Origin of the sequence: Affinundibacterium fentianense (assembly GCF_018139545.1) — a bacterium.
Taxonomy (GTDB): Bacteria; Pseudomonadota; Gammaproteobacteria; order Burkholderiales; family Burkholderiaceae_D; genus Undibacterium; species Undibacterium fentianense.
This window is the reverse complement of sequence record NZ_JAGSPJ010000007.1, coordinates 230686-281602: the sequence shown is the minus strand read 5'-3', so window position 1 is coordinate 281602 and position 50917 is coordinate 230686. Positions and strand designations below refer to the sequence as shown.

Sequence of the window (50917 nt, the reverse complement as noted above, 5' to 3'; positions counted from 1 at the left end):
GCTTTGACGCTGACGGCCTTGCCAACGGCCGTATCGTCGATCCCGGTGCGCCTGGCTTAATCACACTGAACCAACTTCAGCTCAGTCAAGCTCAACTCGCTCAGGTCAGTCCTAGAAATGCCGATACGCTCAGCTTTAACGTCCGCTTCTCCGACTCCGTCAAGCAAGTCGATGTCAGCGATTTCAAACTCAATTTCACTGGAAATGCACAAGGTCAGATTCAGTTCGTCGAAAAAATCTACGACAACCTGTATCGCGTCCAAGTCAATCAGTTAGGCGGCGATGGCAGTGTTGCGTTGAGCTTAAATCAGGCTGCGAATAATATCGTCAACTTGACCGGAACCAGTATCACGCAAGCGGACATCAGTGCGCCGCACATACTCGAGAGTCACATTGCCAATCGATCCAATAGCGAAAAAATCGCAGCCCTTTATACGCTGATGTATCACCGCGCGCCTGACTACAGCGGCTTGCAATACTGGCTCAGTGAAATGGAACATGGCAAAACCATGACCGATATCGCTCGGGCTTTTGCAGGACATTCTCGTTTCCTCAGTGACTATGCTAGTTTGAGTAATCAACAATTTGTTGAAGTCATGTACAAAGAGGGTTTAGGCAATCAAGGTGACAGCACAGGCGTCGCATATTGGACGGGTAAAATCAATCAAGGCCAATCGCGTCCCGATATGCTTGCCGAGTTTGCCTTAGCAACCATCACCGCCGATTTAGTTTCGGCGAAAAAATCTCAAGCCTTGAGTGATGCAGATTATTGGGCTGCGAGTGTGCGTCAGAATGCATTGCTCAATCGTGTCGATCTAGGTTTAGAGTTCGCGATGAAATTTGGTAGTGCGAGCGATCCTCGTGAGGCTTCCGACCTTGATGTCGCTTACCATGCGGCTAAACTGTTATTGACCAAGGTCGATGCGTCGGATGACAGTTTGGAGGCAGCTTTATTGAGTCTACAGACCGCCAATTCCGTTTCACAAGTTGCAGCACTCATGCACTCCTCACCGCAAGTCGAATTGGTTGGGATGCATCTGGTGACAGACTTACTTTAAGTTTTGTGATTGAGATAAAAAAAACCTGTCGCGAGACAGGTTTTTTTGTTTGTAGATCTTAAACTAAGGGCAAGCTTGGGAGAGAGTTTAGTCCCGCTCAAACAAATTGCCCAAACCACCTAAGACAGATCCCTCTTCACCACCTCGGCTGCCGCCCATTTTGGAAGCGCCAACGATGCGGTTTGCCATTCTCGCTAACGGTAAAGATTGGAGCCAAACACGACCAGGTCCGCGCAAAGTCGTGAAGAAAATACCCTCGCCGCCAAATAGCGCTGTTTTAACACCACCAACAAACTGAATGTCGTAGTCCACATTACTAGTGAAGGCAACCACACAACCTGTGTCGACACGCAGGGTTTCGCCGGGTTGTAGATCTTTGGCGATGAGTGCCCCACCTGCATGAACGAAAGCCAAGCCGTCACCCTCTAGCTTCTGTAGAATGAATCCTTCACCACCAAAGAATCCCGCACCCAAACGTTTCTGAAAAGCGATACCGAGCGAAACACCTTTCGCAGCACAGAGGAACGCGTCCTTCTGACACAACAAAGTACCGCCTAATTGATCAAGATGCATAGGAATAATCCGACCAGGATAAGGTGCACCGAAGGCAACTTTGCGCTTACCAGATCCTTGGTTGGTATAGACCGTGGTAAACAAAGACTCGCCCGTCAACAGCCTTTTTCCGGCACCCATCAAGGAGCCCAAAAGCCCCCCCTGCGACGCTGCACCATCACCAAAAATGGTCTCCATCTGGATCTGATCTTCCATGTAAAACATGGACCCAGCTTCGCCCACGACGGCTTCACGCGGATCTAATTCGATCTCGACAAACTGCATGTCATCGCCAAAAATCTGATAATCAATTACGTCCATTGCCATGTTGATACCCTCTGTATGATTATAGGAATGTTCCATTGACCAGCATCTTACTTGCCACGTCACGGAGACTGAGCAGCATTTTAACCAGATTAATTTTGATGAAGGACAAAATAATCCGGTAAAAATTTTTTAGGAATACCGAACACCAATACACATACCAAAGTCTTGCTGATCGACGAATCTCATGCAATCCTTTTGGCGGCTATCGCGTTACCTGCACGACTAACCGCTTTGCGTCCTAGGTGTTGAGAAATGAATTGGCCCGCATCGACCACTTGATTGAGATCGATACAAGTGTCGACACCGAGTCCTTGCATCATAAACAGCACATCCTCGGTAGCGACATTGCCAGTCGCACCTTTAGCATACGGACAGCCGCCGAGACCGGCAACAGAAGAGTGGAAAATGCTGACGCCAACTTCCATGCTGGCGTAAATATTCGCCAAGGCCTGTCCGTAAGTATCGTGAAAGTGGCCGGAGATTTGCGCGATTGGAAATTCCTGCGCAACGCGTTGCATCACGGCTTGTACATGACGTGGCGTACCGACGCCTATCGTATCGGCAATGTCGATTTCATCGCAGCCAAGATCGCGCATCAACTTCACCACATCAGCGACTTGTTCAGGAGTGACTTCGCCTTGATACGGACAACCAAATGCGCAACTGATACTCCCGCGCAATCGAATCCTATGCTGTTTCGCCGCCGCTGCCACATCGCGGAAACGCTCTATCGATTCCGCAATCGAACAATTGATATTTTTTTGCGCAAAGGCTTCGGAGGCAGAACTAAAGATCACCACTTCGTCCGCACCGGCAGCCAATGCTGCTTCAAAGCCTTTCATATTCGGCGTCAACGCAGAATAAATCACGCCTGCCTTGCGCTGTATTCCCGCCATCACCTCGGTTGAGGTCGCCATTTGCGGCACCCATTTCGGTGAGACAAAAGAAGCTGCTTCGATATTCACGAAACCTGCTTTAGTCAAACGATCAACGAGTTCAATTTTCACTTCTGCGGAGATCGTTTCTTTCTCGTTTTGCAGTCCGTCACGCGGGCCGACTTCGACGATTTTGACTTGCTTAGGTAGACTCGGTTGTTGATTCAATGCGGTATTCAGTTGCGTATTCATTTTCAATATCCTTTACTTTGATCCACCACACCAACCACCGATTCACCACGCTGCAAGGCAGCGATCTTATTCGCAATTTGCTGCGCGCTCTCGTCACGTACGGTTAATGCGGAAATATGCGGCGTGATGTGGATACGTTTTTCACTCCAGAATGGATGTGCTGTTGGCAATGGCTCTTCGCGGAACACATCGAGTGTCGCGCCAGCAATGTGGCCTTGCTGAATCAGTGATAATAAGTCTTCTTCAACAATGTGTGCGCCACGTGCGACGTTCACAATATAAGCGCCCTGCTTCAACTTCGCCATCTTGGTTTTATCCATTAGATTTGCTGTCTCTTTAGTCAGCGGCAAAATCAACACCAAGACTTTGGTTTGACTTAAAAAAGCATCCAAGCCTTCATCGCCATGAAAACACTGCACACCGGCAATCTGTTTTGGGGAGCGACTCCAACCAAGCAAAGGGAAGCCGAAGCTACGTAGACCATCAATGATGCAATTGCCTAAAACGCCAAGACCTAAAATGCCAATACTAAAATCCGCTTTATCATGTTGCGGCAAAGCGCGCCATTGCTTGTCTGCTTGCAAGCTATCGTATTCATCAAAACGACGGAAATGACGCAGCACTGCGTGGCTGACATATTCAGCCATCTGTACACCCATGCCCGCATCATCGACGCGAATCAAAGGCACGCCTTGCGGCAAGGCATCACCTAATTGCAAGATCGCATCAACACCAGCGCCAAGATTGAAGATCGCGTTCAAATCGGCACGTCCACGCAGCATGGCAGCAGGCGGTTTCCAAACTAGCGCATAATCGGCTGGCGCGTTATCGCCCTCTTCCCAAATACGAATATTGGCATCGGGCAGATAGCGGTGAAAAGCGTTTAACCAAACGTCGGGATTCGCACCTGCTGCGTAATAGATTATGTTCATTTTTCTGATCTACCAATTTAAAAAATCATTTGAACGATCAAGTCAAATTGTAGTGGGGGTGCAACCAGCCTCTCTCCCGCTTGCGGAAGATGGGTTCTAAAATTTTCACTACTTGAAATTTAGCAACGGCGCGCCTTCCGTAACCTGATCACCCACCGCGTACAAGACTTCTTCGACCACGCCGTCGTGCGGTGCGGAAATGGTGTGCTCCATCTTCATCGCTTCCATGATCAAGAGCGCATCGCCTTTCTTCACTTCTTGACCGTTCTTCACCACCACTTCGACGATCTTGCCTGGCATCGGTGCGGTTAAACGACCGCCTTCTGCTTCGGCTTCGCCCGCATGTGCCATCACATCGTTGTAATGCAAATCGTAGTGCGTGCCTTGGCTAAATACGTGGAAATGTTCGCCATCGCGTACTACCGTGCCTTTCACGGTTTGCTCTGCGATAGCTAACACGACATCGTCACCACTGCGCGACACTAAGCGCACAGTTTCGCTTTCGCCATTTGCTGCGATGACCCATGCGTCTTGGGTGTAGGTCACTTGCACTGCATGCGTTTGATGTTCTTCAGCGAATTGCAATCCACGTTGCATGTAGCTATTCATGCGCCAGCCTTGACTACTTTGCCATGGATCTGCGCCTGTCGATTTTTCTGACTGCAACAAGGACACCGCAGCCAAAGACAAGATTGCTAAATTGGCCGGAGCTGGCGTAGGAAATAAGGCGGCTTGATTGCGTTCGATCAAGCCCGTATCTAAATCCGCCGTTGAGAAAGCTTGACTGGTAATGAGGCGCGATAAAAATGCGATATTCGAATTCAAGCCAACAATCTGATATTGCGCCAAAGCTTGTGCCATGCGCGCCAAGGCTTCGGTTCTGTCCTTGCCCCACACGATCATCTTCGCAATCATCGGGTCGTAGAAAGGTGAAATCGTGTCGCCTTCGCGTACGCCACTATCAATCCTAAACGCAGCGGGATCTGGTGAACCACCGAGTTCAAAATTCACAGCGCTCGGCGTACGTGCGTGGCGCAAAGTACCGATCGATGGCAAGAAACCTTTTTCTGGATTTTCTGCATACACACGCGCTTCAATTGCGTGGCCATGAATCTGCAATTGCGACTGTTGCAAAGGTAATTCTTCTCCCGCTGCGACACGTAACTGCCACTCTACCAAATCAGTGCCTGTGATCATTTCGGTCACTGGATGTTCCACCTGCAAACGCGTGTTCATTTCCATGAAATAGAAAGAACCATCTTGGTTGGCGATGAATTCGACCGTACCAGCACCAACATAACCCACCGCTTTTGCTGCGGCGACTGCTGCTTCACCCATCGCGGCTCGACGTTCCGCTGTCATGCCTGGCGCTGGGGCTTCTTCCAATACTTTTTGATGACGACGTTGTACTGAACAATCACGCTCAAATAGATAAACACAATTGCCATGCGTATCCGCGAACACTTGGATCTCAATGTGGCGAGGACGTTGCAAATATTTTTCAGCAAGCACTTTATCATCGCCAAAGGAATTGATCGCTTCGCGCTTGCAAGATGCCAAGCCATCTTTAAAGTCCTTGCTGTGCTCAATCACACGCATGCCTTTACCACCGCCACCAGCACTGGCTTTCAACAACACAGGGTAGCCGATGCGATCCGCTTCGTTTTGCAAGAAATCAGGATCTTGGTTGTCGCCGTGATAGCCGGGCACCAAAGGTACGTTGGCCTTTTCCATCAAAGACTTGGCGGCAGACTTACTGCCCATCGCTTCAATCGCTGACGCTGGTGGTCCAATGAAAGCGATACCCGCTTTCGCACAGGCATTCGCGAACTCACTATTCTCAGACAAGAAGCCGTAGCCCGGATGGATCGCTTGCGCACCCGTTGCCAATGCGACTTCGATAATCTTATCGGCACGCAGATAGCTTTCTTTCGCTGGCGCTGGGCCAATCAAGACCGCTTCATCGCACACGGCCACATGTTTAGCATTGGCATCCGCTTCGGAGTACACCGCAACAGTCTTAATGCCCATGCGACGGGCTGTCGCGGCAACACGGCAAGCAATTTCGCCACGATTGGCGATAAGGATTTTGCTAAACATGATTTTTGTCTTTCTATCGTCGTTTTCTTTATTAAGTATTTTCTTGCTGAATTTCACTGAATTTCACTGACTGTCGCAGAGAAATGCGCGCCTGGTTTAACTACAATTTCCTGCTTTTTTCTCCACCACACCACGCGTTTTCAAACCCAATTTTTCCAACAAGACTTTGTCGTCTTCGGCTTCTGGATTATCTGTCGTCAACAATTTATCGCCGTAGAAAATCGAATTCGCGCCAGCCAAGAAACACATCGCTTGTACTGCTTCGCCCATTTGACGACGACCGGCAGATAAACGCACGCGCGCTTTCGGCATGGTGATACGTGCTACGGCGATGGTGCGTACGAATTCCAATGGATCGAGTGGATCAAGACCATGCAAAGGAGTGCCTTCAACTTGCACCAAATGATTCACTGGCACTGACTCCGGGTAAGGATTTAAGTTTGCTAATTGCGCGATCAAACCAGCACGTTGACGACGTGTTTCGCCCATACCGACGATACCGCCACAGCAGACTTTAAGGCCTGCTGTACGCACGTGGCCTAAGGTATCCAAACGATCTTGGTAATCACGCGTCGAAATCACGTTGTTGTAGAACTCAGGTGCGGTGTCGAGATTGTGGTTGTAGTAATCGAGGCCAGCGTCTTTCAAACGCTGCGCTTGCTCTTCTTTGAGCATCCCTAAAGTAGCGCAGGTTTCTAAGCCCATCGCCTTCACTTCACGCACCATGGTTTCGACTTTTTCCATGTCGCGATCTTTAGGTGAACGCCATGCGGCACCCATACAGAAACGGGTCGCGCCGCTTTCACGTGCCGCTTTGGCTGCATTCAAAACTTCGCGCACATCCATCATCTTTTTGGCTTCAACACCCGTGTCGTAACGCGCAGCTTGTGGGCAGTAGCCACAATCTTCTTCGCAGCCACCGGTTTTGATCGACAACAAGGTTGCCAATTCGACGTCGCCATTCGGGAAATTCTCACGATGCAAAACTTGCGCCTTGAAGAGCAAATCATTGAACGGCAGATCGAACAATGCCATGACGTCTTCTACAGGCCAAGTCTCCGCCGTAATCGGCTTGACTGGCGTTTGAAACGTGACTGGCTGCGTATTTTCTACCTTACTTTCATGACCGACTGTTTGATCCATCATTGATTCCATGATCTCTTCCTTACTTCAATAAATTCAAATCTAAATACTGACTCGCTTGCGCAACCTGATCGGCAGCTAAGCGCGGCACTACACCTAAACATGGCGCGCCGAGACGCTGCCGTAATGCTTCTACATTCTCATCAAAAAACCGCATTTCCGTATCAACCGTGTTGGCCACCCATGCCGCCAAACGCAAACCACTCGCGCGAATCGCTTGTGCTGTGAGCATTGCATGGTTAATACAACCCAAACGCATACCGACCACCAAAATCACCGGCAAGCCCAAGCGCCGTGCCAGATCGACGGTACTCGTATCGTCATTGAGCGGCACACAAAATCCACCTACGCCTTCCACCAAAACCACATCCGCGAGGCCTTGCGCTTGTTGATAGCAGTGCTGAATATGCTGCACATCCATCTTCACATTTTCTAACTGCGCCACAATATGCGGTGCCGCTGGTGTACGCATCAAATAAGGCACCACAATTTCCTGTGGCGCTTTCACGCTCGATGCAGCGACCAAACTATCGACATCTTCGTTATGCAAAACACCGTCGATCTCATCCGCACCCGAAGCGATGGGCTTCATCCCTAGCGTCGATTTTCCTTGCTGCGTGAAAGCGCGCAACAAGGCGGACGTCGTAAAAGTCTTACCGATCTCGGTATCAGTGCCTGTGATGAAATAATCGTTTGTTCTGTTTTGCATTTGTATCGTTTTATTCTTCCAAACCATTCACAGCATCAATCAACAAAGCCAAATCTTCCGCGGTATGCGCGGCCGACAAAGTAATGCGCAAACGCGCTGTTCCTACTGGCACGGTTGGAGGTCGTATCGCTGGCACCCAAAATCCTTGTTCGTACAGAGTTGCTGCTGATTTCAAACTTTCCGCGTTATCACCGATCACAATCGGTTGCACCGCTGTATCAGATGGCATTAAAGTCCAGCGTTTAAGTTTCAAATCGCGGCGCAATTGCGTAATCAAAGTTTGCAATTGGGCACGGCGCGCATGTCCTTCTTCGCCTTGGATAATATCTAAACTCGTCAACAAGGCATGCGCCAAAGCCGGCGGTGCAGCCGTCGTATAAATATAAGGACGCGCCTTGTTGACCAACCATTCGATCACATCGGCATGTGCAGCCACGAAAGCGCCGCCGACTCCAGCCGATTTGCCTAAAGTTCCCATGTAGACCAGGTTAGGCGAACGTAAATTGAAGTGCTCTAACACACCACGTCCATTCACACCCAATGTCCCAAAACCGTGAGCATCGTCGATCACTAACCAAGCATTAAATGCTTCGCACAGAGCGAGCAATTCCGGCACAGGAGCCAAGTTGCCATCCATACTAAAGACACTATCGCTGACGACGATTTTCGTCGCCGCTGACGACGCTTGCAGCATGCTACGCAAAGTCGTGACATCACCATGCGGATACACCTGCAACTTTGCGCGCGACAATTTAGCGCCATCGATCAAAGACGCATGGTTGAGCGATTCGGAAAATAATTCTGTCTCTTTACCAGACACCGCAGCCAAGCCGGCCAACACGGCAAGATTCGCCATATAGCCTGTGCAAAAATACAGCGCCTTAGCATCCACCAAATGCGGCGCGACAAATTCAGCTAGACGCTCTTCGAGCACAGCGTGAGCGCGACTATGGCCGCTAATCAAATGCGAAGCACCGCTACCAACACCATATAAGTCCGCACCTTCTTGCAACGCGGCGATAATTTTTGGATGTGCTGCCAGGCCAAGATAATCATTACTACAAAACGCCAGCATATCGCGGCCATCAACTTTGACACGCGGCGCACTCGGGCTCTCGGCATGACGACGACGTCGACGCAAACTCTTGCTGTCTAAGATTGCTAATTGGTTTTGAATTTGATCGAGCAAAATCATGCAGCTTCTCCCATCACGTGATTGAAGACTTTCAGCATGCGCTCACCCACCAAACTCACTTCTTCTGGATTTAAAATATACGGCGGCATCAAATACACGGTGTTACCAATCGGGCGCAACAATAATTCTTCTTGCAAGGCTTGGGTAAAGAAACGGCGAGAGAATGTTTTTGCAGCTGGAGCATTCGCGTCATCAAACACAGCGTCGAAAGCCCACATCATGCCTTGCTGACGAAAATGCTTCACTTGCTGATGTTGTGCGAGTGGCTGTAAAGCCTGAGTAATGCTGGCAGCCTTCACGCGATTTTGCGCCAACACATCATCAGTCTCGAAAATTTCCAAGGTCGCCAGTGCGGCGCGGCAAGCCAAGGGATTGCCAGTATAAGAATGTGAATGCAAGAAGCCACGACGCACATCGCTATCGTAAAAGCCTTGATAGATCGCTTCGCGCGTCATCACCAAAGACAGCGGCAAATAGCCACCACTAATCCCTTTGGATAAGCAGACAAAATCAGGCCAGATTTGCGCATTTTCGCAAGCGAAGAAAGTTCCCGTTCGACCGCAACCGACCGCGATTTCATCCGCAATCAAATGCACTTGGTATTGATCGCACAAGGCGCGCACTAAACGCAAGTATTCAGGATCGTGCATGGCAAAGCCTGTCGCGCATTGCACTAAAGGTTCTAAAATCACCGCCGCAATTTTGCCTGCACGTTCTTGCAAGCAGCGTTCCATATCAGCCGCTGCACGGCGTGCAATATCGATCGCTGTTTCACCTTCTTGCGCCTGACGCGCATCTGGCGAAGCAACCACGTGGGCGTTGCGTATCATGGGGCCATAAGCATCGCGGAATAAAGCCACATCGGTCACCGCCAGCGCGCCTATAGTCTCACCGTGGTAACTACCTTTCAAGCAGATGAATTCTTGTTTCTCGGTTTGACCTTGATTGCGCCAAAAATGGAAACTCATCTTCAAGGCGATTTCGGTCGCCGATGCGCCATCTGATGCATAAAAAGAATGGCCAAGTACGCCGCCAGTTAAAGCCGATAATTTTTCAGATAAGCGAATCACAGGCTCATGCGTGAAACCTGCCAACATCGCATGTTCTAATTGATCAAGTTGATCTTTGAGCGCTGTGTTGATACGTGGATTCGCGTGGCCGAACAAATTCACCCACCATGAACTTATCCCATCAAGGTAACGTTTGCCTTCCATATCGACCAGCCAGGCGCCACGGCCATGACTCACCGGAATCAAAGGCATAGTCTCGTGGTGCTGCATTTGCGTGCACGGATGCCAGACGCTTTGCAGACTACGTTTTACCCAGTCGGATGTGCTAGCTGATGTATTCACTGCGTTCAAATTTGTTCCTGATTTCTTCAAAACCAACTTCTCTCGTTTGCATCAAACTTCTTACTTCTATGTCTTGCTGTCTTACCGGAATGCGCCGGTATTCATGCCCTGCATTTTTTGTAGGGCGGCTGCAACCCGCGCTATTGCTCTACGACTAGGCGGCGCGGGTTGCACCCGCCCTACGAATTTGCTCTTAGTCCCCTCTCCCTCAAGCGGGAGAGGGTTAGGGTGAGGGTGGTTCAGAAATCTGTAATGTTAGTACTACGCTTACTTTGCAGAAACCTGCACTCCCCACATCCCCTACCCTAATTTACAAACCCGCCGCTTGCGGGAGAAGGGAGTAAAAATCCCAAAAATTGCAATCCTACCAAAACCCGCCATTATACGTGATCACACCAACCAGCTCGGCTTGCGCTTCTCAAGGAAAGAACGCACACCTTCACGTCCTTCTTCAGAGGCACGAATCGCCGCAATGCCTTCCACCGTATTCGCAATCAACTCTGATGTAATTTCGCCACCACCAACCTCGCGCACCAAAACTTTAGCTTGTGCAACCGCATTCGGGCTATTCGTCACCAATGCTTTCACGATTTCAGCGACTTTCGACGTCAATGCATCAGCAGCGACCACTTCATGCACGAAGCCAATACGCAAAGCCTGTGCCGCATCAAAACGCTCAGCTGTTAGGAAATAACGACGTGCGGCATTCTCGCCCATGGCTTTAATCACATACGGTGAAATCGTGGCCGGAATCAAGCCCAGCTTGACCTCGCTCAAGCAGAACTGCGCGGTATCGACCGACACAATCACATCACAAGTCGCGACCAAGCCCATGCCACCCGCATAGCAATCGCCCTGCACTTGCGCCACCACGGGTTTAGTACAGGTGTAAATCGCCGCCAACATCGCCGCTAATTGCCCCGCATCGGCCACATTCTCCGCATGCGTATAGTCCGCCATCTTCTTCATCCAATTGAGATCAGCACCCGCACAAAATGCAGGACCATTCGCCGCCAACACGATCGCACGAATACTGGTATCGCCACTCAATTCATTAAACACCTGCGTAATCTCCGCAATCGTCGTTTCGTTAAACGCATTGCGCACGTCAGGGCGGTTAAGAGTGACCGTCGCGACTTTGTTGTCGCGGGTGAGGGTTAGGGTTTGGTACATAAGACTTCCTTGTTACGATTTTCTACAACTTTTCTGGAGGTACGGACACTGCGAAAAATTCAATGATCGGGATGCAGTGCAAGGCGCACACCGGAGCAATATGTCGATATTGCGAGGATTTGCAACGCCGCAATGCGCCCGAACATTGGATTTAGCGTAGTGGACGTCACATTCTGAATATCCCAAACTTCGCATCCGGAATCGGTGCGTTCAACGCAGCACTCAATCCCAATCCCAACACCATACGCGTATCCGCCGGATCAATTACACCGTCATCCCACAAGCGAGCCGATGCATAGTAAGGATGGCCTTGGTGTTCGTATTGATCTTTGATCGGTTGTTTAAACGCGGCTTCTTCTTCGGCGCTCCAGCTACCACCTTTTGCCTCAATGCCATCACGACGCACGGTTGCCAACACGCTCGCGGCTTGCTCGCCACCCATCACGGAAATACGCGCGTTCGGCCACATCCACATGAAGCGCGGTGAATAGGCACGACCACACATACCGTAGTTACCAGCACCAAAACTGCCGCCGATAATCACGGTGAATTTCGGTACATTCGCCGTCGCCACCGCCGTCACCATCTTGGCGCCATTACGCGCAATGCCTTCGTTTTCATATTTACGACCGACCATAAAGCCGGTGATATTTTGCAAGAACACCAGCGGGATCTTACGTTGGCAGCACAGCTCAATGAAATGCGCGCCCTTCAAGGCAGCTTCAGAAAACAAAATACCGTTGTTGGCGACGATACCAACTGGCATGCCGTGAATATGTGCAAAGCCACAGACTAAAGTCGTACCATAACGCGCTTTAAATTCATCGAAATGGCTACCATCAACAATGCGGGCAATCACTTCACGCACGTCGAAAGGTTTGCGTGTATCGACTGGAATCACGCCATACAACTCTTGCGCAGGAAACTTCGGCTCTTCGACAGGTTTCAACACCACCGTCTGTGGCTTGTGACGATTCAAATGTGAAACAATGCCGCGCGCCAAAGACAATGCATGCGTATCGTTTTGCGCCAGATGATCTGCCACACCCGACAAGCGTGTGTGCACATCGCCGCCGCCAAGATCTTCCGCACTCACCACTTCACCGGTCGCGGCTTTCACCAGTGGCGGGCCCGCCAAGAAAATTGTGCCTTGATCTTTGACGATAATCGATTCATCACTCATGGCTGGCACGTAAGCGCCACCCGCTGTACAAGAGCCCATCACGACAGCGATTTGCGGAATGTCTTTGGCAGACATATTGGCTTGGTTGTAAAAAATACGGCCAAAGTGATCGCGATCTGGGAACACTTCATCTTGATTCGGCAAATTCGCACCACCGCTATCAACGAGGTAGATACAAGGCAAATTGTTTTGCTCGGCGATCTCTTGTGCACGCAAATGTTTTTTCACCGTCATTGGGAAATACGTACCGCCTTTTACCGTGGCATCGTTACACACGATCACACATTCTTGACCAGCCACCCGACCGATACCTGTGATCACACCCGCGCTCGGCGCCGCATCGACATCGTTCTTTTCTTTATACATATTGAACGCGGCCAATTGCGAGAATTCGAGGAAGGGCGTACCCGGATCAAGCAACATTTGCACGCGATCACGTGGTAGCAACTTACCGCGCGCCAAATGTTTTTCGCGTGCTGCCTCGCCGCCCCCTAAAGAAATTTGGGCGATTTTTGCCTTGAGATCATCGACGATCAGCTGCATCGCCGCTGCATTGGCTTTGAAATCATCAGAACGAGGGTTCAATTTAGAATCTAATGTTGTCATAATTTTTCCAGATTACTTATTCAGTGTCACTTCAATGAAAGAGAGCTCCCAGCACATTGGTACTAAGAAATTTTAATTGAGTGACTATTCGTAAATTCCATCTACATAAAACCATTTACCATCGTATTTCACGAATCGACTCTTTTCGTGCAAACGATGGGCTTTACCGCCAATTTTGTAGCGCGCCACAAATTCCACCATCGCTTCTTTTTCTTGTGTTGTGTGCTTTTTCACTTCCAATCCTAACCACTTGGTCGCACCGCCATCGACGATGGATTCTTTCGGGCAAGTCCGCTCATCCCAAGTGGCTCGCAAGTACGCTTCGTCGTTGAGCGTGTAGGCGGTGTAACGTGAGCGCATTAATGCTTCTGCAGTTGGCGCGACTTCCGCGCCGCTGACGTAGCGGCCGCAACATGCTGCGAATTCTTTGTTAGTGCCGCAGGGGCAGATTGTTTTACTCACGCTTTACCTATTTTTTCTTTGTAGGGCGGGTGAAACCCGCGCTGCTTTCTTTACATTCGATCGACGCGGACTACCTGCAAACTACTCTTCATTTCAATTTCAGACTGCGCCAAGCTCAACCTTTACAGGTCGGGTGTGGCCCGACAGCCAGTTACCTTTTTTGCTTCGCCAAAAAAGGTAACCCAAAAAAGGCGACCGCACTAAGTCGCCCTTCGGGTTCCCAATGCTGCACAACAAAAAATGGGAAAGTGTTGAAACTCGCCTTCGGCTCAAACAACAACACTTTCTTTTTCCATTTTCTGTTGCGCATCATTGGCGACTTAGAAGCGGATGAAAGTCAAAATCGAAAAATAACAAGCCCTACCTACTCGTAAATTTTCCCCATGTACAAAATTTCCGCAGCACGACGCCAAGGATTATCAGGTTTCTTATAAAACTCTAGCCCATTTTTTGATGCCTCTGCCCACGTTGCTGCAGCTTCTAGATACGAACCTATTGTTCCATTTTCCCAGCCGTTGTGAGTTGGTCCATATAGCGAACTCGGCGCTTCAACTTCTTTTCTTTCTGAATCATGCCAATCCTGAGCAATACATCCCAAGAAGTATATAAACGACTCTTCACTGTCGACCAAATTAACTAATTCAAAAAGATCCTTGGTCATAACTTCTATGCCTTTTTACTTTCTTTCACCGCCGTAGGCGCACCCGCTGCTTTCCAAGCACCAAATCCACCATCAATATGCGCGACATTTTCTAAGCCCATGTCTTGTACCGTCTTGGTCGTCAATGCACTGCGCCAGCCGGCTGCGCAGAATAGGATGAATTCTTTTTGTTCGCCGAATACAGGTTTGAAATAAGGTGAATCGGGGTCAACCCAAAATTCGATCATGCCACGTGGTGCGTGGAAGGCGCCTGGGATGATGCCTTCGCGTTCCAATTCGCGAATGTCGCGCACATCGATGAACTGCACATTCGGATCTGCTAGTTTCGCTTGTGCTTCCGCCACGCTGTAAGTTTTGATCTGCGCGTTAGCTTCTTCCACTAATTGTTTGTAGCCTTTTTTCATGTCTCTTCCAATCTCGCTTTTACCGTGTCTAAATTCTCGTAATGCGAATGCAAGCCGCGCTGCTGTGGTTCTTAAAGTTTTGGTGGCGCGGGTTGGACCCGCCCTACTCAATCAAAATCCACCTGTAGCCAACCATTTTTCTAATTGCGGCAATCTATCATTGCCCCAAAATGGCTCGCCATCCACGATCACCCATGGTGCGCCGAATACGCCTTTACCGACGGCTTCCTCGCAAGCCTCGGCCAGTTGCGCTTTATAGCGTTCGTCCTTGCATGCGGCAGCCGCTGCTGCGCCATCTAGAGCCATTTGATCTACATACTCTGCTAACCACGCAATATCATTCAAACCCGCGGGACCTGAGAAGTAGGCTTTAGTCACGCCACGCGTAAATTCACCGACGCGCTCTGGTGCGACTTCTTTCATCCATAAACAAACGCGTGCGGTGTTTTGCGTGTTAATCGGGAATGGTTTCGGCAAAATAAACGGCAAACCTGCGAAACGAGCTGAGCGCTCCATGTCTTGCTGGTGATAATTTGCCATGATAGGCGGACGCATCGTCAATGGGCTGGAGTTGGTAGTCTTAAACACTACGCCCAACAACATGGGCTTCCAATCAATCGTATAGCCATACTTAGTCGCCAAGTCCTCGATCACTTGTGTGGTCAGGTAAGCATAAGGTGAAACGTAGTCAAACCAGTATTCGATGCGTTTATTCATAAGTAATCCTTTAAACTAAGTTGCACCAACTCAACCAAAACTACAAATTTCGGAGCAGACAATTTGGTACATTTTCAAAAACAGTACCAGCGTCTGCCAACAACAAAATTTTCATTTCATCTCGAACTACTCTACGAACATGTTCGACCGAATCTTTTGGATCAGAATTCGATTGAGCGTCGAATGTAAATGATGATTCGTGCTCCGACCAATATACGCCAGCGGCGGCTCGATATACATACTGATAGGATGGCTTCCCACCAGACTTAAGTTTCAGCAATATCTTACCGTCGGAAAGTCTTTTGACAATTTCAAGTAACTCAATCGTTGGCAAATCTTATCTCCCACCCTGATTCATCTACTAGTGACTCAATCCATCAACCCACGACCAATCAAAATCTTTTGAATATCCGAACTACCCTCATAGATTTGACATACGCGCACATCACGATAAATACGTTCAACTGGAAAGTCGCTCACATAGCCATATCCACCGTGAATTTGGATTGCATCGGAACACACTTTTTCTGCCATTTCTGACGCAAACAACTTCGCCATGGCGGCTTCTTTTAAACATGGTTTACCCGCATCTTTCATGCTCGCTGCATGCCAAATCAATTGGCGTGCGGCTTCGATTTGTGTCGCCATGTCGGCCAAGCGGAATTGCACGGCTTGATGTTCAAAAATTGCCTTGCCAAATGTGCGTCTATCTTTAGCGTAGGCTAAAGCTGCCTCGAACGCCGCACGTGCCATGCCTACTGATTGGGAAGCGATACCGATGCGACCGCCTTCCAAACCGGACAAGGCGATCTTGTAACCCATACCTTCTTCACCAATTAAATTGGCGGCGGGGATGCGGCAGTTTTCGAACAAGATTTGTGCGGTGTCGGACGAGTGCTGGCCCATTTTATGCTCAAGGCTGGCAACGATATAACCTGGCGTTTTGGTATCGACCCAGAATGCGCTAATGCCTTTTTTGCCCGCTGCTTTGTCGGTCACCGCCATCACAATCGCTACGTCAGCGTGCTTGCCGCTGGTGATGAATTGCTTCACGCCGTTCAACACGTATTCGTCGCCTTCGCCGCCTTTTTCTAACCTCGCGGTAGTACGTAAATCAGAAGCGTCACTACCTGCATGCGGTTCGGTCAAACAAAATGCGCCGAGTTTTTCGCCGCTGGCGAGTGGACGTAACCATTGTTCTTTTTGTTCTGCGTTGGCATACATCATGCCGATGCTGCAGACCGGGCAATTATTTACGGATACGACCGTAGAAGTACCGCCATCACCAGCCGCGATTTCTTCCAGCACCAGTGCCAAAGACAAATAATCCATCCCTGCACCACCAAATTCTTCGGGCACAGCGACACCATAGGCGCCCATTGCAGCTAATTCTTTGAGTTCTGCTGCTGGGAAATGATGTTCTTTATCCCAACGCGCGGCATTTGGTGTGATGCGCTCTTGTACAAAACTACGCACGGCGTCGCGGATCATTTCGTGTTCTGATGTTAGTTGCATGTGTTACTCGATTCTAAAATTTTAAAAAACCTACCAAGCCAACGGCGATCCGTCATAATTCAAAAACTGCCCATTCTGCGCACGACTACTATTTGCAATCACCTCGCGCATGCCAGCGACACTGACATCAACGCTAATCTCTGCACCTGCGCCACCCATGTCGGTTTGCACCCAACCTGGATGAAACGCGATGCACGTGGCTTTTTGCGTGCTGAGCGATGCATCTTTCAAGACCGAATTCAAGGCTGCTTTGCTGGCGCGATACAACCATGCCACATTGTTTTCACGCAGAGCGATGGAGCCCATGCGCGAAGACAAGACGGCTAACTTGCCACTCGCGTTTTCGACCATGGGCAATACCAAAGGCAGTATGCGCATTGCGGCTAACACATTGGTGTGCATGACTTGATCAAACTCTTCTTGCTGCGGCGATTGCAAGCCATTGGTTCTGCTGCCGAAGACACCTGCATTCAAAATTGCGAAGTCGATCTTCTCATCGTCTAAGCGCCATGCAAGACCTGCACAGTCGTTCAAATTGTTCACATCGAGCGGCAAGGCCTCACAACCATGCGCGGTCAACTCCGCTAGATCCTCGGACTTGCGCGCAGTAGCGATCACGCGCCAACCTGCGGCTTTGTATTGGCGCGCGAATTCACGACCGATACCGCGTGAGGCTCCGATGATTAATGCTGTTGGCATTGCTTACTCCGTTTTTTCTACCTACTTATTTCAATCTCCCTTCTCCCGCTTGCGGGAGAGGGAACTAAAAACAATTACACCAACTCAATCGCCATCGCGGTCGCTTCACCACCACCGATACACAAAGAAGCCACGCCGCGTTTGCCGCCACGTGCTTTTAATGCACCGATCAGCGTCACGATAATACGTGCACCAGAAGCACCGATTGGATGACCGAGTGCGCAAGCGCCACCGTGCACGTTCATCTTGTCGTGAGGGATACCGAGATCTTGCATCGCTGCCATAGGCACAGCGGCGAAGGCTTCGTTGACTTCAAACAAATCCACATCGGCTGTTGTCCAACCGATTTTTTTGTAGAGCTTTTCAATCGAGCCAACTGGTGCCGTGGTGAACCAACCTGGTTCTTGTGCATGAGTGGCATGACCTAAGATTTTAGCGATTGGTGTTAAGCCCAATTCTTTCGCTTTGGATTCGCGCATCAAGACTAAGGCTGCTGCGCCATCGTTGATGGAAGACGAAGATGCTGCTGTGATGGTGCCGTCTTTTTTGAAGGCTGGCTTCAAGTTTGGAATCTTGTCGAGCTTAGCTTTCAATGGGCCTTCGTCTTTATCGATGACCACATCGCCGCCACGGCCAGAGACTGTCACTGGTGTAATTTCCCAAGCAAAGGCACCGCTAGTTGCTGCAGCTTGTGCGCGTGTGACGGAAGCAATGGCAAACGCATCTTGTGCTTCGCGTGTAAAGCCATATTTGCTGGAGCAATCTTCTGCGAATGTGCCCATGCTGCGGCCTTTGTCATATGCATCTTCCAAGCCATCTAGCATCATGTGATCCATGATCGTGCCGTGACCGATACGATAGCCGCCACGTGCTTTAGGAATGATGTAGGGTGCATTGGTCATCGATTCCATACCGCCGGATACGAGCACCTCGTTACTACCAGCGAGCAGGGCATCGTAAGCCATCATGGTCGCTTTCATCGCTGAGCCACACATCTTAGACAAAGTGACTGCGCCAGTAGAGAATGGCAAACCCGCTGCCAACAAAGCTTGGCGTGCTGGCGCTTGGCCTTGACCTGCCATCAAGCAGTTACCAAACAAGACCTCTTCGATCAATTCTGGTTTAACGCCAGCACGTTCAACTGCCGCCTTAATCGCCACAGCACCGAGTTGGCTCGCTGTCAAAGAAGCGAAATCACTTTGAAACGCGCCCATAGGTGTACGAGCGGCGCCGACGATTACGATAGGATCATTCATGGTTTTCTCCAATTAAAGTTCATTGTTTTTTAGAACCCCTCAACGCCGAGACGCTGTGAGGTTTACATCATTCACATATTCATAAATCTGATTTCTTGTGGGTACGGGAACACATCGTCCACCTTACCCTTCACAATTCGATCTTTACGTTCTTGCCAATACTGTGCTGTCAGCAAGTCCGCATGGTGTTTCATAAAATACTGTTTGACCTTGGCATTGCCGAGCAAGAAAGTACCAAACTGTTCTGGGAACACATCGTTCTTCGCAATCGGATACCAAGGCTCTGCAGACATTTCATCTTCTTCATTGCGTGGCTGTGGAATGTTCCTAAAGTTACAGTCGACGATGGTTTCGATCTCGTCGTAGTCGTAGAACACAACGCGTTTATGTCGGGTCACACCGAAATTCTTGTACAACATATCACCGGGAAAAATATTCGCGCCGACTAATTCTTTGATCGCGTTGCCGTACTCAACAATCGCATGTTCCATCGCTGCGTCATCGCCTTTTTGTTCAGCCTCAGTCAGCCAAATATTGAGAGGTGTCATGCGGCGTTCGATGTACAAATGTTTGATAATCACTTCATCATCGCTCACTTCTAAAATCGAAGGCGCATAGCGACGAATTTCTGCCAATAAGTCTTCGGAAAAACGTGCGCGCGGAAATGCCACATCGGAATACTCTAAAGTATCTGCCAAACGCCCGACGCGATCATGGTTTTTAACCAGTTGATACTTTTCTTTAATCAAGGCTTTAGTCGTTTCTTTCGGCGGTGGGAAGCTATCTTTAATGAGTTTGAAAACGTAGGGAAAAGATGGCAAGGCAAATACCAACATTACCAAGCCGCGAATACCTGGCGCGGCTTCTATCATGTCTGAGGAATACTTGAGGTGATGTAGGAAGTCACGATAGAACAAATTCTTACCATGCTTTTGCAGACCCAACATGGTGTAAATTTCACTGCGTGGTTTACGCGGTAGTATGCTGCGAATGAACTGCACGTAGGCCGAAGGTACATCCATATCGACCATGAAGTAGGCACGTGTGAACGAAAATAGAATCGTGATGTGCATGTTATCGAACAGCACGGTGTCCAAAATCAATTCACGATTTTTGTTGTGAATGATGGGAATCACGAATGGCATTTCTTGGTTGCCGTTGATACTCTTACCGATGATGTAAGCTGCCTTGTTGCGGAAGAATAAACTCGCCAATACTTGAAATTGATGATTCGGTTCGAAACGCATATCACCAAACTGCTCAAGCAAGCGCGCTTCGACTTTCGCCAAATCGGCATCAAGATGCGCGAACGGTGTTTGCAGTTGGAAGTTCGTGACGATACGTTTCAAACTAAAGCTCAATCCATCCGCTGCGGGATAATACACACGATAGGTCGCTGGCGTATCGTCGCGTTCGATGTAATCCGTTGCTGTTGCTGGACGAACAAAAATGAAGTCGTTGTGAAAATAGGTGCGATGTAAGAGTTTGGTACAAACAGTATTGAAGAAAGTCTCAGCTAACTCAGGTCGCAAGTGATCGATCAGCAAGCCCATGTAATGTAGCTTCACTTCGCGCCACACTTCGTCCGTCAAATCATCGCTATCGTATTCGTCTTCCAGAATCTGTACACATTCCTTGGCGCGCTTGTCGTAGTAAGCAATCCGTTCACGCGCATCTTCTTGCGCGGCTTTCCAATCACCACGTTCAAAACGCTGCTTCGCCAATTGCGTCGTCGCGCGGAACAAACGGTAATGCTTGTCAAAACCGTCGAGTATAGTCCTTGCAATGTCGAATGCAATTTGCGAAGACAACAATTTAGGAAAGGCGATTTGTGGCATCAGCGTCAACCGTTTCAAAACCTCTCAACACAAACTCGCAAGAACCCGAGTTCAACGATTTTCAGAATTGCGTACAACTAATTTTCGGCATTTTGATGTCGAGATATTCGATTATCCGGATGCAGTCCTAGGCGCCGCCCGCAGCAATATGTCAATATTGCGAGGATCGGCAACAACGGAATGCACCGGAGAATCGGATATATCGATATCAAATAGTTTCGGCGAACAATTCACGTCCAATTAACATACGACGAATCTCGCTTGTACCCGCACCAATCTCATACAACTTCGCATCACGCCACAAGCGGCCAACTGAGTATTCGTTAATGTAGCCATTACCACCCAAAGTTTGGATCGCTTCGCCTGCCATCCACGTAGCTTTTTCAGCGGAGTACAAGATCGCGCCAGCAGCATCTTTACGCAAAGCGCGTGTGGCTTCTGGCGTCTTAGCGCGCACGCAAGCTTCACCGACTGCGTAAACATAAGCCTTACATGCCATCATGGTGGAATACATATCAGCAATCTTGCCTTGCATCAGTTGAAATTCACCAATCGCTTGACCAAACTGTTTGCGTTCGTGGATATACGGAACAACAACGTCCATACATGCTTGCATAATGCCCAATGGACCGCCAGACAAGACGGCGCGTTCGAAATCTAAACCAGACATTAAGACATTGACGCCTTTGCCAACGCCGCCGAGTACGTTTTCTACTGGCACTTCGCAATCTTGGAATACTAATTCACCAGTATGTGAGCCGCGCATACCGAGCTTGTCGAGTTTTTGTGCGATGCTGAAACCTTTGTAGCCTTTTTCGATGATGAATGCTGTCATGCCACGTGGGCCGGCTTCCAAATCCGTTTTTGCATAGACCACTAAAGTGTCTGCATCTGGACCATTAGTGATCCACATTTTGTTGCCGTTCAAAACATAACGGTCGCCTTTCAAATCAGCACGCAATTTCATGCTAACAACGTCAGAACCTGCGTTAGGCTCTGACATTGCCAAGGCGCCAACGTGTTCGCCAGAGATGAGCTTCGGCAAATATTTTGCTTTTTGTTCTGCATTGCCGTTGCGATTAATTTGATTCACGCAGAGATTGGAATGCGCGCCGTAAGACAAACCGACGGAAGCAGAAGCGCGGGAGATCTCTTCCATGGCGATAATATGCGCGAGGTAACCCATATTCGCGCCACCGTATTCTTCGGAAACCGTCATACCCAGCAAACCCATTTCGCCCATTGCTTTCCACAGGTGCATAGGAAATTGGTCTGTTTTGTCCATTTCGGCTGCGAGCGGTGCAATTTCGGCCGCTGCAAATTGTTGAACTGCTTCGCGCAAAGCGGCGATGTCTTCGCCGTGATCAAACGTTAAACCTGGTAAGTGCAACATAGTGTCCCCAATCTAGGTAGTAATGATATGACTTCAAGCTGCTGCGGCTCGCTCACTCTACTAGCAGTCAGTAGAAGCGAAGCTTGAGATTATATGCCCGCCTGAATGTCGAAAAATTTGGCAAAACAAATTAAAAGTTCATTTTGCGTCAGTCAAAAATGATACTTGCAATTGACGTTAACGTAAACGTCAATTCGAACTATTTGGCCCTTGTTCTTACGGATATTCACGAATATTCAGGAATTAGTTTTTTGCTTTATTAACAATTTCCAATAAACGCTGGCTTTCTTCTTCGTGCGCGGTGATTTCCCCGAGCATCACTTCGATGTCTTCACGTTGTTGCTCCAAAGAAGCACGATGCTTGGCCAAAACCTCTAAGAAACTCTTTAGCTGAACTTCCGTATCTTTGGGCGAGTCATACATCGTCACCAGATGCTTGATTTCCGAAAGGCTTAATCCCAAACGCTTGCCCCGCAAGGTCAATTTGAGATGTGTGCGCTCACGTGCTGAGTACACACGATTGCGTCCGCTGGGGCCTTCGCGGCTAGGACTGATCAAGCCCTGATCTTCGTAAAAACGAATTGCACGAGGTGTAATATCAAACTCTTTTGCTAATTCGGTAATTGTATAAGTTGCCATTGCTAAATATTTTTTGTTAAAACAAACAATAAAGTTATCTTAAAAACACCCAAAAAATCTCGGCGAATGCTCGCAATTAGCGAGATAAGCCCAACATCAATTGTGATTTGAATTTAGAATCTTACCTGAAACGCAGTTAACGTAAACGTCAATTTAACGTATTGGCCTTCAACCCTGCAGCGAACACCTGTTGCGTCACATACACAAAGCTATGAATCTCTTAGAACAAGAATTGCACTACCCCCTCGCTAACCAGATACCCGAAGCGGGACAAGCGATAGAAATTGCCCCGGGAATTTTGTGGATAAGAATGGGATTGCCGTTCGCCCTGAATCACATCAATGTGTGGTTGATTGAAGATGACTATCCAACCGACCAAGGCAAAATTCGTGGTTGGACGATAGTCGATTGCGGTATCAATAGCGACGCGACGCGTGATGCTTGGGAAATTTTGTTCGCGTCCCATCTCAAAGGCTTGCCGGTTGTGCGCGTGATCGCCACCCACTGCCATCCCGATCATGTTGGCAGTGCGGATTGGTTGTGCACTTTATGGAATGCCCCGCTCTATATGAGCACAGGCGAATACGCATTCGCGCGCATGATGTCGGCGGGTCTGCCTGGCGTGGATGGTTCTGCGATGTTTCCACATTTCCGCAAACACGGTTTGGTCACTGCCGAGATGCAGGAAAAAATTCAGGAACGCAAAACCTATTACACGCGCTTAGTGCCGACCGTGCCCACTTCGTATCACCGTCTGCAAGATGGACAAGACTTGATGATAGGCGAACATGCGTGGCGCATCATTACGGGCTTTGGTCATTCACCTGAGCATGTTTCGCTGTATTGCGCAGATTTGAATTGCCTCATTTCTGGCGATATGGTGTTGCCGCGTATTTCTACCAATGTCTCGGTATTTGCAGCAGAACCAGAAGCGAATCCGGTGAAACAATATCTCGACTCTTTAAAAAAATACGCGGATTTGCCGGATGATGTGTTGGTATTGCCTTCGCATGGCAAACCATTTACGGGTATCCATGCACGTATCCAGCAATTACGCGATCATCACGCCGAACGTTTGCAAGAAGTATTAGATGCTTGCGTGACACCTCTATCAGCACACGACATCGTGCCCATCATGTTTAAGCGCGCGCTCGATGCGCATCAATTGACTTTTGCATTGGGCGAAGCTTTGGCGCATTGCCATTTCTTATGGCTGGAAGGCAAATTGGCTCGCCAGTTTGATAGCGATGAGGTGTATCGTTTTGTGACAACAGACAAGTTGGTTGGAGCATGTTAACGATGCAGAAAGTCCCACTATCGGTCTATCTCAAGTTAATTTGCGTTGCTTTGTTTTGGGGCGGCACTTTCATCGCAGGTCGAATCGTGTCACAAGAAATTCCTCACATGATTGCAGCAGCGGGACGCTTCCTCGTCGCTTGTCTATTTTTACTGATCCTCGCGTGGCGCGTTGAAGGTGGTTTGCCGCGACTGACGAATCAACAAAAACTCGCTACCTTGGGTTTAGGTTTCACTGGCATTTTTCTTTACAATATTTGTTTCTTAGCGGCTCTGGAGCGCATGCCTGCGGGCCGAAGCGCGCTCTTTGTTTCACTTAGCCCCATCGTCACCGCCCTCTCCATGGCGATTTTTTTTCGAGAGCGCTTAGGATTGATGAAGTGGCTAGGGATTGCGATTGCGTTTATTGGTGCAACTGTAGTCTTAACTCGTGGCGAGCTAATCCATGCAATGCACGCCATCGCGCAAACGATAGGAAGTGGCGAATTATTTATGCTTGGTGCAGTGTGTGCTTGGACTGCGTACACCATTTTAGGAAAGCAAGCCTTAAAGGGATTAAGTCCCATCGCAGCGACCACTTATGCATCATTGTGGGGCCTGCTCCTACTGACTTTGGGAGCCATTCCGCAATGGCCAGAACTTGAATTGAGACGTCTTAGCTGGCAAGTAATCAGTGCGATCGCTTTTTTGGGCATTTTTGGCACAGTACTGGGCTTTGTTTGGTACTACGAGGGCGTCAAGATTTTAGGTCCGGCACGCACCGCAGTATTCAATAATCTCGTGCCTGTTTTTGGTGTCTTGCTCAGTAGCCTCATTCTGAAGGAAACCATCCTAACTTCCATGCTAATCGGCGGTGCCTTGGTCATTTTGGGTGTGAGTCTAACCAATCGGCAAATCAAAACGGACGCCGGATTAAAGTAGTTTTGCCCGTATCACAAATCAGCATTTCTCTAAATAGCAAGGCACCAAACGATGACACCAATCAAGGCAGTAACGACCATCAATCCAGAAAACAAACCTAATTGATAGACTGAATGCGGTAAAAGTCGGTCATATAGGTAGGGTAAATTTTTTTGTAAGCCTTGTTTCTCAATATCCAAGGCATCAACAGAAATCTTGGCTTGGGTCGAATCCGGTACAACGGGATGAATACGATAATGCGTCATGGTTCAATCGGGATCAAACGGCAGAAGCCGCATTGGAGCACGGGGAAAAGGCTATAGGCTATTGATCTGGACTACTATTTAAAAAGTACGAAAAATTGCTACTCTGCGTATCGATTTTCTGTACTTTTCTTGAAACGACAATCCATCGCCAGTGAATGCGCTCCACGATCCTACTGACTAGGCGATTCTGTTCAACACCGATACATACCAAGATCTCACAATCAGGGCTGCCGCTAAACTGGCTAAAAGATGCTTAATGCTGTGTCCGCTGATCCAAACAAGACTATGGAAAATTTGGGTATCCAAGACCTCAGCAATTTTTGCCAGCACATAAAGAACAATCGCGAACGCATAGGCGCGTCGCCTTTGCATTTGGCAAGAAGTAGGAGAAATCGCCAAAGTTTGCCAACCTGGAATAACAAAAATAGCAACCACTTGCAAACCCAAATAGAGTCTCAGATCACCGGTGTATTTCCACCAAATCACCGACAACAGCGCTAACACACACCCAACACTTAGTTCAACTACCATTCGTGCAGTGGACGGTGGATGGAATTGGTCCAAGCGAACCGCAGCAATCAAACTGGCGCACGCCAATGCGATTGGCAATCGGTCCCAAAACAAACGCCCGTCATTGGGAGCGAGATGGTAGAAGCCTGAGCCGATTGTGGTAACAAGAATGCTAACAGCAAAGAATAAATACGCCGCATCAGCTGGATGCCAGTGGGCGATTAATTGACGCGTGATGGTGCGGTGATTGGCGATCACCACGCCCGCCACCAAAGCAAAACCAAGATTACTCAAGACATCGATTGCATTTGGCAATCCCCACAACACACGGGCATCCGCAAAGGCATGATAGGACTCATGTTGAAAAATCGGACCATGCCACCAAAAGGCAAGGACGATCAAAATCAGGAGGCAGCGTGGAATGTGTTGGGAGTTGAATCGCATGTTGTAATCTAAAGTGAGTTGTCGATTGAATCTTATCGGAGCCACTAGCTCCATGGAGAGCGCAGAGCATGCACGCAAACCTGTTCGGTGAATACCTTTTGCGCCTAGGTAGCAACATTGCGGCAAAGAAGTCGAACACGACAATACTTAAACACTAGCTTGATAAGTAAACCTAATGCTACAGTGCCTGCATTGTTATTTTCTGGACCTGACGTATGACCGAGATAAGCCAACTATTGAGCACAATCAAATACCAACTCAAGCAGCAAGCGAAAACCTATCGCGACGTCGCGGATGCATTGCAATTGTCAGAAGCGAGTATTAAACGCATGTTCAGCGCCAGCAGCGAAGCCCCAATTACTCTCGATAGGATCGTCCAGATCAGTCACTTTCTCGGGTTTAGTTTGGCGGAGTTAACGCAAGAAGCCAGTTTAAGTAACGCAAAATTAAGCACATTAAGCGCTGCGCAAGAAAAAGAATTGGTCTCCAATGACGAACTTTTGTTGGTCGCCGTTTGCGCGGTCAATCATTGGAGCATGGCGGACATTCTGAGCTATTACCAACTCAGTGAAACAGCTTGCTTAACGCATTTGCTTAAATTGGATCATCTGCGATTAATCACACTTCTGCCTGGAAACCGAATTCGGCTGAATATCAGTCGCGATTTCGATTGGTTGCCAAACGGCCCGATTCGCAGCTATTTTCGCAAAGAAGGTATGGAAGATTTTCTCAATGCGCACTTCCATCAGGAATTAGAAAATTTCACATTCACCCATGGCATGTTGACGGAAACGGCGGCCAACAAATTGCAAACCGAATTACGTCTATTAAAGCGGAAATTTGCCGAGCTACACGCTGAAAGTCTCAGTGCGCCTCTACGCAAGCGCTATGGTATTGGTATGCTGATGGCAATGCGTCCTTGGGAGCCAATCAGTTTTTCTAAATGGCGCAAATGAACCAGAAATTCGAATCTGCAAGGACCTACTCAACAGCTGCTTTGGCCAAGGCATCAGAGCCTTGGCTTTATCGATTTTAGTGGTTTTGGTGACTTTAATCAAAACGCTACATCACTGAATTACGATCAATTCAATATCAAAAATCAAGCTTGCTGCCGGAGGGATAGGCCCGCGACCATTCACGCCATACGCCAATTCATGGGGAATAATTAAGGTACGACGTCCACCGACTTTCATCCCAACCACGCCCTGATCCCAACCCTTGATGACTTGCCCATCGCCCAATTGAAAGCTAAAGGGGATGCCGCGTTGAATTGAACTATCAAACTGTTTACCATGTTGATCAGCTGCCGTTGGGTCATACAACCACCCGGTGTAATGCACACTGACGCGATTACCGACGACAGCCGCTGTGCCTTGACCCGGCAAGACGTCCTTGATTTGCAAACCGCTGTTGGTGCTAGCGCTGCCATTGGCTGTCACTGCACTCGGGGTCGACTCACCGCTACAGGCGAACAATCCAGCCGCGCAACAACAAACCAAACAAATCCTGCAAAAGCTAAACGACAGCCTAAATGGTTCTTTCCGGATCTTGTTTAACATAAGGTTTCCTAGATTAAAAACAAATTATTCGATCAGAATGATAGGCGTTGGCCTTATCAACCCTCCATTATAAAGCAGCCGGTCAATGCCACTCGAATCGAATACGTTTGTTTTGATAGGAAAAGGCTAGGTACACCACCCCACTTCAAACTGCGCGCAATGAGATCAACGTATGCCCGTGTATTGTGCAGAACAAATCTTCCAGTCTTGTTTTTCTTTGCAGAGCAGATAACTCGCTCGAATCGAAAACTGCCTACTTTGCTCCCCTACTTGCATTTTGTAACGCAGCTTCGCGATCACCAACTTAGCCTCTGGCAATTCACGAAATACAGGCTCTAAAATTTCGACCGTGGGAATTTGCTTACGATTCTCTGGAGCATAAAAACCTAACATTTTGGCACGCTCGTCGACTTCGCCTGCAGGAGAGACTTCGACATATTGACTATGCGTGACGGCTTCCAAGCTTTTCTGATCAAAATTGGCTTGTGCTTGTACATGTTTCTGAACGAGTCCCAATGCATCGCTGCTACTGAAGTTCGTTGCGGCCGATACGGGGGCCATCAAAAGTGGGAAGCAAATACTAGCCGCTATCCATCGTGTTACGCTCGTTTTCAAATTTATCTTGACCTGTTGATTCAAACGCATTTTTGCCCTTTCCGAGATCTTCGTCTGATCTAATACTTGCTGACAGCTTTATGGGATTTGCCGAACTAACTCAGCGATGCCGAGTTGATCATTTAATCGAAAGAATCCAACAGGTTCCACCAGCTTGCGACGAAATGCAGAAATTCTGGTACGGAATGGGAATTCGACCCCAAACAAGCGACAACAGGCACGGGAAGTGACTAAATTCAAAAGAGATATCTGCGTTTCAATTATCCATTTGCTTGCATTCAGTCTGACAAAACGATAAGCTTCGCGCTCTTTTTTTCTAAGCTCGGCGCTTGCCGAGTTTGTTTGCATGAGCGCCACCGTCTTCATTGTCACCGATATTTTCGGGTTCACACCAGCCATCGCCAGTTTGCAACGTTTTCTCGCGCCAGCAATCGATACAACATCCAAGCCAGTCTGTCAGATTATTACGCCATTTGATGAGACACCAACTTTTCGAAATGAACAGGAGGCCTATCAGTTTTATCTGGCAAGTGGTGGCATTCGCGCCTATGCAGATAAGATTCTCCGATTGTCTATGTGCAGTCCTGCTGTACGCCATGTGATCGCGTTTAGTGCTGGTGCCAGTGCATGGTGGTTAGGCTGTGCTAGTCAGGTCAATCGCCTCCACCCATCGCTGGAATCATCAAGCTTGTTCTATGCATCGAGAGTCCGGGACTATTTGGATCTCGAAAGCAGCTTCCCATGTCATTTTATTTTCGCTGAAACAGAACCCGCCTATCAACCCATCGAGATAGTCGAGGCTCTAAGGGCTAGACAACATCAAGCAGAAATCGCCAGAGGTACACGGCATGGTTTTATGAATCCCTATTCATCGGGATTTTCGCTAAAGCAGCAGAGCCACTACTTTGATGTTCTCTATCAAAAGTTACACCCTAAAAAGGCTTTAGTCGCTGCGTAGCAATGCCTTCGCAATGATTGGATCCCATATCGCATTTGGCTAAATTCAGTTAAATTACTTAGAATCAGGTATCATCGAGCGTCAGAGTTAGTGATCAAGCACTGATCTATCCACACTTCGAAGTATTTAGAGCACTGCGGCTGCCATTGATCCTACAAAATAAATCGCAAGATCGTTCTTTTTCGCCACGCAATCGCGATCTAGTCACATTAATCTCTTTGCTGAGCGCAAACATCTTCCAAGGTTTTCAGGAGGTCCCATGTCGAACCAAACACTTTCCCATTTAGAGTTGCATTATGCACGATCAGATAAACTAATTTTCTTTATCCTCGTCGGTATGCAAATCTTTAGTTTTGCATTATCACCTTGGTATGGCACATGGAAATTAGCATTTCTGATCGGTTTGCCTCTACTGCTCATACCAAGCTATTTGATTCATTTTTTCCCAGGTCAATCTTTGACCCGCCTCATGAATGGCATTGCGTTGATGTCGTATTGCGCGCTGCACATACAACAAGCAATGGGAATGACAGAATTACATTTCGGAATTTTTGCGTTCTTAGCGTTCCTGCTCATTTACGCAGATTGGCGAGTCATCCTCGTCGCTGCAGTCACCGTTGCCATTCATCATGCCAGCTTTGGCTACATGCAAGAGCTGGGTGTCGGGGTGATATGTTTCACAAAACCAAGTTTTACGATTCTATTAGTCCATGCTGCGTACGTGGTTGTCGAAGCAGCGGTACTCTCTTACATCGCCGTTCAAATTCATCGCGATCGCCTTCAAGAAATCGAATTAATGAGCTACACCTCAGAATTAGGCGGTCAAAATGCGGCAATCAATTTACGCGATCATGCAAAAAATCCTGTCAGCGATTCTGGCAAAGCTTTGGTCTATGTCATCGATACCTTGCATGATTCTGTCAGTCAAGTAAAGCATGGCGTCGAAGCAATCATGCTCGCTTCACGTGAAATGGCAGACGGCAACACAGATCTATCACATCGGACGGAGGCACAGGCCAATTCCCTCGACAACACCTCGTCAACGATGGAGAAACTAACGCAAACAGTGCAGCAAAATGCAGCCAACGCAATCGAAGCAAATCGACTGGTCGTCGCTGCCTCTGAGATAGCCCGTAAGGGTGGTAATGTGGTGACGGAGGTTGTGCAAACGATGGGGTCCATCAAAGAAAGCTCGAAGCAAATTGTGGACATCATCGGCGTCATCGACGGTATCGCGTTCCAGACCAATATTTTGGCCTTGAATGCGGCAGTTGAAGCCGCGCGCGCGGGTGAACAAGGCCGGGGTTTTGCAGTCGTAGCGTCAGAAGTGCGTAGTCTCGCACAACGCAGTGCCAGCGCCGCCAAGGAGATTAAAGAATTAATTGGTAATTCATCGCAAAAAGTCGATCAAGGTAGTCAGTTGGTCGACAAAGCTGGGCAAACAATGGAGGAAATCGTAAGTAGCGTTCGTCACGTTGCCGACATTATGGCGGAAATCGCTGCAGCTAGTGAGGCGCAAAACGACGGCATCCAACAAATTAACAGTGCAGTCAGCACTATCGACAGTATGACCCAGCAGAATGCGGCGCTAGTCGAACAGGCAACCGCGGCATCAGAGAGTCTCATCGAGCAGGCGGCGTATCTGCGGAACATCGTTGCACAATTTGTTACACGATGATTGATCGAAATGCACGAGCAATGGCGGGATTGAGGCGGTGAACACTTGCCTAACTCCCGCACCTGCTAACGTTTGTCCACGCTGAATTGAACACTCGCGACATGACCTGCCGCATCGATCACCGTGATGCTATGCTCCCCCGCCGTGTTAAGTACAAAAGTTTCGCGTTTTTTCAATCCTGACGATCGTTGTTGACCATCTAATAGCCAATAATGTTGGCCACTTCCGCCGACCGCATCCAATGTCACAGGAATATCACTGCGTCCGGGTGCGGCGCGCAATCGGCTACCGCTGTTTAAACCCATTAATTTAATACTCCCGACGACATTCAGGCCGGTACAATGCGCTCCCCAATTCACCAATCCCCACTCCAATTTACGTTCAGGCGGCAACCATGCCTCGAGTAAAGACGGCCATCTCGCCACTTCGATTTGCTGCGCGTTCGGATTGCAATCGAGCGTTGTCCGCGTTTTGGTCACGGTATCCAACCATACAGTTTCCACTAGACTACGCGCTCGCAATCGGTCGGGTAAGGTCGGTGGGATAGTATGATTAAGTATCCATGCACTCCGTTTCACATGACAATGTTTCGCAGAGGTTTGTTCAGCGGCAACACCGAGAGGCCAACAAATTTGCGCTGTACTCACTTCGTCTGGCACCTTTTGACTGATTGGTGTGCTGCGCGGCAGAGCGTATGCAATTTGCTGCAATAATGGCGCAGCAACATTCGCGCCAAAAAATCCAGGGTTTGGAGTTCCATCTGGGCGGCCAACCCATACCCCCAAGGTATATCGGCCACTGACACCTACTGCCCAGGCATCACGAAATCCATAACTCGTGCCGGTCTTCCATGCGAGTCGAACACCGCTACCATCATTCTCAACAAATGGTTGATCCGGATGCCCGCCGCCTTCCAAAATACTGCGTATGATAAAGGCGGCACCCGCACTCATCATGCGCGCCTCGTGCATCGGTGCATTCGGTGTGATACGGGGCGTTCCCGCCATTCCTTGCATCGCTAAAGAACGATAAGCGCCGACCAATTCTTCTAGGCTTGTTCCCGCGCCCCCCAATATCACACTCAAATTGGGTGTCGCTTCTTTGGGCAGGCGTAAGCGCAAGCCCGCACTCGATAATCTCGCAGTAAAGCGACTTGACCCAATCCGATCGAGCACGTCCACTGCGGGCACATTCAAAGACCGTTGCAACGCTTCCGAGACACTCACAGGTCCGGAGAAACTTGCTTGAAAGTTGCCTGGATCATAGCCACTGAACGATTGTGGGGTGTCAGCTAACAGACTTTCGGAATGAATCAAACCATCATCCAAAGCCATCGCATACAGAAACGGCTTCAAAGTAGATCCGGGCGAACGGATACCTCGCACCATATCAACGTGACTAAATCGACGTTCATCATGAAAGTCAGCCGAACCCGCATAGCCCAAAATCTCTAAATTTTTGCTATCGATTACCAAGGCTGCCATCGACACAAAGCGTGGCAGCTGGTCAACCTTATCCGCTAACATCCGTTCCAATATTGTTTGTATCTCGCGATCTAAAGTGGATTGCACTATCGTTGCTCGCAAGTCCACCGATCCCCGCGTTTTTTTACGATTGATTTTCGATTGGCGCTGCGCCACTTGACGCAGACGTTCTGCCGCAAGCGGAGCAAGCCATGCTAGGCGGGGTGGGTTTGCCCCCACTTTCTCGATGAGCGCATCCTCGACTTCCGCTTGGGTCCAATGTTTTAGCTGCGCCATTCGGTGTAAAACTTTATCGCGATATTGTTGCGCTTTGAGAGGATGGCGATCGGGTCGCAAACGGGACGGGGCTTGGGGCAGGACAACCAATAGCGCAGCCTCCGCAGCAGACAACTGAATAGCACTCTTGCCGAGATAGCTTCGGCTGGCCATTTCCACGCCTTCAACAATCCCCCCCATCGGGGCGTGATTCAAATAGAGCGTGAGGATTTCATTTTTGGATAAACGGAGTTCCAATTGCAATGCCCTAGCAATTTGTCGCAATTTACCAGATACACTGCGCGGGACAGGCTCGATCGCCCGTGCTACTTGCATACTGAGTGTTGAGCCACCCGATACGATCTCGCCGTTTGTCAGCCACTGCCACGCAGCGCGACTCAAGGCCAAGGGATTCACGCCGGGATGCCAGTAAAACCATCGGTCTTCATAGGTCAATAAGGCATCAATATAATTTTTCGACACTTTGTCTGGGGTCACGGGAAAACGCCAGACACCATCGGCGTCGGGCCAAGCGCGTAAGGGAGTCCCATCGCGTGCCACCACCACCAGACCGGGTTCATCGTCAGGAATCGGCGGTGGAAAAACTTGGTCTAGCAACAAAAGTAGACTGAGTGCAGCGGCGCAAAATGCGCGCCAGCGGTGGGTACTGACCCAATTGCGGCAGTGCTTCAGAATACGCGACGTATGATGGAAAGCGGACATGGCTAGCTTTAACGAAGGACTTCAAGTTAGAGCCTGCATTGTAAAATGAATAAATCATTCTCGTCAGGGCAAAATGTGGTCCGATTCTCCTTTGCTAAGAGGCGTGCTTATCTCGACTCAGGAATAATAAACAGAGCGGGATTTTTTTCTGCCAAATCTCGTAACAGATTCCACACGACTCGAACCCTTTGCAAGCGATACAAATCGGTCGGCGCAACTAAACAGAACGAGCGCTCCGCATAGAAATGATTTTCCAATACGCGCACCAAACGCCCATCGTTTGGAACCGCGTAGGGGGGTGCCAAAATGAGGCCCAAGCCCAATGCTGCTGCCTCGCACTGTGCGGCGAGACTTGTACAGCACATACGTCGATGCGGAGTAAAGCCCAATTCGCCCATATAATTTAAGCCGCTACTGGCCAGTCGATCCTGCACATAATCGACAAAGTCATGCTGCATCAAATCTGCATGTACCTTGATCGGAGGATGCTTGGCAAGGTATGAGGGCGCTCCATAAATGTACATCCGAAAACTCGCCAAACGAGTCACCATATATCGCCCTGTGCTAGGTGGATCTAGCATCACACCAAGGTCCGCTTCACGATTCGCCAAATTCGCAAAGCGCGGCAATAAAAGTAAATCAACACTGAGGTCTGGATGCGCCTGCAACAGCTCAACGAGGGCCGGAGCGACAATGCGCGAACCAAAAATTTCGGGAACACCTAATCGAACAATTCCTCGCACGGATATTTGCGCACCAGTTAATTCATCCTGCGCTGCTGTCACCGCGCTCTCCATTGCTTCGGCATGCGGAAGTAAAGCTAGGCCCATTTCTGTTAGTTGATAGCCTTCACGGCTACGATCAAACAATGTCGCACCGAGTTGCTCTTCAAGGCGATCAATACGACGCGCAACCGTGGTATGTTCGACCGCTAAACGCCGCGAAGTTCCAGATAAGGTGCCCGAACGTGCTAACTCAAGGAAATACCGTAGATCAGTCCATTCTGGCAAAGTATTCATCGTCGTCACTTTTCATTCCTCATATTCTCACTCGTTGATCGGACAACTTTGTTGCACCATACTTATCACGAGGATCGTTCATTCAACAAAGTAAGACTACCTTACCAATATCGCTTGGGCACCTCAGAAAATTGATTGTGCATCAAAGCACATAAGTTTGGCAATTCTCTTGTTTTTGCCATTAAATAGTCTTTCGTTAAGTAAAAAATGCGCCGAATTAGCGCATTGTTCACTTTGTTGCGCACTTACCACGTGCGCGATACATGCTGCATCGCACAATAGTGGCGCATCAATGTCGAGAAAATCGGGTTTTATGCCTACATTTTCATCAAACAGGACTTTTTATTAATTAAATGGCACTACTGTGCATTTTTGCACAGTGGGTTGGCAAAGTCACCTGTTTCTAAGCGCTTTGAATTCGGACAAACTGATTTCCGTGATGATGCATTTGCATACCACCTGAAATAGAAGAAACCGCAAGACCACATCGATAAGCCGCCAGTTGCACTGTATTGCCAGCGTCGGTTTGATCGAGCTACAACAATATCGACCATCCTGGAGACACACATGAACTCATCAAAACAATCTAAAGCGAAACTCGTCTTTCTGACCCGCTCAGCGGCTGCCGTCCTCGCAATCTATGGTAGCAGTGTTAGCTATGCTTTCGCCCAATCAACCGACAACACAGCTAAAGCGAACGATGAGACTTCAGTCGCTAAAGTTGTCGTTAGCGCACGTCGCCGTGAAGAGACACTACAAGACGTGCCTGTTTCGGTCACTGCCTACAGCGCGGATCAAATTTCTAAAGCTGGGGTTGCTGACGTGACTGGTCTTGCACTCACCTTGCCGAACACGACATTAAGCGCCTCTCGCGGAACGAACTCAACATTGACGTCCTTTATGCGTGGCGTTGGTCAACAAGATCCCTTAGCTGGTTTTGAATCCGGTGTTGGTATCTATCTTGACGATATTTATTTGGCGCGCCCACAAGGTGCGGTCGCCGACATCTACGATGTTGAACGCGTCGAAGTCTTACGGGGACCACAAGGGACATTGTATGGTCGCAACACGATAGGCGGCGCGGTTAAGTATGTCACCCGTAAAATGGGTCCTGCAACCGATATGCGTTTGAAGGCATCAGTGGGTAGCTACGGTCAGATGGACGGCGTTTTCACAGCGAGCACGGCACTGTCTGATACGGTGCGGGTTGGCGGTACGCTGGCAAAATTCAAGCGGAATGGTTTTGGGACGAATCTCGCAACCGGTGAAGATAACTACAACAAAGACGTCTCCGCAGCGCGTTTGAGTGCAGAGTTTATGCCGAACAGTGATCTATTCATTCGCATTTCAGCAGATACTTCACAGGATGATTCGAATCCAAAACATGGTCATCGTCTAACTGTTGGTAAAATCAGTAATGCGCCAGTGCTCGATAACGTCTATGACACTCGTGCCAACTTGAATACTGCACTGGGTCACAAACAGCAAGTAACACAAACTGGTGTTTCCGCTTTGGTGGAATACCAAGTGCAGCCAGATTTGATGTTCAAATCTGTCACAGCTTCACGCCATGATACTTCCTACGCACCAATCGATTTCGACTCCTTAAACAAAGTCGACTTTGACGTTCCTGCGCTGTACAAAAACAAACAATTCAGCCAAGAGTTTCAACTGACATACACCGGCAAAGCATTCCAAGGTGTCGCAGGTGTCTACTACATCGATGCGAATGCGTATGACAAATTTGATGTACGATTGCTCGGCACCTCGACATTCACCGAGGGGGATATCGATACCAAGGCTTGGGCTGCATTTGCCGACGCCAGTTTTGATTTGAGTAAAGACCTGAGCTTGTCCATTGGTGGCCGCTACACCGTCGACAAACGTGAAGCGAGTATCTTGCGCCAAATCTATTTAGGCACAGCTGGTTCACCAGGCATGGGTAATCCTGCGGCAGTCTTATTCCGTACCGACACCAATCTCAGCAAAGCCGATCTCAGTCGTGAAGACAAAAAATTCACCCCACGCATCTCGCTCGGTTGGAAAGCCAGTGCAGATCAGAACGTCTATGCATCTTGGACTGAAGGCTTCAAAGGTGGTGGTTTCGATCCGCGCTTGAATTTGGTCGGGACGAAACTCACTGTCGACAAAGCAAAACAAGGCTTCCTACCAGAAAAAATTAGCACATTCGAACTCGGTTTGAAATCTGCATTCGCAAAGAATACGGTGTTCACAAACGTTGCGGTGTTCCATAGCGATTATCAAGATGTTCAAATCCCTGGTTCCGTCGCAATCGATACGAATGGTGACGGCAAAGATGATAGTTTTGCTGGTGTAACGACAAATGCCGGCAAGGCGAAAATTGACGGGATCGAAATTGAAGCGACCGCACGCGTCACCGATGCCTTTAGCTTGTCAGGAATGCTGAGCTATATTGATGCAAAATATACGAAATACGTTGGCGCAGGCAATATCGACGTGGCATCACAACGCGTCTTCCAAAACACACCCAAACAGACAGCAAGTATTCGTGCTAGCTACGATTGGGATATGGCAATGCTAGGGAATGGCGGCAAACTGACTTTGAGCAGCAGCGTCGCTTTCCGCGGCAAAACTTATCAGTTCGAAACACCAACCCCGATCTTGGATCAAGACAGCTACAACTTGTTTGATGCAAGTTTGGTATGGACTCGTACCGATGGCCGCGTGCGTGTGGGCTTACATGGCAAAAACTTGAATGATGCGCGTTACAAAGTTGCAGGTTACTTATTCCCTACTTTGGGTGAAGGTAGTACTACAGCATTCTACGGAAATCCACGAACCTATACGCTGACACTGGACTACCGTTTCTAAGAGTTTCTAAAACAGAGCCGAGACGCATTTCTGGTATGCAAACGCGACCTCGGTTCAACACCATGTTTTAGGAAGTTTGCGGCCAGTCCCAAACTAGACTGGCCGTTTTTTTAAGTACTGTTCATTCCAATCAGACTTAATACATTACGTCATCGTACAATTAAGACCACACTCACACTCAATCAGGGCTTGTTCATCGTGAGCGATTTCAAAGACATTTATTTCACTAGCAAGGACGGCTTGCGACTTTATGCACGCGACTATCCAATGCAACAAGCCAAATCCTCATTGCCAGTGGTTTGCATTCACGGATTAACGCGCAATTCAGCCGATTTTGATGAACTTGCTCCTTGGCTCGCTTCGCTGGGTCGACGCGTGATCGCCGTTGATGTGCGAGGTCGCGGCAAGTCGGAGCATGCTGTCAAGGTGGATCACTACCACCCTTGGGTTTATGCGAACGATATCGTTAGTCTCTGTCAGCATTTACAAATATCCCAAGCAATTTTCATCGGTACCTCGATGGGTGGCTTGATTACCATGACGCTCGCCTTACGCAAGCAAGGTCTGATCGCCGCAGCGATTTTAAATGACGTTGGACCTGTACTATCGGTCAAAGGCCTAAACCGCATTGCCTCTTACGCTGGTGGTGGAAATCGCTTCCAAAACTGGGATGAGGCGCGCACCTATATCAAAGAGATCAACCAATCTGCTTTTCCCAACAACAGCGATGCGGAATGGGATAAATGGGCGCGACGCGCCTTCGCAATGAATCCGCAAGGCCAATTAGAATTGCAGTATGATCCCTTGATTGCAATGCCCTTAAAAACCGGAAAACTTAAGGCCACCTCGTGGCTGATCCGCTGGGCGTTTCGACGCCTGACCAAACGCCGACCATGCCTTCTCGTCCGCGGTGCCATCTCTGATTTATTAGAGCCAACGCAAGCCGAGATGATGCGTCAAATGGCTCCGAATTTAGACTATGTCGAAGTACCCGAAGTCGGTCATGCCCCTATGCTGACCGAACAAGCAGCAAAACAAGCAATACAAACATTTTTAGAGAAACTAGCCTAAAGAAAACTAGTCCAAGCAAACCATATCACGTGCCCCTAGCTGGCACATTAAAATAGAAGGAAAGATATGCATACCCGACTCATTCGCAATACGCATCAAACCAATCTGGCCCGTCGTAAATTAACAAAAATCACCTTTGCTATCGGAGCTTTAGTCAGTCCCATTTTGGTCGCTGGCAATGTGCTAGCGCAAGACATCAAAGTCGCTTTAATTGCGGGAAAAACTGGCGCTCTTGAAGCGTATGCCAAAGAGACTGAAACCGGTTTTATGATGGGCTTAGAATACCTAACCGGCGGCAAAATGGAGTTGAACGGAAAGAAAATCAAAGTCATCGTGAAAGATGACCAAAGCAAGCCAGATATGGGGCGCGCGTTATTAGCTGAAGCCTATGGCGACGATAAAGTCGATATCGCGGTCGGAACTAGTTCATCCGGCTCCGCCCTCGCGATGTTACCAGTGGCAGAGGAATACAAAAAGATTTTGATAGTCGAACCAGCCGTTGCTGATGCGATTACAGGTGAAAAGTGGAATCGTTACATTTTCCGTACCAGCCGCAATTCTATGCAAGATGCATTGGCCGCAGCCAGCACAATTAAGTCGGGCGGGAGTATCGCATTTTTAAGTCAGGACAATGCCTTTGGCCGCGATGCGATCAAAGCAGCTAAAGAAGCCTTGGCCACCGCCGGTTCCAAAGCAAAAGTTATCCACGAAGAATACGCAGCACAAACAACAACTGACTTCACTGCGCCCGCACAACGCATATTCGATGCACTCAAAAACAAGCCAGAGCCACGTCTATTGCAGATCGTGTGGGCGGGTCCTAGTCCGATGAATAAATTAGCCGACTTAAAGCCGGAACGCTTCGGGATTAATCTCGCACCGGGTGGCAATATTTTACCCGTAATGAAATTATGGAAATCCTATGCTGGGACTCAAGGTACGATCTATTACTACTATGATTTTCCAAAGAATAAGATGAATGACTGGCTCGTAGCTGAACATACCAAACGCTTTAAAGCACCGCCTGATTTCTTCACTGCGGGGGGATTCGCAGCTGCCAGCGCGGTCTACACCGCACTGAACAAGGCGCAATCAAACAACACTGAAAAATTGATTGCGGCGATGGAGGGAATGGAGTTTGAGACACCTAAAGGAAAAATGAGCTTCCGTAAAGAGGATCATCAAGCATTGCAGGTGATGTATCACTTCAAGATCAAGAAAGATCAGAAGAACGAATGGGACTTGTTAGAATTGGTCAGAGAAATTCCTGCGAGTGAGATCCCTGTTCCCGTCAAAAACAAACGCTAAAAAAACGCTCAGATTTTCACATGCAACAAACCGAAAACCCTATGGTTGATAGTCACACTATTTCCACTAAGTCAGACGGCAGCTTCGTCCAGCCCGTGCCAGCCACAGCGTCGCTCAGTACGCGCGACTTGTGTATTCGCTTTGGTGGCCACATCGCAGTCAATCAGGTCACGGCGGATTTCTACCCGGGCACATTGACTGTCATCGTTGGTCCCAATGGCGCGGGTAAAACGACTTACTTTAATCTGATCTCTGGCCAGTTAGCGGCGAGTTCGGGAACGGTAAAATTGTTTGGCAAAGATATTACAGCAACGGGCGCGGCACATCGCTGCCGCGTTGGTATTGGCCGTGCATTTCAATTGACCAATTTGTTTCCACATCTTTCGGTTCTCGAGAATGTCCGACTTGCTGTTCAAAGTCGTACCGGCATCGGTTTTAAGCTATTTTCATTGTGGTCAAACCATACCGAGTTAATGCAACAAGCGATGCACTACTTGGAACGCGTTGCACTGGCAGATCGCCAACATGACAGAGTGCTGACGCTGTCGCATGGAGACAAGCGCAAGCTTGAAGTTGCACTGTTACTTGCTTTAGAACCCGAAGTCATGATGTTCGACGAGCCTACGGCTGGCATGAGTGTCGATGAAGTCCCTGTCGTTTTAGACTTGATACATCAGGTCAAAGCAGAAAAAAAGAAAACGATCTTATTAGTCGAGCACAAAATGGATGTCGTGCGTGCGCTAGCCGATCGTATCATCGTTCTTCACAATGGTACGCTCGTTGCTGATGGCGAACCGAGCACTGTCATGGCGTCAGCGATCGTTCAAGAAGCGTATTTGGGTAAAGGAGCGAAGGCATGAGTGGATTAGTGCAAGAAGCACACCCCAGCGCCATTCTCGAATTAGAGAATGTACACACCCATATCGGCGAGTACCACATTTTACAAGGTGTGAATCTCAGCGTTCCGCGTGGAGGGCTAACCGTTTTATTGGGGCGCAATGGTGCTGGCAAAACAACGACATTACGTACCATTATGGGCTTATGGCAAGCAAGTCAAGGAAGTATTCACTTTCACGGGCAAGCAATTCAAAATCGAGCAACCCCGGAGATCGCAAGAAAAGGAATCGCGTACGTTCCTGAAAGCATGGCGATTTTCTCAGACTTGACTGTGAAAGAGAATTTGCATTTGGCAGCGCGTAACGGACCGATGGATCCTGCGCGACTCGAGTGGATTTTTAACTTCTTTCCCGCCTTAAAAAAATTCTGGAACTACCCTGCTGGGAATTTATCTGGCGGCCAAAAACAAATGGTTGCGATCGCCCGCGCTATCATCGAGCCACGCCAATTATTACTGGTCGACGAACCGACCAAGGGTTTAGCCCCTGCCATCATTGAAAGTCTAATTGCAGCCTTTAATGATTTAAAAAAGAACCAAACTAGTATCTTGCTGGTGGAGCAGAATTTTAATTTTGTACGGCATCTCGGCGACACCGTCGCCATCATGGATGATGGCAGAATCGTTCACGCAGGGCGCATGCAAGACTTAGCAGAGAACGAAGAGCTACAACAGAAGTTACTAGGCTTATCGCTTTCCAGTCACCAATGAGGACAAAGAAATCCGTACCGGACTTTGTTAACACTCCAATTTCAGGAACTTCGTATGAGTAATACCGATTTGCCACGACTCCCTCGCGACCTCACGCCCTTGCTACTTGTGCCAGCGCTGACAATCTGCATGCTACCGTTAATTGGCAGCTTCCCAACTTGGCTTACACTCACGGTCGCAGGTTTGGCAATGGGAATGATGATTTTCATTATGGCGAGTGGTTTAACCCTCGTGTTCGGCTTAATGGATGTGCTCAATTTTGGACATGGGGCCTTCGTCGCGGTGGGCGCCTATACCGCAACCATGGTCTTACTGCCACTCAAAGGCTGGCTAGAAATCGATTCCTTAGCGATGAATCTGAGCGTTCTTGGCTTAGCAATGTTGGTAGCGATGCTGATCACAGCGGCACTAGGTTGGGCATTTGAGCGCATCATTATCCGTCCAGTTTATGGTCAACATCTAAAACAGATTCTCATCACCATGGGCGGAATGATTGTTGCCGAACAAATTATTGGTGTTATCTGGGGCGCAGAACAAATTCCCCTCCCTTTACCTGAAAGCTTGCGTGGCGCCATCTTCGTCGGTGATGCGGCATTAGAAAAGTATCGACTGGTTGCTGTGATCGTCGGTCTCTTGGTATTCATCAGTATGTTTCTTATTTTAAATCGCAGCAAACTAGGCTTGCTGATACGCGCAGGGGTAGAAAATGGCGAGATGGTCGAAGCACTCGGCTATCGTATTCGTCGATTATTTGTCGCAGTCTTTGCCGCTGGTTCCGCATTAGCCGGTTTAGGTGGCGTGATGTGGGGCTTGTACAAAGAAACCTTAACGGCTGCGATGGGCGGCGAGATCATGGTTATGATTTTCATCGTTGTGATCATCGGCGGACTGGGTTCCGTCAGTGGTTGCTTTATCGGAGCACTACTCATGGCACTAGTCAGCAATTATGCTGGTTTTCTCGCACCTAAACTGGCATTGGTGTCGAATATCGGATTGATGATGCTCATACTATTGTGGCGTCCCGCAGGGCTCTACTCAGTTGGACGACGTAGCGCCTAATTCTTTTTTATCACCACAACGATTTCTGAAGTATTGAAAGCCATTTATGAATTTTTTGCGCTCGCTCTTATCGGATGATTTTCCACGCAGCCGGATCCTATCGATTATCTTACTGGCTATTTTCTTGGGCTTGCTCAGTGCACCATTTATCACAAGCGGCGCACGTCCACTCAATACCGCGGCAACCATTTGTGTGTACGTCATTTTGGTCGCATCGTATGACCTGCTATTAGGCTATACCGGTATTGTTTCCTTTGCGCATACGATGTTCTTTGGAATCGGTGCGTATGGGGTCGGCCTCGCACTCTCTAGCGAGACACCCAGTTGGAGTGGAATGTTGATAGGACTGTCGCTCGCTGCGGTTCTGACCATCGCCCTTGCCTTGATTATCGGAATGTTTGCCTTGCGTGTACGAGCTATTTTTTATTCAATGATTACGCTCGCGGTCGCATCTTCATTCGCAGTACTCGCCTCGCAGTTATCCGATTTCACCGGCGGCGAGGATGGCAAAACATTTCGAGTTCCTGAAATCTTAACGCCAGGCTTTCAATTGTTTGAGCAAACCTTCTGGGGCAAAACAATAGATGGGAAAATCATCACGTATTACATCGTCTTCTTCGCTTGTTTGCTTCTCTTTTTGTTTTTGCTGCGGGTTGTCAACTCCCCTTTCGGACGCGTACTCCAAGCAATACGAGAAAACGAATTTCGCGCGGAAGCGCTTGGCTATCGTACTGTGTACTATCGAGTCATGGCAAACTGCCTCGCCGCACTAATCGCTGCCGCCGCTGGCGCGCTGATGGCGCTTTGGCTGCGTTACGTTGGTCCTAAGACGATGTTAAGTTTTGAAGTCATGACCGATATTCTATTGATCGTTGTGATCGGAGGAATGGGAACTTTATATGGCGCCGTGGTGGGGGCCGCATTGTTTATCCTCGCACAGAATTATCTCAAGTCATTGATGGCACAAGGATCAGAGGCATTAGTTGATTATCCTGTATTCGCGCAAATTCTGCATCCAGATCGGTGGATGCTGTGGTTGGGCATCTTGTTTGTTCTCTCGGTATACTTTTTTCCCACGGGTATCGTTGGCAAGCTGCGGTCTCTCAAGAAGAACCTTTAATCGCATGCAAGCTTAAGCGATTTGCTGGCAATACGATTGGCATGCACGCGCTAACATGCAAACGACTTCCTCGCGACTTGATGGTTTGGAGAGACAGGCATCAAACCCGATATCGAGATAGGACTGTCGACTAAGGTCGTCATCATTGCCCGAATAGGCAATAATAAAACTGGGCTCTTGTTTTGCTTGCATTTGAAATTGTCGAATTAAGCGCAGGGCTTCAATCCCACCCATGATCGGCATTTCTAAGTCAAGAATAATCACATCAGGCCTCTTGCTCGCCACCCGATCCAAAGCCATGCGCCCATTAATTGCAGAATCCAGTTCGTAATTCGCTTGTTCGATATAATCTGCCATGACCATTTGATTAAAATCATCGTCATCAACCAAAAGAACCCTTGTTATGCCTTGTGTTTCGCTTCGATCTGCGGCAGACGATAAAGCTTGTTCAAGACGTCCAGAATTGCCAACAATTTGATTGGACTTAAGCGGAAGTGATGCATGTTTTAAGCACAAGGTCAGCGTCGTCCCCTCATCATCCGAAGTCTGCATATGCAATTGCCCCCCCTGAACAGTCGCTAGCAAATGGGAAGAGTAGGTGCCTAAGCCCGTCCCTCCAGATTTTCCTGCAGTCGCATACTTCGCAAAAAAATTCTCACGCAAAGCGAGCGGCACTGCACCGGCATTATGAATGCGCAGTTCGATCCATTCTCCCTTGATTAAACGTAATTCCACATCGGAATTCTCAGGTGCTGCCTCGATAGCATTCTTGGTTAGATTCCCTAAGATGGAATAGCACAAGGAGTCATCCGCTTCGACAAAGAAATTCTCACCCTCCGCTTCCACATGCAATTGGATTCCCTTGGACATCGCTTGTGCGCTCAAGCCCAATACGATACTCGACGCCAGACTCAACAAGTCGACCGAACTTGGGCGAAAAACATAACTACCGCTTTCCATCCGAAACAAGTCCAAAGACAGATTTACCATACTTAAAGCACGATTCGATGCACTCTCTATCATGCTAAGGATTTCTTCCTCGTGCGCACTCAAGGTACGCCCTGCCCGCAATAATCCCGGCGCTGCGGAAATACTCACGAGTGGCGTCTTTAGGTCGTGTCGGGCAATTCTTTCTACATCTTCTAAAGTGCGTAAAGCCTGCTGGAGTGCATGATTTTTTTCGTCGAGCTCATGTGTACGTTGTAGCACGCGTTCCTCTAGCAAGCGTTCCGATTCTTGCACTTGCTTCAACATCGTTTCTAATTCAATATTTAGTTGTCGCAACTGGGTGTTTTGCTGGGTCAAAGTCCGTTCATGTTCATAGGCTAGAAACGCGGACTTGACCGTCAAAATAATATCATCGTGATTAAATGGCTTTTCGAGGAAGCGATATAAATTGGCTTGATTGATGGCCTTTTTTACTCCCTCAAAATCACTCTGGCCCGTCAACATAATGGTAATAGTTTGAGGACTCCGTTGATGCAAGCTGATTAACAATTCATCGCCACGCATGCCCGGCATAATGAAGTCAGAGATCACAATGCTCAGTTGTTTTCCTTGCTGCTCCAGATCATCGAGAATTTCTAGAGCCTCTGCGCCTGATTCGGCGATTTCGATTACGTAGCGATTGCCAAATGCATGGCTCAGCAGCGTACGTAAGGCCACCAGAACCGTGGTGTCATCATCCACACACAAAATGATTGGACTCTCGCTCATCGATCCTATCCACTATCAAACTGCCTCAGTCAAATGAGGCGGCAGGTACCCGATTCGAAAACTGTCATAAAAGTATTCCTGAATTCAATCAGCACTGCAAGAAAGATTTGACGTACGGAAACATGGAAGTGATTGCTGGTGGCGAAGAAATCCAACGAATCCATAGAGCTGGAGAGGCGCAGCACTGTGTTTAGCTTGTGCCTAAACACACTCAAATAATCTCGGGGGGTATGACGAAATGCCCACACTCAGATCTGTGAAACCCCTTGCGGTGATACTATGGACACTTGGCCTTTTGCTTTCAAGCTAACATTTTTATCGCAAATATGACCCCAAATTCAGCCTTACTCATCACGATACGCAATACCATCATGATTCGTTTGCACTTAGGCTTGGCCCACATCATCCATTTTTTGCGGTGTCGTCGTCAACAAAGGTCCAAGCTATTCATTTTGATATGTCTAGTCACTAGCTTTGCGTATGGACAAACTTCAGTAGGCAAGACTTCAGACAAAGTTACGCCTGAATCGTACACTGACCATCTCATCCCCAAACAGGCATTTTCTTTTACCCAACGCTATTTCGAGCGCGTCGGCAATGAAGACTCTTTACCGATCAATGTTGTGACGGCTTTAGAGCAAGATACCCGAGGCTTAATTTGGATAGGAACACAAGCGGGGTTGGTGAGCTATGACGGTTATCGTTTTTCGACTTACACCCATTTTGATCACGACAAAAATTCTTTGTCGGGTAACTATGTCAAAAGTTTATGGGCAGCACCCGATCATCGACTATGGGTTGGGACATTGAGTGGCGGAGTCTCGATCTTTAATCCACGTACTGCCAAATTCACGCCGTTGACATACGGGGCGACCGGCAACACAAAATTAGAGATTGGGGCAGTTATTGCAATTCGTGGCGCGCGCGATGGTGGGGTATGGATAGTGGGCACCGATAACGGCTTACATCACCTGAGCCAAGATTCCAAAATCCTTCGCAACTTTCGTCATCAGAATAACGAAGTACATAGTCTACTCGACGACAAAGTCCGCACAATAATGCTGGATCGCAAAGGGAACTTATGGGTGGGCATGGTAAGCGGCTTGCAAAAATTGGCGGCGGGCAGTCAGCAGTTTGAACACATCAGCGGGGACGACAATACATTTATTGATCGCGAAGTACGTAGTCTCTATGAAGCGGATGACGGCAAAATATGGATAGGCTTTGCCAAAGATGGCGCAGCTTGGTTTGATCCTAAAACAGAACAAAGCAAGACAATCAAGCTTGATACCTTAGGTGGCAGCAAGCTTGGAGACAATGTGGTGGACATTATCACGCAAGTGCGTCCAGGCGAGGTATGGCTATCCCGCTATGGCTATGGAATTTACGTCATTCGCACAGAGACTGGCGAGATTCTGCAGAGAATTCGAAATGATCCTGCGATGTCGAGTTCACTTGCGTTTGACCAAGTCGGCTCGATGTTAAAAGATCGATCGGGGATTATTTGGGTTGGCACGTGGGGCGGTGGACTGCAGCGCTATAACAGTCAAGAAGCGGTGCAAATGCTACGCTTTAGTCCAAACCAAGCTAACGGTCTCTCACGTTCCAACGTACGTAGTATTCTCGAAACGCGTGACGGACGCTTGCTATTCGGCACCGATGGAAATGGGATCGATGTATTTGATCGATATTTGGGACTAGTCGACGGCTATCGAAACCGTTCACTAGAACCGGATACCAGCGTTGCACTGGCAGTTTTAGCCTTAGCCGAATCCAACGACCAAACCTTGTGGGCAGGGACTCGACAATCTGGGTTACAGAGCTTGCCTTACAAAAGCAAGCGATGGAGAACATATACGGTCAAAAACGGCCTGCCGAGCAATCAGATCCGCAGCTTGTTTGTCAGTAAGAATCAAGATCTATGGGTCGGCACAACCTTGGGCTTAGCCTTGTGGCAGCCCACCCAACAAAGATTTCAAATATTCAAAGGCGACGACGGAGCGCCGATGAATAGCTATGTCACTTCCTTCGCTGAAGATTCACAAGGTCGATTATGGGTAGGAAGCGAGTCAGGGCTATGGGTTTACGACACCAATACGCAATCGCTACAGCAGATCCAACATCAATTGCAGGATGCCGCAAGCTTAAGTTCGAATGAAGTGAATGGTCTCCTGATTGATAGCAAGGGACAACTTTGGGTCGATACCGCACAAGGTCTCGACCGTCTCTCTAGCTGGGATGGTCAACACGCTCGCTTCGAGCACATCAGTACGAAAATTGGACGTCCCGGCCTCTATTTTGGTGCGAATTTATTAGAAGATCGACTTGGTAGAATATGGACGCAATGGTTCATGTACGATCCAAACCAACATCAATTGACTGAACTGAATCGTTTGTATGGAATCGACCTAGGAACAGCGTGGGTTGCATCCTATTGGCGAACCAGAGATGGTCGCTTTCTTTTTGGTGGAACCAAAGGCGTTGCCGTCATACAGCCAGAACAATTTCAGTCTTGGAATTACCGACCAACGGTATTGGCAACCAGTCTAAAAATTGATGGCCTTGAACAACACGACTTTCACGACGGTAGCAGCATCTCCATGCTTCCTCAACAACGTAATTTTGAAGTCGAATATGTGAGTTTAGATTTCTCTTCACCCGAAAAAAATCGCTATGCGTATCGCCTCCTCGGCTACCAAGATACTTGGATAGAAACGGATGCACAACATAGAACGGCAAGTTACGGCAATCTATGGCCCGGTGAATATCAATTAGAACTGAAAGGCAGTAATCGCAACGGCGATTGGAGTGAAACTGTTTTAACTATTCCTATTCAAGTGATCCCGGCATTTTGGCAGACCAAATGGTTCATCGCGCTCATTTTGATCAGCGTCGGTGCAAGCATCTATAGTGTTTACCGTTGGCGTGTCGCGCGAATAAAAGCTGAGAAGCGCAGTCTACAAAAACTCGTCGACTCCCGCACCTCGGACATTCTGAATCTCGGCGAAATTGGTCAAAGCCTCACTGCCACACTTGACATTGAGCAAGCATTTGAGCGGATTCATAAACAAGTCTTAGCGCGGGTCGATGCGCACGTGTTTGGGATTGGTTTTTTAGATCACCACACGCACATGATCGAGGTCGACTATATGGTGGAAGATGGCTTGCGCCAAGATCAATTCCATTACACCTTAGAAGAGCAAAATCGGCCGGCGGTTTGGTGTGTCACGCATCAACGCGAACTCATTACGAATAACATTCAAGAACTACTCAACTATGTTCCAAACATCGCTCCAGTGCGTTCTGGAAAAGCGACTGAGTCAATTGTTTACCTGCCCTTGTTTGTCGAAAAAGAAGTGGTCGGATGTATGACAGTACAAAGTCCACGAGCGAATGCTTATTCACCCGATCAGCTGGAATTTCTACGCGCAATCGCGAACTATGTGGCGATTGCCATTGCGAATTCGAATTCACACCGACATTTGATCGAGGCGCAAAAACAATTAGCACAGCAAGAAAAAATGGCGTCGCTTGGGCAACTCGTCGCGAATGTCGCACACGAAATCAACACACCGATTGGTGCCATTAAATCGAGTGGTGACAATATTACGAATGCGCTCAATACAGTCCTATCTGATTTATCCGAATTAATGTATCGACTCGACGAGCCAACGCGACAATTATTCTTAGAGTTGATCAAGCAAGCAAAACTCAATAATCATGTACTCAACACGCGTGAGGAGCGCAAGTTGGTGAACGAATGCAGTACCCGCCTCGACGACCTTGAAATCAAAGACAGCCGTCGCAAAGCCAGTGTTTTAGTTCATATTCGTGCACATAATCAAGTTGATCAATATCTGCCGCTGCTAAGACATCCGGAATCAGAACAAATATTCCAAGCTGCACAAGATATAGGCGCGATCATCAATAGTACCCAAAATATCCACGTGGCAGTCGATCGCGTGTCAAAGATTGTCTTCGCATTCAAGTCCTTTTCTCGAATAGGAACAAATCACGAAAAAACGACAGTCGATCTGCGTGAAGGGATGGAAACGGTACTCACTCTGTATCAAAGCAAAATCAACAAAGGCACCGAATTAATCTGTCAATTTGACGACATTCCAGCCTTATCATGCTGGCCAGACGAATTAGTTCAAGTTTGGGTCAACCTCATTCACAATGCACTCCAGGCGATGGACTATGCAGGAACCTTAACGATCAAGATACAAAAAATCCAAAATGAAGCTGTCGTCTCCGTGAGTGATACTGGATCGGGGATCCCTGACAACATCCGCAATAAAATTTTCGACGTTTTCTTCACGACAAAAGCAGTCGGAGAAGGTAGCGGACTTGGTCTCGATATCGTCAAGAAAATCGTTGCGAAACACCATGGCCGAATTCATTTTGAATCCGAGCTCGGAAAAGGTACCACTTTCTTCGTGCACTTACCCTACGAATCAACCCATCACAATGATAACTAGGGATAACTAGGGATAACTAGGGATAACGAAGGATGATTATGGTTGAATAAGGACAGACGACACGAGGCCATGGATGGCAGCTATTACAATTTGAACGTCGACACCAGTTCTGCCAGCTTCACAGCCTGTTCGTTCAAGCTTTCGGTCGCTGCCATCGCTTGCTCAACCAATGCCGCATTTTGTTGTGTCATATCATCGAGTTGATTCACTGCCGAACTCACCTCAGTAATACTACGTCCCTGCGTTTGCGTGCTATGGCTAATCTCTGTCACCACGGTGTTCACTTGCTGCCCAGAATCGACAATCTCATTCATGGTCTGCCCTGCCGATTCGACCAATTGGCTACCCGCGTTCACTTGCTCACCTGAATCAGTAATTAATGCTTTGATTTCTTTTGCCGCCGCCGCACTCCTCTGTGCCAAAGAACGCACTTCCGACGCGACTACCGCAAACCCACGACCTTGTTCGCCAGCCCGCGCGGCTTCGACTGCCGCATTTAAGGCCAAGATATTAGTTTGAAATGCGATGCCATCGATCACGCCAATAATTTCATGAATTTTGGCTGCGCCTTGGTTAATTTCACGCATCGTGGCAATGACTTCTTGCATCAATTGTCCACCATTTTCAGCGATATTGGCTGAACGTCCTGCGAGCTGCCGCGCTTGTTGCGCGTTTTGATCGTTATCTTGTACGGACTCTTTTAATTGCGCCATCGCCGCCGAAGTTTCTTCCAGGCTAGAGGCTGTATGCTCCGTCCGCTCTGATAAATCGCGTGTTCCCGTCGCAATCTCATGACAGGCACTTTGCATATTTTGCGTACTTTGATTGACAGTCAGAAGAATGCTTCGCAAGGCTTCACGCATACGTTCTACCGAACCTAGGACGCTCTCAGGCCGCATTCCGTCATAGTCTTCAAGTGAGGGTCGCAAATCGCCTTCCGCAACCACTTGCAAAC

General features: G+C 48.5%; 43 protein-coding genes (1 of these 43 cut by a window edge). 14 read left to right on the top strand and 29 right to left on the bottom strand.

Translation table 11 applies throughout. The annotated features are described in order from the left end of the window. The coding region (locus KDM90_RS16490; RefSeq protein ID WP_212676726.1) for a DUF4214 domain-containing protein at positions 1 to 1058 on the top strand (1058 nt) is incomplete at its 5' end. An 87-nt stretch (positions 1059 to 1145) separates the two neighbouring features. On the opposite strand, the gene KDM90_RS16485 is transcribed toward KDM90_RS16490, so the two are convergent. From KDM90_RS16485 to KDM90_RS16385, 20 genes are all read right to left on the bottom strand, one after another. After that, positions 1146 to 1937, bottom strand: coding sequence for a TIGR00266 family protein (locus tag KDM90_RS16485; protein ID WP_212676744.1), 792 nt, complete (start codon positions 1935 to 1937; stop codon positions 1146 to 1148). Between the two features lie 182 nt (positions 1938 to 2119). Then, positions 2120 to 3064 carry a hydroxymethylglutaryl-CoA lyase gene (locus tag KDM90_RS16480; RefSeq protein WP_212676725.1) on the bottom strand — a complete coding sequence of 315 codons (945 nt, stop codon included), beginning with the start codon at positions 3062 to 3064 and terminating at the stop codon, positions 2120 to 2122. A 2-nt stretch (positions 3065 to 3066) separates the two neighbouring features. Then, positions 3067 to 3996, bottom strand: coding sequence for a 2-hydroxyacid dehydrogenase (locus KDM90_RS16475; RefSeq protein ID WP_212676724.1), 930 nt, complete (start codon positions 3994 to 3996; stop codon positions 3067 to 3069). Positions 3997 to 4104: 108 nt separating this feature from the next. After that, positions 4105 to 6096, bottom strand: coding sequence for an acetyl/propionyl/methylcrotonyl-CoA carboxylase subunit alpha (locus KDM90_RS16470; RefSeq protein ID WP_212676723.1), 1992 nt, complete (start codon positions 6094 to 6096; stop codon positions 4105 to 4107). 96 nt (positions 6097 to 6192) lie between these two features. Continuing rightward, on the bottom strand, positions 6193 to 7242 hold the full coding sequence (bioB, locus tag KDM90_RS16465) for a biotin synthase BioB (protein ID WP_230409862.1): 1050 nt from the start codon (positions 7240 to 7242) through the stop codon (positions 6193 to 6195). A 19-nt stretch (positions 7243 to 7261) separates the two neighbouring features. Beyond that, positions 7262 to 7948, bottom strand: coding sequence for a dethiobiotin synthase (gene bioD / locus KDM90_RS16460; RefSeq protein WP_212676722.1), 687 nt, complete (start codon positions 7946 to 7948; stop codon positions 7262 to 7264). Positions 7949 to 7958: 10 nt separating this feature from the next. Continuing rightward, on the bottom strand, positions 7959 to 9143 hold the full coding sequence (gene bioF / locus KDM90_RS16455) for an 8-amino-7-oxononanoate synthase (protein ID WP_212676721.1): 1185 nt from the start codon (positions 9141 to 9143) through the stop codon (positions 7959 to 7961). Continuing rightward, positions 9140 to 10495, bottom strand: a complete 1356-nt coding sequence (gene bioA, locus KDM90_RS16450; RefSeq protein ID WP_212676720.1) for an adenosylmethionine--8-amino-7-oxononanoate transaminase — start codon at positions 10493 to 10495, stop codon at positions 9140 to 9142. Before bioA ends, bioF begins: the two co-directional genes overlap by 4 nt. Before the next feature lie 390 nt (positions 10496 to 10885). Beyond that, entirely contained in the window at positions 10886 to 11668 is a 783-nt protein-coding gene (locus tag KDM90_RS16445) for an enoyl-CoA hydratase/isomerase family protein (protein ID WP_212676719.1), read from the bottom strand. Between the two features lie 166 nt (positions 11669 to 11834). After that, positions 11835 to 13457: a carboxyl transferase domain-containing protein gene (locus KDM90_RS16440; RefSeq protein WP_212676718.1), complete on the bottom strand. Its 1623-nt coding sequence runs from the start codon at positions 13455 to 13457 to the stop codon at positions 11835 to 11837. 84 nt (positions 13458 to 13541) lie between these two features. Further along, positions 13542 to 13919, bottom strand: coding sequence for a YchJ family protein (locus KDM90_RS16435; protein ID WP_212676717.1), 378 nt, complete (start codon positions 13917 to 13919; stop codon positions 13542 to 13544). Between the two features lie 364 nt (positions 13920 to 14283). Then, positions 14284 to 14580 (bottom strand): DUF7660 family protein, encoded by a 297-nt coding sequence (locus KDM90_RS16430; RefSeq protein WP_212676716.1) that lies wholly within the window; start codon positions 14578 to 14580, stop codon positions 14284 to 14286. Between the two features lie 5 nt (positions 14581 to 14585). Next, positions 14586 to 14984 (bottom strand): rhodanese-like domain-containing protein, encoded by a 399-nt coding sequence (locus KDM90_RS16425; RefSeq protein ID WP_212676715.1) that lies wholly within the window; start codon positions 14982 to 14984, stop codon positions 14586 to 14588. A 111-nt stretch (positions 14985 to 15095) separates the two neighbouring features. Continuing rightward, the gene (locus KDM90_RS16420; RefSeq protein WP_212676714.1) at positions 15096 to 15701 is read right to left on the bottom strand and encodes a 2-hydroxychromene-2-carboxylate isomerase; all 606 of its coding nucleotides are present in this window, start codon (positions 15699 to 15701) and stop codon (positions 15096 to 15098) included. Between the two features lie 369 nt (positions 15702 to 16070). Beyond that, positions 16071 to 17216 (bottom strand): acyl-CoA dehydrogenase family protein, encoded by a 1146-nt coding sequence (locus KDM90_RS16410; RefSeq protein WP_212676712.1) that lies wholly within the window; start codon positions 17214 to 17216, stop codon positions 16071 to 16073. A 30-nt stretch (positions 17217 to 17246) separates the two neighbouring features. Further along, positions 17247 to 17915: an SDR family oxidoreductase gene (locus KDM90_RS16405; RefSeq protein WP_212676711.1), complete on the bottom strand. Its 669-nt coding sequence runs from the start codon at positions 17913 to 17915 to the stop codon at positions 17247 to 17249. 74 nt (positions 17916 to 17989) lie between these two features. After that, a complete protein-coding gene (locus tag KDM90_RS16400; protein WP_212676710.1) occupies positions 17990 to 19171 on the bottom strand; it encodes an acetyl-CoA C-acetyltransferase in 1182 nt (393 codons plus the stop codon). Positions 19172 to 19242: 71 nt separating this feature from the next. Then, positions 19243 to 21009 (bottom strand): bifunctional isocitrate dehydrogenase kinase/phosphatase, encoded by a 1767-nt coding sequence (aceK, locus tag KDM90_RS16395; protein WP_212676709.1) that lies wholly within the window; start codon positions 21007 to 21009, stop codon positions 19243 to 19245. A 208-nt stretch (positions 21010 to 21217) separates the two neighbouring features. Next, a complete protein-coding gene (locus tag KDM90_RS16390) occupies positions 21218 to 22402 on the bottom strand; it encodes an isovaleryl-CoA dehydrogenase (protein WP_212676708.1) in 1185 nt (394 codons plus the stop codon). Between the two features lie 243 nt (positions 22403 to 22645). Then, positions 22646 to 23041: a MerR family transcriptional regulator gene (locus KDM90_RS16385; protein WP_212676707.1), complete on the bottom strand. Its 396-nt coding sequence runs from the start codon at positions 23039 to 23041 to the stop codon at positions 22646 to 22648. A 211-nt stretch (positions 23042 to 23252) separates the two neighbouring features. Here KDM90_RS16385 and KDM90_RS16380 point away from each other — a divergent pair, with 211 nt between their 5' ends. Continuing rightward, a complete protein-coding gene (locus KDM90_RS16380) occupies positions 23253 to 24338 on the top strand; it encodes an MBL fold metallo-hydrolase (RefSeq protein ID WP_212676706.1) in 1086 nt (361 codons plus the stop codon). A 2-nt stretch (positions 24339 to 24340) separates the two neighbouring features. After that, entirely contained in the window at positions 24341 to 25258 is a 918-nt protein-coding gene (locus tag KDM90_RS16375; protein WP_230409856.1) for a DMT family transporter, read from the top strand. Positions 25259 to 25287: 29 nt separating this feature from the next. Here KDM90_RS16375 and KDM90_RS16370 read toward each other — a convergent pair whose 3' ends face one another. Together KDM90_RS16370 and KDM90_RS16365 are read right to left on the bottom strand one after the other, a co-directional pair. Beyond that, positions 25288 to 25503, bottom strand: a complete 216-nt coding sequence (locus KDM90_RS16370) for a hypothetical protein (RefSeq protein ID WP_212676704.1) — start codon at positions 25501 to 25503, stop codon at positions 25288 to 25290. A 177-nt stretch (positions 25504 to 25680) separates the two neighbouring features. Next, positions 25681 to 26457 carry a hypothetical protein gene (locus KDM90_RS16365; protein WP_212676703.1) on the bottom strand — a complete coding sequence of 259 codons (777 nt, stop codon included), beginning with the start codon at positions 26455 to 26457 and terminating at the stop codon, positions 25681 to 25683. Positions 26458 to 26672: 215 nt separating this feature from the next. On the opposite strand from KDM90_RS16365, the gene KDM90_RS16360 reads away from it, so the two are divergent. Next, positions 26673 to 27413 carry a helix-turn-helix domain-containing protein gene (locus KDM90_RS16360; RefSeq protein ID WP_212676702.1) on the top strand — a complete coding sequence of 247 codons (741 nt, stop codon included), beginning with the start codon at positions 26673 to 26675 and terminating at the stop codon, positions 27411 to 27413. A gap of 111 nt (positions 27414 to 27524) precedes the next feature. On the opposite strand, the gene KDM90_RS16355 is transcribed toward KDM90_RS16360, so the two are convergent. The 3 genes from KDM90_RS16355 to KDM90_RS16345 all read right to left on the bottom strand — a co-directional run bounded on the left by KDM90_RS16355 (position 27525) and on the right by KDM90_RS16345 (position 28979). Continuing rightward, complete coding sequence (locus KDM90_RS16355) at positions 27525 to 28016, bottom strand: FKBP-type peptidyl-prolyl cis-trans isomerase (protein WP_212676701.1); 492 nt, start codon at positions 28014 to 28016, stop codon at positions 27525 to 27527. Between the two features lie 165 nt (positions 28017 to 28181). Continuing rightward, on the bottom strand, positions 28182 to 28661 hold the full coding sequence (locus KDM90_RS16350; RefSeq protein ID WP_212676700.1) for a DUF4440 domain-containing protein: 480 nt from the start codon (positions 28659 to 28661) through the stop codon (positions 28182 to 28184). Between the two features lie 48 nt (positions 28662 to 28709). After that, positions 28710 to 28979 (bottom strand): hypothetical protein, encoded by a 270-nt coding sequence (locus KDM90_RS16345; protein ID WP_212676699.1) that lies wholly within the window; start codon positions 28977 to 28979, stop codon positions 28710 to 28712. On the opposite strand from KDM90_RS16345, the gene KDM90_RS16340 reads away from it, so the two are divergent. Beyond that, complete coding sequence (locus KDM90_RS16340; protein ID WP_212676698.1) at positions 28978 to 29589, top strand: hypothetical protein; 612 nt, start codon at positions 28978 to 28980, stop codon at positions 29587 to 29589. The two genes, KDM90_RS16345 and KDM90_RS16340, sit on opposite strands and share 2 nt — an antisense overlap. Before the next feature lie 259 nt (positions 29590 to 29848). Continuing rightward, positions 29849 to 31267 carry a methyl-accepting chemotaxis protein gene (locus KDM90_RS18385; protein ID WP_212676697.1) on the top strand — a complete coding sequence of 473 codons (1419 nt, stop codon included), beginning with the start codon at positions 29849 to 29851 and terminating at the stop codon, positions 31265 to 31267. Positions 31268 to 31332: 65 nt separating this feature from the next. On the opposite strand, the gene pbpC is transcribed toward KDM90_RS18385, so the two are convergent. Continuing rightward, on the bottom strand, positions 31333 to 33729 hold the full coding sequence (gene pbpC, locus KDM90_RS16330; protein WP_212676696.1) for a penicillin-binding protein 1C: 2397 nt from the start codon (positions 33727 to 33729) through the stop codon (positions 31333 to 31335). Between the two features lie 107 nt (positions 33730 to 33836). Beyond that, complete coding sequence (locus KDM90_RS16325; protein WP_212676742.1) at positions 33837 to 34748, bottom strand: LysR family transcriptional regulator; 912 nt, start codon at positions 34746 to 34748, stop codon at positions 33837 to 33839. Between the two features lie 567 nt (positions 34749 to 35315). Between KDM90_RS16325 and KDM90_RS16320 the strand changes: the two genes are divergently transcribed. From KDM90_RS16320 to KDM90_RS16290, 7 genes are all read left to right on the top strand, one after another. Next, positions 35316 to 37601, top strand: a complete 2286-nt coding sequence (locus tag KDM90_RS16320; protein ID WP_212676695.1) for a TonB-dependent receptor — start codon at positions 35316 to 35318, stop codon at positions 37599 to 37601. 198 nt (positions 37602 to 37799) lie between these two features. Then, positions 37800 to 38672, top strand: coding sequence for an alpha/beta fold hydrolase (locus KDM90_RS16315; RefSeq protein ID WP_212676694.1), 873 nt, complete (start codon positions 37800 to 37802; stop codon positions 38670 to 38672). Between the two features lie 66 nt (positions 38673 to 38738). Next, entirely contained in the window at positions 38739 to 39980 is a 1242-nt protein-coding gene (locus tag KDM90_RS16310) for a substrate-binding domain-containing protein (protein ID WP_212676693.1), read from the top strand. Between the two features lie 20 nt (positions 39981 to 40000). Then, positions 40001 to 40840 (top strand): ABC transporter ATP-binding protein, encoded by an 840-nt coding sequence (locus tag KDM90_RS16305; RefSeq protein WP_230409855.1) that lies wholly within the window; start codon positions 40001 to 40003, stop codon positions 40838 to 40840. Continuing rightward, positions 40837 to 41586 carry an ABC transporter ATP-binding protein gene (locus KDM90_RS16300; protein ID WP_212676692.1) on the top strand — a complete coding sequence of 250 codons (750 nt, stop codon included), beginning with the start codon at positions 40837 to 40839 and terminating at the stop codon, positions 41584 to 41586. Before KDM90_RS16305 ends, KDM90_RS16300 begins: the two co-directional genes overlap by 4 nt. A 54-nt stretch (positions 41587 to 41640) precedes the next feature. After that, the gene (locus KDM90_RS16295) at positions 41641 to 42645 is read left to right on the top strand and encodes a branched-chain amino acid ABC transporter permease (protein WP_212676691.1); all 1005 of its coding nucleotides are present in this window, start codon (positions 41641 to 41643) and stop codon (positions 42643 to 42645) included. Between the two features lie 46 nt (positions 42646 to 42691). Continuing rightward, the gene (locus KDM90_RS16290; protein ID WP_212676690.1) at positions 42692 to 43765 is read left to right on the top strand and encodes a branched-chain amino acid ABC transporter permease; all 1074 of its coding nucleotides are present in this window, start codon (positions 42692 to 42694) and stop codon (positions 43763 to 43765) included. A gap of 12 nt (positions 43766 to 43777) precedes the next feature. Here the strand turns inward: KDM90_RS16290 and KDM90_RS16285 are convergent, their stop codons facing one another. After that, the gene (locus KDM90_RS16285; RefSeq protein ID WP_212676689.1) at positions 43778 to 45481 is read right to left on the bottom strand and encodes a response regulator; all 1704 of its coding nucleotides are present in this window, start codon (positions 45479 to 45481) and stop codon (positions 43778 to 43780) included. 326 nt (positions 45482 to 45807) lie between these two features. Here KDM90_RS16285 and KDM90_RS16280 point away from each other — a divergent pair, with 326 nt between their 5' ends. Next, on the top strand, positions 45808 to 49962 hold the full coding sequence (locus tag KDM90_RS16280) for a two-component regulator propeller domain-containing protein (protein WP_212676688.1): 4155 nt from the start codon (positions 45808 to 45810) through the stop codon (positions 49960 to 49962). An 83-nt stretch (positions 49963 to 50045) separates the two neighbouring features. Here the strand turns inward: KDM90_RS16280 and KDM90_RS16275 are convergent, their stop codons facing one another. Continuing rightward, positions 50046 to 50917, bottom strand: the 3' portion of a protein-coding gene (locus KDM90_RS16275; RefSeq protein WP_212676687.1) for a methyl-accepting chemotaxis protein. It continues 667 nt past the right edge of the window; only the last 872 of its 1539 coding nucleotides appear in the window; its start codon lies beyond the right edge, outside the window; the stop codon is at positions 50046 to 50048.

Coding starts and splice junctions, on each gene's coding strand:
- KDM90_RS16440 (WP_212676718.1), bottom strand. CDS start 13,457: ATGACAACATTAGATTCTAAATTGAACCCTCGTTCTGATGATTTCAAA.
- KDM90_RS16340 (WP_212676698.1), top strand. CDS start 28,978: ATGAGCGCCACCGTCTTCATTGTCACCGATATTTTCGGGTTCACACCA.
- KDM90_RS16485 (WP_212676744.1), bottom strand. CDS start 1,937: ATGGCAATGGACGTAATTGATTATCAGATTTTTGGCGATGACATGCAG.
- aceK (WP_212676709.1), bottom strand. CDS start 21,009: ATGCCACAAATCGCCTTTCCTAAATTGTTGTCTTCGCAAATTGCATTC.
- KDM90_RS16280 (WP_212676688.1), top strand. CDS start 45,808: ATGACCCCAAATTCAGCCTTACTCATCACGATACGCAATACCATCATG.
- KDM90_RS16285 (WP_212676689.1), bottom strand. CDS start 45,481: ATGAGCGAGAGTCCAATCATTTTGTGTGTGGATGATGACACCACGGTT.
- KDM90_RS16430 (WP_212676716.1), bottom strand. CDS start 14,580: ATGACCAAGGATCTTTTTGAATTAGTTAATTTGGTCGACAGTGAAGAG.
- KDM90_RS18385 (WP_212676697.1), top strand. CDS start 29,849: ATGTCGAACCAAACACTTTCCCATTTAGAGTTGCATTATGCACGATCA.
- KDM90_RS16400 (WP_212676710.1), bottom strand. CDS start 19,171: ATGAATGATCCTATCGTAATCGTCGGCGCCGCTCGTACACCTATGGGC.
- KDM90_RS16300 (WP_212676692.1), top strand. CDS start 40,837: ATGAGTGGATTAGTGCAAGAAGCACACCCCAGCGCCATTCTCGAATTA.
- KDM90_RS16425 (WP_212676715.1), bottom strand. CDS start 14,984: ATGAAAAAAGGCTACAAACAATTAGTGGAAGAAGCTAACGCGCAGATC.
- KDM90_RS16325 (WP_212676742.1), bottom strand. CDS start 34,748: ATGAATACTTTGCCAGAATGGACTGATCTACGGTATTTCCTTGAGTTA.
- KDM90_RS16320 (WP_212676695.1), top strand. CDS start 35,316: ATGAACTCATCAAAACAATCTAAAGCGAAACTCGTCTTTCTGACCCGC.
- bioD (WP_212676722.1), bottom strand. CDS start 7,948: ATGCAAAACAGAACAAACGATTATTTCATCACAGGCACTGATACCGAG.
- KDM90_RS16360 (WP_212676702.1), top strand. CDS start 26,673: ATGACCGAGATAAGCCAACTATTGAGCACAATCAAATACCAACTCAAG.
- KDM90_RS16410 (WP_212676712.1), bottom strand. CDS start 17,216: ATGCAACTAACATCAGAACACGAAATGATCCGCGACGCCGTGCGTAGT.
- KDM90_RS16390 (WP_212676708.1), bottom strand. CDS start 22,402: ATGTTGCACTTACCAGGTTTAACGTTTGATCACGGCGAAGACATCGCC.
- KDM90_RS16370 (WP_212676704.1), bottom strand. CDS start 25,503: ATGACGCATTATCGTATTCATCCCGTTGTACCGGATTCGACCCAAGCC.
- KDM90_RS16345 (WP_212676699.1), bottom strand. CDS start 28,979: ATGCAAACAAACTCGGCAAGCGCCGAGCTTAGAAAAAAAGAGCGCGAA.
- KDM90_RS16380 (WP_212676706.1), top strand. CDS start 23,253: ATGAATCTCTTAGAACAAGAATTGCACTACCCCCTCGCTAACCAGATA.
- bioF (WP_212676721.1), bottom strand. CDS start 9,143: ATGATTTTGCTCGATCAAATTCAAAACCAATTAGCAATCTTAGACAGC.
- KDM90_RS16295 (WP_212676691.1), top strand. CDS start 41,641: ATGAGTAATACCGATTTGCCACGACTCCCTCGCGACCTCACGCCCTTG.
- bioB (WP_230409862.1), bottom strand. CDS start 7,242: ATGATGGATCAAACAGTCGGTCATGAAAGTAAGGTAGAAAATACGCAG.
- KDM90_RS16305 (WP_230409855.1), top strand. CDS start 40,001: ATGCAACAAACCGAAAACCCTATGGTTGATAGTCACACTATTTCCACT.
- KDM90_RS16385 (WP_212676707.1), bottom strand. CDS start 23,041: ATGGCAACTTATACAATTACCGAATTAGCAAAAGAGTTTGATATTACA.
- pbpC (WP_212676696.1), bottom strand. CDS start 33,729: ATGTCCGCTTTCCATCATACGTCGCGTATTCTGAAGCACTGCCGCAAT.
- KDM90_RS16445 (WP_212676719.1), bottom strand. CDS start 11,668: ATGTACCAAACCCTAACCCTCACCCGCGACAACAAAGTCGCGACGGTC.
- KDM90_RS16480 (WP_212676725.1), bottom strand. CDS start 3,064: ATGAATACGCAACTGAATACCGCATTGAATCAACAACCGAGTCTACCT.
- KDM90_RS16355 (WP_212676701.1), bottom strand. CDS start 28,016: ATGTTAAACAAGATCCGGAAAGAACCATTTAGGCTGTCGTTTAGCTTT.
- KDM90_RS16420 (WP_212676714.1), bottom strand. CDS start 15,701: ATGAATAAACGCATCGAATACTGGTTTGACTACGTTTCACCTTATGCT.
- KDM90_RS16475 (WP_212676724.1), bottom strand. CDS start 3,996: ATGAACATAATCTATTACGCAGCAGGTGCGAATCCCGACGTTTGGTTA.
- KDM90_RS16405 (WP_212676711.1), bottom strand. CDS start 17,915: ATGCCAACAGCATTAATCATCGGAGCCTCACGCGGTATCGGTCGTGAA.
- KDM90_RS16290 (WP_212676690.1), top strand. CDS start 42,692: ATGAATTTTTTGCGCTCGCTCTTATCGGATGATTTTCCACGCAGCCGG.
- KDM90_RS16365 (WP_212676703.1), bottom strand. CDS start 26,457: ATGCGATTCAACTCCCAACACATTCCACGCTGCCTCCTGATTTTGATC.
- KDM90_RS16375 (WP_230409856.1), top strand. CDS start 24,341: ATGCAGAAAGTCCCACTATCGGTCTATCTCAAGTTAATTTGCGTTGCT.
- KDM90_RS16350 (WP_212676700.1), bottom strand. CDS start 28,661: ATGCGTTTGAATCAACAGGTCAAGATAAATTTGAAAACGAGCGTAACA.
- KDM90_RS16310 (WP_212676693.1), top strand. CDS start 38,739: ATGCATACCCGACTCATTCGCAATACGCATCAAACCAATCTGGCCCGT.
- KDM90_RS16470 (WP_212676723.1), bottom strand. CDS start 6,096: ATGTTTAGCAAAATCCTTATCGCCAATCGTGGCGAAATTGCTTGCCGT.